This window comes from Streptomyces sp. NPDC051740 (assembly GCF_044453165.1).
Classification (GTDB): domain Bacteria; phylum Actinomycetota; class Actinomycetes; order Streptomycetales; family Streptomycetaceae; genus Streptomyces; species Streptomyces atrovirens.
Genome location: NZ_JBITCL010000007.1, coordinates 225796 through 279702 on the forward strand (window position 1 = coordinate 225796; position 53907 = coordinate 279702).

General features: G+C 71.6%; 57 protein-coding genes and 2 pseudogenes. 24 read left to right on the forward strand and 35 right to left on the reverse strand.

Features of this window, described 5'->3' with window-relative positions; all coding sequences use genetic code 11:
- Window positions 1–64 precede the first annotated feature (64 nt).
- The 4 genes from ACIA6T_RS14620 (at window position 65) to ACIA6T_RS14635 (ending at window position 3353) form a co-directional block, all read left to right on the forward strand.
- The gene (locus ACIA6T_RS14620; RefSeq protein WP_399446855.1) at window positions 65–1153 is read left to right on the forward strand and encodes an ABC transporter ATP-binding protein; all 1089 of its coding nucleotides are present in this window, start codon (window positions 65–67) and stop codon (window positions 1151–1153) included.
- 183 nt (window positions 1154–1336) lie between these two features.
- Complete coding sequence (locus ACIA6T_RS14625) at window positions 1337–1780, forward strand: hypothetical protein (protein ID WP_399446856.1); 444 nt, start codon at window positions 1337–1339, stop codon at window positions 1778–1780.
- A 330-nt stretch (window positions 1781–2110) separates the two neighbouring features.
- On the forward strand, window positions 2111–2842 hold the full coding sequence (locus tag ACIA6T_RS14630; RefSeq protein ID WP_399446857.1) for an NDP-sugar synthase: 732 nt from the start codon (window positions 2111–2113) through the stop codon (window positions 2840–2842).
- A 106-nt stretch (window positions 2843–2948) separates the two neighbouring features.
- The gene (locus ACIA6T_RS14635; protein ID WP_399446858.1) at window positions 2949–3353 is read left to right on the forward strand and encodes a VOC family protein; all 405 of its coding nucleotides are present in this window, start codon (window positions 2949–2951) and stop codon (window positions 3351–3353) included.
- 253 nt (window positions 3354–3606) lie between these two features.
- Here ACIA6T_RS14635 and ACIA6T_RS14640 read toward each other — a convergent pair whose 3' ends face one another.
- From ACIA6T_RS14640 to ACIA6T_RS14665, 6 genes are all read right to left on the reverse strand, one after another.
- Window positions 3607–5274, reverse strand: a complete 1668-nt coding sequence (locus ACIA6T_RS14640) for a DoxX family membrane protein (RefSeq protein ID WP_399446859.1) — start codon at window positions 5272–5274, stop codon at window positions 3607–3609.
- 219 nt (window positions 5275–5493) lie between these two features.
- Window positions 5494–6438 carry a 23S rRNA (guanosine(2251)-2'-O)-methyltransferase RlmB gene (rlmB, locus tag ACIA6T_RS14645; protein ID WP_399446860.1) on the reverse strand — a complete coding sequence of 315 codons (945 nt, stop codon included), beginning with the start codon at window positions 6436–6438 and terminating at the stop codon, window positions 5494–5496.
- Between the two features lie 157 nt (window positions 6439–6595).
- Window positions 6596–7996: a cysteine--tRNA ligase gene (gene cysS / locus ACIA6T_RS14650; RefSeq protein ID WP_399446861.1), complete on the reverse strand. Its 1401-nt coding sequence runs from the start codon at window positions 7994–7996 to the stop codon at window positions 6596–6598.
- A gap of 121 nt (window positions 7997–8117) precedes the next feature.
- The gene (gene ispF, locus ACIA6T_RS14655; protein WP_399446862.1) at window positions 8118–8615 is read right to left on the reverse strand and encodes a 2-C-methyl-D-erythritol 2,4-cyclodiphosphate synthase; all 498 of its coding nucleotides are present in this window, start codon (window positions 8613–8615) and stop codon (window positions 8118–8120) included.
- Window positions 8605–9381, reverse strand: a complete 777-nt coding sequence (gene ispD / locus ACIA6T_RS14660) for a 2-C-methyl-D-erythritol 4-phosphate cytidylyltransferase (RefSeq protein ID WP_399446863.1) — start codon at window positions 9379–9381, stop codon at window positions 8605–8607. Before ispD ends, ispF begins: the two co-directional genes overlap by 11 nt.
- A gap of 331 nt (window positions 9382–9712) precedes the next feature.
- Entirely contained in the window at window positions 9713–10195 is a 483-nt protein-coding gene (locus tag ACIA6T_RS14665) for a CarD family transcriptional regulator (RefSeq protein ID WP_003953493.1), read from the reverse strand.
- Between the two features lie 664 nt (window positions 10196–10859).
- Here ACIA6T_RS14665 and ACIA6T_RS14670 point away from each other — a divergent pair.
- Window positions 10860–11558 carry a DUF461 domain-containing protein gene (locus ACIA6T_RS14670; protein ID WP_399446864.1) on the forward strand — a complete coding sequence of 233 codons (699 nt, stop codon included), beginning with the start codon at window positions 10860–10862 and terminating at the stop codon, window positions 11556–11558.
- A 337-nt stretch (window positions 11559–11895) separates the two neighbouring features.
- Here ACIA6T_RS14670 and ACIA6T_RS14675 read toward each other — a convergent pair whose 3' ends face one another.
- Window positions 11896–12576, reverse strand: a complete 681-nt coding sequence (locus ACIA6T_RS14675) for a response regulator transcription factor (protein WP_030829297.1) — start codon at window positions 12574–12576, stop codon at window positions 11896–11898.
- Window positions 12573–13886 (reverse strand): sensor histidine kinase, encoded by a 1314-nt coding sequence (locus ACIA6T_RS14680; protein ID WP_399446866.1) that lies wholly within the window; start codon window positions 13884–13886, stop codon window positions 12573–12575. The genes ACIA6T_RS14675 and ACIA6T_RS14680 overlap by 4 nt, the downstream gene beginning before the upstream one ends.
- Before the next feature lie 202 nt (window positions 13887–14088).
- On the opposite strand from ACIA6T_RS14680, the gene phoU reads away from it, so the two are divergent.
- The 4 genes and pseudogenes from phoU to ACIA6T_RS14700 all read left to right on the forward strand — a co-directional run bounded on the left by phoU (window position 14089) and on the right by ACIA6T_RS14700 (window position 17523).
- Entirely contained in the window at window positions 14089–14778 is a 690-nt protein-coding gene (phoU, locus tag ACIA6T_RS14685; RefSeq protein ID WP_073934358.1) for a phosphate signaling complex protein PhoU, read from the forward strand.
- Between the two features lie 132 nt (window positions 14779–14910).
- On the forward strand, window positions 14911–15066 hold the full coding sequence (locus tag ACIA6T_RS14690; protein WP_167748580.1) for a hypothetical protein: 156 nt from the start codon (window positions 14911–14913) through the stop codon (window positions 15064–15066).
- A 210-nt stretch (window positions 15067–15276) separates the two neighbouring features.
- Window positions 15277–16383 (forward strand): annotated as a pseudogene (locus ACIA6T_RS14695) (RNA-guided endonuclease InsQ/TnpB family protein); the annotation flags it as partial.
- 378 nt (window positions 16384–16761) lie between these two features.
- Window positions 16762–17523, forward strand: coding sequence for a phosphoglyceromutase (locus ACIA6T_RS14700; protein ID WP_344559489.1), 762 nt, complete (start codon window positions 16762–16764; stop codon window positions 17521–17523).
- 71 nt (window positions 17524–17594) lie between these two features.
- Here the strand turns inward: ACIA6T_RS14700 and ACIA6T_RS14705 are convergent, their stop codons facing one another.
- The gene (locus ACIA6T_RS14705; protein WP_399446964.1) at window positions 17595–17915 is read right to left on the reverse strand and encodes an ATP-binding protein; all 321 of its coding nucleotides are present in this window, start codon (window positions 17913–17915) and stop codon (window positions 17595–17597) included.
- Window positions 17916–18274: 359 nt separating this feature from the next.
- Between ACIA6T_RS14705 and ACIA6T_RS14710 the strand changes: the two genes are divergently transcribed.
- A complete protein-coding gene (locus ACIA6T_RS14710; protein ID WP_399446867.1) occupies window positions 18275–19060 on the forward strand; it encodes a GntR family transcriptional regulator in 786 nt (261 codons plus the stop codon).
- Between the two features lie 172 nt (window positions 19061–19232).
- Here ACIA6T_RS14710 and ACIA6T_RS14715 read toward each other — a convergent pair whose 3' ends face one another.
- From ACIA6T_RS14715 to ACIA6T_RS14740, 6 genes are all read right to left on the reverse strand, one after another.
- Window positions 19233–20222, reverse strand: a complete 990-nt coding sequence (locus tag ACIA6T_RS14715; RefSeq protein WP_399446868.1) for a DUF6879 family protein — start codon at window positions 20220–20222, stop codon at window positions 19233–19235.
- A gap of 768 nt (window positions 20223–20990) precedes the next feature.
- Window positions 20991–21170, reverse strand: a complete 180-nt coding sequence (locus ACIA6T_RS14720) for a hypothetical protein (protein ID WP_399446869.1) — start codon at window positions 21168–21170, stop codon at window positions 20991–20993.
- A gap of 76 nt (window positions 21171–21246) precedes the next feature.
- Window positions 21247–21621 carry a molybdenum ABC transporter substrate-binding protein gene (locus tag ACIA6T_RS14725; RefSeq protein ID WP_399446870.1) on the reverse strand — a complete coding sequence of 125 codons (375 nt, stop codon included), beginning with the start codon at window positions 21619–21621 and terminating at the stop codon, window positions 21247–21249.
- A gap of 50 nt (window positions 21622–21671) precedes the next feature.
- A complete protein-coding gene (locus tag ACIA6T_RS14730) occupies window positions 21672–22433 on the reverse strand; it encodes an adenylate/guanylate cyclase (RefSeq protein WP_399446871.1) in 762 nt (253 codons plus the stop codon).
- 64 nt (window positions 22434–22497) lie between these two features.
- Window positions 22498–23022, reverse strand: coding sequence for a hypothetical protein (locus ACIA6T_RS14735; protein ID WP_399446872.1), 525 nt, complete (start codon window positions 23020–23022; stop codon window positions 22498–22500).
- Window positions 22983–23213 carry a hypothetical protein gene (locus ACIA6T_RS14740; RefSeq protein WP_399446873.1) on the reverse strand — a complete coding sequence of 77 codons (231 nt, stop codon included), beginning with the start codon at window positions 23211–23213 and terminating at the stop codon, window positions 22983–22985. Before ACIA6T_RS14740 ends, ACIA6T_RS14735 begins: the two co-directional genes overlap by 40 nt.
- Before the next feature lie 110 nt (window positions 23214–23323).
- On the opposite strand from ACIA6T_RS14740, the gene ACIA6T_RS14745 reads away from it, so the two are divergent.
- Window positions 23324–24049, forward strand: a complete 726-nt coding sequence (locus ACIA6T_RS14745) for a Crp/Fnr family transcriptional regulator (RefSeq protein ID WP_399446874.1) — start codon at window positions 23324–23326, stop codon at window positions 24047–24049.
- A gap of 627 nt (window positions 24050–24676) precedes the next feature.
- Here the strand turns inward: ACIA6T_RS14745 and ACIA6T_RS14750 are convergent.
- Window positions 24677–26020, reverse strand: coding sequence for an FG-GAP repeat protein (locus ACIA6T_RS14750; RefSeq protein ID WP_399446875.1), 1344 nt, complete (start codon window positions 26018–26020; stop codon window positions 24677–24679).
- 222 nt (window positions 26021–26242) lie between these two features.
- Between ACIA6T_RS14750 and ACIA6T_RS14755 the strand changes: the two genes are divergently transcribed.
- A complete protein-coding gene (locus ACIA6T_RS14755; RefSeq protein ID WP_399446876.1) occupies window positions 26243–26803 on the forward strand; it encodes a DinB family protein in 561 nt (186 codons plus the stop codon).
- A gap of 38 nt (window positions 26804–26841) precedes the next feature.
- Here ACIA6T_RS14755 and ACIA6T_RS14760 read toward each other — a convergent pair.
- Window positions 26842–26943 (reverse strand): annotated as a pseudogene (locus ACIA6T_RS14760) (DNA alkylation repair protein); the annotation flags it as partial.
- Window positions 26944–27131: 188 nt separating this feature from the next.
- On the opposite strand from ACIA6T_RS14760, the gene ACIA6T_RS14765 reads away from it, so the two are divergent.
- From ACIA6T_RS14765 to ACIA6T_RS14775, 3 genes are all read left to right on the forward strand, one after another.
- Window positions 27132–27587: a hypothetical protein gene (locus ACIA6T_RS14765; protein WP_399446877.1), complete on the forward strand. Its 456-nt coding sequence runs from the start codon at window positions 27132–27134 to the stop codon at window positions 27585–27587.
- Between the two features lie 176 nt (window positions 27588–27763).
- Window positions 27764–28741 (forward strand): alpha/beta fold hydrolase, encoded by a 978-nt coding sequence (locus ACIA6T_RS14770; protein ID WP_399446878.1) that lies wholly within the window; start codon window positions 27764–27766, stop codon window positions 28739–28741.
- A 99-nt stretch (window positions 28742–28840) separates the two neighbouring features.
- Window positions 28841–29086 (forward strand): hypothetical protein, encoded by a 246-nt coding sequence (locus ACIA6T_RS14775; protein WP_399446880.1) that lies wholly within the window; start codon window positions 28841–28843, stop codon window positions 29084–29086.
- Between the two features lie 5 nt (window positions 29087–29091).
- Here the strand turns inward: ACIA6T_RS14775 and ACIA6T_RS14780 are convergent, their stop codons facing one another.
- From ACIA6T_RS14780 to ACIA6T_RS14790, 3 genes are read right to left on the reverse strand one after another with little or no spacing between them, the layout of a single operon-like run.
- Window positions 29092–29904: a hypothetical protein gene (locus tag ACIA6T_RS14780; RefSeq protein WP_399446881.1), complete on the reverse strand. Its 813-nt coding sequence runs from the start codon at window positions 29902–29904 to the stop codon at window positions 29092–29094.
- A 51-nt stretch (window positions 29905–29955) separates the two neighbouring features.
- Complete coding sequence (locus ACIA6T_RS14785; RefSeq protein ID WP_399446882.1) at window positions 29956–30465, reverse strand: HAD domain-containing protein; 510 nt, start codon at window positions 30463–30465, stop codon at window positions 29956–29958.
- A 12-nt stretch (window positions 30466–30477) separates the two neighbouring features.
- Window positions 30478–30945 (reverse strand): DUF2000 family protein, encoded by a 468-nt coding sequence (locus ACIA6T_RS14790; protein ID WP_385050591.1) that lies wholly within the window; start codon window positions 30943–30945, stop codon window positions 30478–30480.
- Here ACIA6T_RS14790 and ACIA6T_RS14795 point away from each other — a divergent pair.
- Window positions 30944–31741: a helix-turn-helix domain-containing protein gene (locus ACIA6T_RS14795; protein ID WP_399446883.1), complete on the forward strand. Its 798-nt coding sequence runs from the start codon at window positions 30944–30946 to the stop codon at window positions 31739–31741. The genes ACIA6T_RS14790 and ACIA6T_RS14795 overlap by 2 nt on opposite strands.
- 24 nt (window positions 31742–31765) lie before the next feature.
- Here ACIA6T_RS14795 and ACIA6T_RS14800 read toward each other — a convergent pair whose 3' ends face one another.
- From ACIA6T_RS14800 to mshA, 3 genes are all read right to left on the reverse strand, one after another.
- Entirely contained in the window at window positions 31766–32572 is an 807-nt protein-coding gene (locus ACIA6T_RS14800; RefSeq protein WP_399446884.1) for a hypothetical protein, read from the reverse strand.
- A gap of 111 nt (window positions 32573–32683) precedes the next feature.
- On the reverse strand, window positions 32684–33190 hold the full coding sequence (locus ACIA6T_RS14805) for a YbjN domain-containing protein (protein WP_399446885.1): 507 nt from the start codon (window positions 33188–33190) through the stop codon (window positions 32684–32686).
- Window positions 33183–34520 (reverse strand): D-inositol-3-phosphate glycosyltransferase, encoded by a 1338-nt coding sequence (gene mshA, locus ACIA6T_RS14810; protein WP_399446886.1) that lies wholly within the window; start codon window positions 34518–34520, stop codon window positions 33183–33185. The genes ACIA6T_RS14805 and mshA overlap by 8 nt, the downstream gene beginning before the upstream one ends.
- A 206-nt stretch (window positions 34521–34726) precedes the next feature.
- Between mshA and ACIA6T_RS14815 the strand changes: the two genes are divergently transcribed.
- The 3 genes from ACIA6T_RS14815 to ACIA6T_RS14825 all read left to right on the forward strand — a co-directional run bounded on the left by ACIA6T_RS14815 (window position 34727) and on the right by ACIA6T_RS14825 (window position 38532).
- Window positions 34727–35545, forward strand: coding sequence for a class I SAM-dependent methyltransferase (locus ACIA6T_RS14815; protein ID WP_399446887.1), 819 nt, complete (start codon window positions 34727–34729; stop codon window positions 35543–35545).
- A gap of 188 nt (window positions 35546–35733) precedes the next feature.
- Window positions 35734–36828 carry an NlpC/P60 family protein gene (locus ACIA6T_RS14820; protein ID WP_399446888.1) on the forward strand — a complete coding sequence of 365 codons (1095 nt, stop codon included), beginning with the start codon at window positions 35734–35736 and terminating at the stop codon, window positions 36826–36828.
- A 336-nt stretch (window positions 36829–37164) separates the two neighbouring features.
- Complete coding sequence (locus ACIA6T_RS14825) at window positions 37165–38532, forward strand: PP2C family protein-serine/threonine phosphatase (RefSeq protein WP_399446889.1); 1368 nt, start codon at window positions 37165–37167, stop codon at window positions 38530–38532.
- Window positions 38533–38663: 131 nt separating this feature from the next.
- Here ACIA6T_RS14825 and ACIA6T_RS14830 read toward each other — a convergent pair whose 3' ends face one another.
- The 3 genes from ACIA6T_RS14830 to ACIA6T_RS14840 all read right to left on the reverse strand — a co-directional run bounded on the left by ACIA6T_RS14830 (window position 38664) and on the right by ACIA6T_RS14840 (window position 40285).
- Window positions 38664–38996: a DUF2516 family protein gene (locus ACIA6T_RS14830; RefSeq protein ID WP_399446965.1), complete on the reverse strand. Its 333-nt coding sequence runs from the start codon at window positions 38994–38996 to the stop codon at window positions 38664–38666.
- A gap of 128 nt (window positions 38997–39124) precedes the next feature.
- A complete protein-coding gene (locus tag ACIA6T_RS14835) occupies window positions 39125–39742 on the reverse strand; it encodes a hypothetical protein (protein ID WP_399446890.1) in 618 nt (205 codons plus the stop codon).
- Between the two features lie 78 nt (window positions 39743–39820).
- Window positions 39821–40285, reverse strand: a complete 465-nt coding sequence (locus ACIA6T_RS14840; RefSeq protein ID WP_399446891.1) for a helix-turn-helix domain-containing protein — start codon at window positions 40283–40285, stop codon at window positions 39821–39823.
- Window positions 40286–40406: 121 nt separating this feature from the next.
- On the opposite strand from ACIA6T_RS14840, the gene ACIA6T_RS14845 reads away from it, so the two are divergent.
- Together ACIA6T_RS14845 and ACIA6T_RS14850 are read left to right on the forward strand one after the other, a co-directional pair.
- The gene (locus tag ACIA6T_RS14845) at window positions 40407–40931 is read left to right on the forward strand and encodes an ATP-binding protein (RefSeq protein ID WP_399446892.1); all 525 of its coding nucleotides are present in this window, start codon (window positions 40407–40409) and stop codon (window positions 40929–40931) included.
- 583 nt (window positions 40932–41514) lie between these two features.
- Window positions 41515–42147, forward strand: coding sequence for a glyoxalase (locus ACIA6T_RS14850; protein WP_399446966.1), 633 nt, complete (start codon window positions 41515–41517; stop codon window positions 42145–42147).
- 226 nt (window positions 42148–42373) lie between these two features.
- On the opposite strand, the gene ACIA6T_RS14855 is transcribed toward ACIA6T_RS14850, so the two are convergent.
- Both ACIA6T_RS14855 and ACIA6T_RS14860 read right to left on the reverse strand, forming a co-directional pair.
- Entirely contained in the window at window positions 42374–43603 is a 1230-nt protein-coding gene (locus tag ACIA6T_RS14855) for an aminotransferase class V-fold PLP-dependent enzyme (protein ID WP_399446893.1), read from the reverse strand.
- A gap of 169 nt (window positions 43604–43772) precedes the next feature.
- Entirely contained in the window at window positions 43773–44117 is a 345-nt protein-coding gene (locus ACIA6T_RS14860) for a winged helix-turn-helix transcriptional regulator (RefSeq protein WP_399446894.1), read from the reverse strand.
- A 50-nt stretch (window positions 44118–44167) separates the two neighbouring features.
- On the opposite strand from ACIA6T_RS14860, the gene ACIA6T_RS14865 reads away from it, so the two are divergent.
- Window positions 44168–45055 (forward strand): NAD(P)-dependent oxidoreductase, encoded by an 888-nt coding sequence (locus ACIA6T_RS14865; RefSeq protein ID WP_399446895.1) that lies wholly within the window; start codon window positions 44168–44170, stop codon window positions 45053–45055.
- Window positions 45056–45062: 7 nt separating this feature from the next.
- Here ACIA6T_RS14865 and ACIA6T_RS14870 read toward each other — a convergent pair whose 3' ends face one another.
- From ACIA6T_RS14870 to ACIA6T_RS14890, 5 genes are all read right to left on the reverse strand, one after another.
- The gene (locus ACIA6T_RS14870; RefSeq protein ID WP_399446896.1) at window positions 45063–47090 is read right to left on the reverse strand and encodes a HelD family protein; all 2028 of its coding nucleotides are present in this window, start codon (window positions 47088–47090) and stop codon (window positions 45063–45065) included.
- 40 nt (window positions 47091–47130) lie between these two features.
- A complete protein-coding gene (locus ACIA6T_RS14875; protein WP_399446897.1) occupies window positions 47131–47757 on the reverse strand; it encodes a TetR family transcriptional regulator in 627 nt (208 codons plus the stop codon).
- Window positions 47758–47838: 81 nt separating this feature from the next.
- Entirely contained in the window at window positions 47839–48942 is a 1104-nt protein-coding gene (locus ACIA6T_RS14880; RefSeq protein WP_399446898.1) for a phosphotransferase, read from the reverse strand.
- A gap of 177 nt (window positions 48943–49119) precedes the next feature.
- On the reverse strand, window positions 49120–49881 hold the full coding sequence (locus ACIA6T_RS14885; RefSeq protein WP_399446899.1) for an HAD family hydrolase: 762 nt from the start codon (window positions 49879–49881) through the stop codon (window positions 49120–49122).
- On the reverse strand, window positions 49881–50762 hold the full coding sequence (locus ACIA6T_RS14890; protein ID WP_399446900.1) for a GntR family transcriptional regulator: 882 nt from the start codon (window positions 50760–50762) through the stop codon (window positions 49881–49883). Before ACIA6T_RS14890 ends, ACIA6T_RS14885 begins: the two co-directional genes overlap by 1 nt.
- A 160-nt stretch (window positions 50763–50922) precedes the next feature.
- Between ACIA6T_RS14890 and ACIA6T_RS14895 the strand changes: the two genes are divergently transcribed.
- On the forward strand, window positions 50923–51111 hold the full coding sequence (locus ACIA6T_RS14895; protein ID WP_399446901.1) for a hypothetical protein: 189 nt from the start codon (window positions 50923–50925) through the stop codon (window positions 51109–51111).
- A gap of 62 nt (window positions 51112–51173) precedes the next feature.
- Here the strand turns inward: ACIA6T_RS14895 and ACIA6T_RS14900 are convergent, their stop codons facing one another.
- The gene (locus ACIA6T_RS14900) at window positions 51174–52082 is read right to left on the reverse strand and encodes a FadR/GntR family transcriptional regulator (RefSeq protein ID WP_399446902.1); all 909 of its coding nucleotides are present in this window, start codon (window positions 52080–52082) and stop codon (window positions 51174–51176) included.
- Between the two features lie 180 nt (window positions 52083–52262).
- Between ACIA6T_RS14900 and ACIA6T_RS14905 the strand changes: the two genes are divergently transcribed.
- Window positions 52263–52448 carry a hypothetical protein gene (locus tag ACIA6T_RS14905; protein WP_030864209.1) on the forward strand — a complete coding sequence of 62 codons (186 nt, stop codon included), beginning with the start codon at window positions 52263–52265 and terminating at the stop codon, window positions 52446–52448.
- Between the two features lie 175 nt (window positions 52449–52623).
- Here ACIA6T_RS14905 and ACIA6T_RS14910 read toward each other — a convergent pair whose 3' ends face one another.
- Window positions 52624–53880, reverse strand: a complete 1257-nt coding sequence (locus tag ACIA6T_RS14910) for a GNAT family N-acetyltransferase (RefSeq protein WP_399446903.1) — start codon at window positions 53878–53880, stop codon at window positions 52624–52626.
- Window positions 53881–53907 lie beyond the last annotated feature (27 nt).

Consider the following 53907-nt stretch of genomic DNA (forward strand, 5'->3'; position numbering starts at 1 on the left):
GTGGCATCACCTTCCTACTCGGATCGTCCGGCACGTTCCTGCCGGTAGAAGGGGACCATTCACCATGGCCACTGTCACGTTCGACAAGGCGACCCGGATCTACCCCGGTTCCACCAAGCCCGCCGTCGACGCGCTGGAAATCGACATCGCGGACGGCGAGTTCCTCGTCCTGGTCGGCCCGTCCGGTTGCGGCAAGTCCACCTCGCTCCGCATGCTCGCGGGGCTCGAGGACGTCAACGGCGGCGCGATCCGCATCGGTGACCGCGACGTCACGCACCTGCCGCCGAAGGACCGGGACATCGCCATGGTGTTCCAGAACTACGCGCTCTACCCGCACATGACGGTCGCCGACAACATGGGCTTCGCGCTCAAGATCGCCGGTGTCAACAAGGCGGAGATCCGGCAGAAGGTCGAGGAGGCCGCGAAGATCCTCGACCTCACCGAGTACCTGGACCGCAAGCCGAAGGCGCTCTCCGGTGGTCAGCGCCAGCGTGTCGCGATGGGCCGCGCCATCGTGCGTGAGCCGCAGGTGTTCCTCATGGACGAGCCGCTGTCCAACCTGGACGCCAAGCTCCGTGTGTCCACCCGTACGCAGATCGCGTCGCTCCAGCGGCGCCTCGGCATCACCACCGTCTACGTCACCCACGACCAGGTCGAGGCCCTCACCATGGGCGACCGTGTCGCGGTCCTCAAGGACGGTCTGCTCCAGCAGGTCGACACCCCGCGCAACATGTACGACAAGCCCGCGAACCTGTTCGTCGCCGGCTTCATCGGCTCCCCGGCCATGAACCTGGTCGAGGTCCCGGTCACCGACGGCGGTGTGAAGTTCGGCAACTCGGTGGTGCCGGTGCAGCGTGACGCGCTCTCCGCGACCAGCGACAAGACCGTCACCGTGGGCGTCCGCCCCGAGCACTTCGACGTGGCCGGCGCCGACACCGACAAGGGTCTCGCGGTCACCGTCAACGTCGTCGAGGAGCTGGGCTCCGACGCGTTCGTGTACGGCACCGCGCAGGTCGACGGCGAGTCCAAGGACATCGTCGTCCGCGTCGGCGGCCGTGAGGTCCCGGAGAAGGGCAGCCAGCTGCACGTCGTGCCGCGCGCGGGCGAGACCCACGTGTTCTCGACGTCGACCGGTGCGCGTCTGTCCGACTGACGCCGTTTCGTGGAAGGGCCCCGCAGATCACTGCGGGGCCCTTCCATGTTGTCGACAAATACCCCGACATATCGGTCATTTCGACCCCGTACGTCAACACGCCGTCCGGGATCCCGGGTTCCTTGTCCCCCGTAACGGTGACGGAATGTTTTCTTGTCGCTACCGGGCGCTACCCTCACACGCGTGAAGCACTCCACTAACCGTCAGACGCGTCGCGGCCGGGGCCCCGCCCGCCGGATCGGCCGCTCCCTCGCCTTCGTCCTGCCCGTCGTCCTGGTGCTCTCCGGGACTTTCGCGGTCGCGCGGGTCAACTGGTCGGGGGCCTCCTCGAGCCCCGTGCTCACGGCCGCCTCCGGCGCGTCCTCCCGTGCCGACGCCCGGGCGCCGCAGCATGTGCTGCGGGACAGGCTGCTGGTCGAACTGCAGGAGGAGAACCCGGGCGTGGCGCTCACCCACCTCCAGCAGGCCGTGAACGACCGCCCGTCGCTGGCGAAGCACTGCGCGTCCATCGCCCGCGCCCTCGGCAAGGCGGCGGTCCGCGTCTACGGCCCCACCAAGGCCCAGTCCTACGCCCGCCCGGTCTGCGACACCTCCTTCGCCTCAGGAGTCACCACAGCCAACCGCTGACCACACCTGCCCCCGCTCCCACGGACAACCGCACGCCCCCGCTCCCGCGGACAACCGCCTGCCGCCGTCTCCGCGGGCAGCCGCCTGCCGCCGTCTCCGCGGGCAGCCGCCTGCCGCCGTCTCCGCGGGCAGTCGTGCCGCAGGGCGGCACGGGTGGGCGCGACGGCACCCCGCAAACGCCGGGCCGCGCAACCTCACCCCCGGCCCACGGCAACGCGGGGCACCCCGTAAAGCGCCGGGCCGCGCGGCCAACCCCCGGCCAACCCCCGGCCGGCACCAGCACAGGGCACCTGCAGAAGCACCGAACGCCGCGCCGCGTAAAGTGCGGGCATGACCGATCCGCGAGCCGTCGCCCGCCCCGTACAAGCCGTAGTCCTGGCCGGAGGCCAGGGATCCCGGCTTCGGCCGTACACCGACGACCGCCCCAAGCCGATGGTCGAGATCCCTGGCACGGGAACCCCGATCATCGGCCACCAGCTCTCCTGGCTCGCCGAGGAGGGCGTGACGGACGTGGTGGTCTCCTGCGGCCACCTCGCCGAGGTCCTGCAGAAGTGGCTGGACACCGCCGACCTGCCCCTCTCCGTCACCACCGTCGTCGAGACGGAACCCCTCGGCCGCGGCGGCGGCCTGAAGTACGCCGCCGCCCGCCTCCCGCACCCGGACCGGCCCTGGTACGCCACCAACGGCGACATCTGGACCCGTTTCTCGCTGCGCGACATGGCCGACTTCCACACCGAGCGGGACGCCGTCGCGACCCTCGCCCTGGCCCGCCCGCGCATCCCGTGGGGCGCGGTGCGCACGGACGGCTTCGGGCACATCACCGACTTCATCGAGGCCCCGCCGTCGACCTTCGAGATCAACGCGGGCGTGTACGTCTTCTCCCCCGAGTTCGCCGGTCTGCTCCCGGAGCGCGGCGACCACGAACGCACCACGTTCCCGCGCCTCGCGCGCGAACGCCGCCTGGCCGGTTTCCCCATCCCCCAGGGCTCCTACTGGCGGGCGATCGACACCGCGAAGGACCTGACGGAGGCGGCGAAGGAGCTCTCGGCGCAGGGCCGCTGAAATCCTTTCCCTTCCGCCCGTCACATCGTCCGGCCGCCGTCCGTCAGTGAGGTGACACGACGTGGCGACCCGCCGCGTCGGACGGGTGGCAGGAAGGGACCGCACGATGCTGACCAACGTCATGTACGTGACGATCAACGTGACCGACCAGGACCGGTCGCTGAGGTTCTACACGGACCGGCTCGGTTTTGAGAAGCGCGTGGACCATCCGGGCCCCGAGGGGCGCTTCCTCACGGTGGGTGTCCCGGGCAGTGCTCTGGAGTTCATCCTGTGGCCGCACGTGGCGGGCGCGGGGCAGCCGGCCGAGGGGGAGCCGGGCGGCAGGGCGCTCGCTTCGGTCTTCCTCAAGTCGGACGATCTGCGGAAGGACTTCACGGTGTGGCGCGACCGCGGTGTGACGTTCGACCAGTCCGAGCCGGAGGACTACCCGTTCGGGGTGCGCATCGAGGCCGTGGACCCGGACGGCAACCGGATCGCGCTGCGCCAGCGCGGCCGGGCGAGCGGGGCGTGACGGCCGTCCGTCCGTAGCCGCCGCTGCCACGGCAGTGGGGGGGGGGGGGGGGGGGGGGGGGGGGGGGGGGCCCGGGGGCGGGGGGGGGGGGGGGGCCCCCGGGGGGGGGGGGGGGGGGGGGGGGGGGGGGGTGGGGGGGGGCCCCCCCCGGGGTCGGGGGCCGGGGCTTCATCCCGGACCGTCTGGCGCCGCCGCGGCCGGGGGGGGGGGCCCCCCCGGGGGGCCGGCGGCCCCCCCCACTGCCGTATGCGAGCTATCCCAGGAGGCCGCCCACGAGTCCCGGCTTCCCGGAGGAGCCGCCGCTGCCCCCGCTCGGCGCTCCGCTGCCGCCGGAGGCGCCGGCGCCGCCCGAGGTGGGGCCGGAACTGGTGCTCGGTGCCTGGTCGGCCGGGGAGGACTGCCGGGGCGGTACCTGGCCGGCGCTGCCCTGGGTCTGGCTGGGCGCGCCGGTGGCCGCGTCTGCGCCCTGGGACGCGCCGGGGGTGGTGGCGCCTGCGGACGGGCTCGCCGTGTCCGAAGTGGCGTCCCGGGTGGGCGAGGTGGAGGCGGACGGGGTCCGCTTCTCCTTCTGGCGTTCGCCGGAATCTCCCGGCAGCGGGGAGCCGGGGAGCTCGTTGCGCGGGGCCTCGCCGGGCCCGGGGACGACCACCCGGTCGGCGTCCCGCACGGCACCGCCGAGCAGTGAGCCGACGAGCATGCTGAACCCGCAGACCACGAAGGCGACCAGGGCGCCCCGGCGCAGCACGTACCGGCGCAGGTCCCAGATGTCGGTGCGGGGGCCGAGCCGGCGCCAGGCCCGGCTCGCGAGGCGGCCGTCGACGGAGTAGACGGGGGCGCCCGCGATGATCAGTGGTGACCAGGCGGCGAGGTAGATGATGTCGGGTGTCTCGTAGGCGGGGACGCTCTTCCAGCTGACGGTGACCAGCAGTGCCGCCGAGAGCGTCGCCCCGACGACGGCGGCCAGGCGCTGCCAGCAGCCGAGGGCGGTCAGGACGCCGACGACGATCTGGGCGAAGGCGATGGCGAGGCCGGAGCCGATGGGGTGCTCCAGGGCGAACTGGCGCAGCGGCTCGGCGACTTCCCAGGGGTGCAGGGTGTGCAGCCACTTGACCATGGAGCCGCGCTTGCCGCCCTCGAAGTAGAGGGGGTCGCACAGCTTACTCATCCCGGCGTAGACGGAGATGCCGCCGAGGAAGACGCGCAGCGGGAGCAGGACGACGCCGAGGTTCATCCGGCGGCCGGGGTAGTAGGCGTGCCGGGCCGGGTCGTCGCCGTGCCGTCTGGCGCGGCGGCCGGTGTCCTCGGGTCCGTCGTCGTACGCGGGTCCGTCGTAGGCGGGTTCGTCGTAGGCGGGTTCGTCGTAGGCGGGTTCGTCGTAGGCGGGTTCGTCGTAGGCGCTGCCGACCGTGCGCATCGGGGGCAGCAGGGGCCCGTCGGCCGGGCTGCGCTGGGCGCCGACGAACGGGGTTTCGAGGGTCTGGGTGACCGGGTCGTCGGCGTGGTCGTACCCGGTGCCGGTGCGCGGGATGACCCGGGTGGCGCCGGAGTCGGTGAGCGGCTCGTCGGCGTGGCGGACGCCTCCGTGCCGTACGGCCTGGAGCAGTCGGTGGGCGCCGGTGTCGTCGGGGGCGGACCGGCCGCTCCAGACGACGGGCCGGCGGCGGGTGGCCTGGCCGGGCGTGCCCACGGTGGTGACGACGGGGATGCGGGCGGTGTCCTCGGCGGCGCTCACGTGCCGTGCGATCCGCGGCGATGGGGCGCGCCGCGCCGAGACGCCCAGCTGCACGCGGAAGCTGGCGTGATTGACGATGACCTGCGCCGGATCGCTCGGCACCTTCACCATGCTCAGCGCGGGAGCGTCGTCGAGTCCCGACGAGCGGTCCCCCGTGGGTGTGCGGGGTGTTCTCGTGTCCACACTCATCTAACCGAGTGACATGGCGTTAGGACACTGCCTTGACCCGCCGGAAGTGTCCGGACCGCGTCAAGCCTGCCCGGACCCCCCGGAATACCCCGTATGGGCGACCCAACCGAACACCCGTCCAGCCACACCGGCGGCACCCCCGTCTGCCGCACTCGCACGCTGGACGGCTTCGCACGGGCGCGCCGGCCTCCGACCGGCGGCCTCCACCGGCCCCCGGAATCAGCCCCGCCGACGCGCCGCCTCGTACAGCACGATGCCCGCCGCCACACCGGCGTTGAGCGACTCCGCGCCGCCCGGCATCGGGATCCGTACCCGGAAGTCGCAGGTCTCGCCGACCAGGCGGGAGAGGCCCTTGCCCTCGCTGCCGACGACGATGACGACCGGTCCGTCCAGTGCCTCCAGGTCGCCGAGCTCGGCCTCGCCGTCGGCGGCCAGGCCGACGACCGCGATCCCGGCCTTCTTGTACGCCTCCAGCGCGCGCGTCAGGTTGGTGGCGCGGGCGACGGGCGTACGGGCGGCCGTACCGGCGGACGTCTTCCAGGCGCCGGCGGTCATCCCGGCGGCGCGCCGCTCGGGCACGACGACGCCGTGGCCGCCGAACGCGGAGACGGAGCGGACGACCGCGCCGAGGTTGCGCGGGTCGGTGACCCCGTCGAGGGCGACGATCAGCGGGTCCTGTCCCTCGTCGTGGGCGCCGGCGACGAGGTCCTCGGGGTGCGCGTACTCGTACGGCGGGACCTGGAGCACCAGACCCTGGTGGTTCAGGCCGTTGGTCATGCGGTCGAGTTCGGGGCGGGGGGCCTCCATGAGGTTGATCCCGCCGCGCTCGGCCGCGAGCTGGAGCGCCTCGCGCACCCGCTCGTCGTTGTCGATGAACTGCTGGACGTACAGCGTGGACGCGGGCACGCCCCCGCGCAGCGCCTCGACGACCGGGTTGCGGCCGACGACGAGTTCGGAGGCCGAGCGGCCCCCGCCGCGCCGCTGCTGCGGGCGGGCGCCCTGGGCGCGGCGGACCTTCGCCTGGGCGGCGCGCTGCTTGGCGTGCCCCTTGCGCATCTCGGCGGGCGGCGTGGGCCCCTTGCCTTCCAGGCCCCGGCGCCGCTGGCCGCCACTGCCGACCTGCGCGCCCTTCTTGCCGGACATGCGGCGGTTGTTCGCGGCCATGAGGTATCCGTCTCCGTGTGGTCGTGGGTGGTGCTGCTTTTGTGCGTACTGCGTGCGTACGTCTGTGACGTGTGCCTATGAAGTGTGCCGCCCGGAGGCCCGGACGGCACAGTCGATCTTCGGATGCCGAGGTCGGAGCCGGTCGGGGCCTGGCTCCTCAGCGCGGGCCGAGGCTCCAGCGCGGCCCCTGCGGGCTGTCCTCGATGACCAGGCCGGACTGGTTGAGCTGGTCGCGGATGGCGTCCGCGGTGGGCCAGTCCTTGCGGGCGCGGGCGGCCTCGCGCTGGTCGAGGACCATGCGGACGAGGGTGTCGACCGCGCCGTGCAGGTCTTCGCCGCGGTCGCTCTCGCCGGCCCAGTGCGGGTTCAGCGGGTCGAGGCCGAGCACGCCGAGCATGGCGCGGACCTCGGCGAGGCGGGCGACGGCCTCCTCCTTGTCGTCGGCGGCCAGTGCGCTGTTGCCCTGCCGGACGGTGGTGTGCACGACGGCGAGCGCCTGCGGGACGCCCAGGTCGTCGTCCATCGCCTCGGCGAACGCGGGCGGCACCTCGGCGGCGGGCTCGACGACGCCCCCGGCCTTCTCCACCACGCGCTGCACGAAGCCCTCGATCCGCGCGAACGCGGACTCCGCCTCGCGCAGGGCCTCCTCGCTGTACTCGATCATCGACCGGTAGTGCGGGGTGCCGAGGTAGTAGCGCAGCACGATGGGCCGCCAGCGCTTGACCATCTCGGAGACCAGGACGCTGTTGCCGAGCGACTTCGACATCTTCTCGCCGCTCATGGTGACCCAGGCGTTGTGCACCCAGTACCGGGCGAACTCGTCGCCGTAGGCCTTGGCCTGGGCGATCTCGTTCTCGTGGTGCGGGAAGATCAGGTCGAGGCCGCCGCCGTGGATGTCGAAGGCGCTGCCGAGGTACTTGTGCGCCATCGCCGAGCACTCCAGGTGCCAGCCGGGGCGTCCGCGGCCCCACGGCGTCTCCCAGCTCGGCTCGCCGGGCCTGGCCGCCTTCCACATCGCGAAGTCGCGCGGGTCCCGCTTGCCGGTCTCGCCCTCGGCGGACGGCTGGAGCAGGTTGTCCAGCTCCTGGTTGGACAGCCTCAGGTACTCGGGGAACGAGGTGACCGCGAAGTACACGTTGCCGTCGGCCTCGTAGGCGTGCCCGCGCTCGATGAGGCCGCGCATCATCTCGACCATCTCGGTGATGTGGCCGGTGGCGCGCGGCTCGTAGGTCGGGGGCAGGCAGCCGAGGGCGCGGTAGCCGTCGGTGAAGGCGCGCTCGTTGTCGTAGCCGATGGACCACCAGGGGCGGCCCTGTTCGGCGGACTTGGCGATGATCTTGTCGTCGATGTCGGTGACGTTGCGGATGAACGTCACCGCCAGGCCGCGGTACTCGAACCAGCGGCGCATGATGTCGAAGTTCAGGCCCGAGCGGATGTGCCCGATGTGGGGTGCCGCCTGCACGGTGGCACCACACAGGTAGATCGAGACGCAACCCGGCTGGAGCGGGGTGAAGTCACGGATCTGCCGGGCGCTGGTGTCGTACAGGCGAATAGTCACGACACCAGGGTAGTAGGCGCGGGCGTGTGCGGTGCGCCTCTGGCGGTTTCGACGACGTATGTCACGTGCGGGCCCGATGGGGGTTGATCGCGCAGTTCCCCGCGCCCCCTGGTCGGGACACTCACCCTTCTTGTACGACCAAGGCTGTTGCCACTGCCATCAGGCCTTCCTCTCTCCCCGGGAACCCCAGACCGTCCGTCGTGGCGCCGGAGACCGAGACCGGGGCGCCCGCTGCCTCCGAGAGGAGTTCCTGGGCTTCCTGTCTGCGTTTGCCGATCTTCGGGCGGGGGCCGATCACCTGTACGGCGATGTTGCCGATGCGGAAGCCGGACTCGCGGACGATGCGGGCGGCCTCCGTCAGCAGGGTGGTGCCGGACGCGCCGGACCATTCGGGGCGGCCGGTGCCGAAGTGCTGCCCCAGGTCGCCGAGGCCGGCGGCGGAGAAGAGGGCGTTGCAGGCGGCGTGGGCGACGACGTCCGCGTCGGAGTGGCCGGCGAGGCCGGGGCCCTCGCCCTCCCACTTCAGGCCGGCGCACCACAGTTCGCGGCCGTCCTCGAAGGCGTGGATGTCGGTGCCGATGCCGACCTGCGGCAGGGGGTACGGCTGTTCAGAAGCCATCGTTGAGCCTCCTGCGGGCCAGGACCGCCTCGGCGAGGACCAGGTCGAGGGGGCGGGTGACCTTGAAGGCCTCCTCGTGCCCGGGGACGGTGACGACGGTGAGGCCGAGCTGTTCGACCATGCTCGCGTCGTCGGTGACGTCGTCCTTCACCGTCTCGTGGGCGCGTACGAGGGTGGCCCGGTCGAAGCCCTGCGGGGTCTGCACGGCCCGCAGCAGCGACCGGTCCGGGGTGGCGACCACGGGTTCCGGCTCGCCCGGGACGTCGGCGGGCCGGACCTGCTTGACGGTGTCGGCGAGCGGCAGCGCGGGCACGACGGCGGGCGCTCCGTCGCGTACGGCCTCGATGACGGCGTCGACGGTGTCGACGGGGACGAGCGGGCGGGCCGCGTCGTGCACCAGGACGATGTCGTAGCCGGGCGGCAGCGCGTCCAGGCCGAGCTTCACGGACTCCTGGCGGCTCCCGCCGCCGGGGACCACGAGGAAGTCGGTGCGGTCGGGCAGGGCGTGCGCGTCGAGCAGTGACTTGACCTCGGGGGCGCCGTCGGGCGGGGCCACGACGACCACCAGGGAGACGGCGCGGGAGGCGGCCATCGCGCGGACGGCGTGGATGAGCATGGGCGTGCCGCCCAGCGCGCGGAGCGCCTTGGGGGCGCCCGGTCCGAGGCGTACACCACGGCCGGCGGCGGGGATCACGGCCGCCGTACGGGCGGCCGTACGGCCGGATGCGGGGTTCGGTGACGGCGGGGGGAGCGGATCGTCAGACATCGGTTCCTGTCAGGTTTGTGTGCTCGGCCCGGGTGGGTATGGCCTGGGCGTACCCCCTGCTCCCGGAGCGGGGGAGTGCCGGGCGTTCCGCCTTGACCAGCCCCTTCCGTGATTCTGGTCGAGTCGACCGCCCCGGCCCGGCACGCCAGGGGTGGGGACGTGAGTCATGACACATTCCCCGGCGCGGCGCAAGTGCAGCGTACGTGCGGTGTCCGGGTACGAACATGCCGCAGCGCCCGGCGACGTCCATGACGTCAGCGGGCACCGCGGCATTTCAAGTGCTGAGTGCTGAGATGAGAGTGGGCCGCGGGCCGCGACCGACTCGGAAATCTCAGGAGGCGAGGACCTCGTCGAGCAGGGCCTCGGCCTTGTCCTCGTTGGTGTTCTCCGCGAGGGCGAGCTCGCTGACCAGGATCTGACGCGCCTTGGCGAGCATGCGCTTCTCACCGGCGGAGAGTCCGCGCTCGCGCTCACGACGCCACAGGTCACGCACGACTTCCGCGACCTTGATGACATCGCCCGAGGCGAGCTTCTCGAGATTTGCCTTGTAACGACGGGACCAGTTCGTGGGCTCCTCCGCATACGGTGCGCGCAGCACCTCGAAGACCCGGTCCAGCCCGTCCTGACCGACCACATCACGTACGCCGACGAACTCCGCATTGTCCGCTGGCACACGTACCGTCAGGTCACCCTGGGCGACCTTCAGCACCAAGTAGGTCTTGTCCACGCCTTTGATCTGGCGAGTTTCGATAGCCTCGATCAGCGCGGCCCCGTGATGGGGATAGACCACGGTGTCGCCAACCTTGAACGTCATGTGACAGGTACCCCTTCCGTGGCTATCCAGGGTAACACGGATACGGCGTCTTCTGAATGGCGTTTTCGCAGGTCAGGGCCATTCTCGGGGCTTGACAACAGCAACAGGAACGTGCTGCGGACGCCTAGCGGAAGCAGGTATTCGCAGGTCGGAGCGGCTCTCCGGCGCAAGCGAAACGCGCACGTCACACACATCCGGAGCCCCGCACGAGCGGTCGAACATCCCCATATGTCCGGTTCCAAGTGCTCGAGTTCCGCTACTCCGTTCGGTGCGCGGAGCCGGGTTCCGGTCGAATCCGGAATTGATCACACGGCACGAGGATGAGCGGCCGGTGATCAATTCCGGAGCCCTCCGCTCATTCCTTCACGGGAAATGCGCGATCACTATGGGAATGGCGTGGGAGTACGGCGCGAAAGCGGCCCAAGTGACTGGTGAGTCACTTGTGACTCAAGAGGCGGAGCGCGCCCGCTCTCGACCGTCGACGAGGTGGCGCCGGGGGCGGTGGCGGGGGTTCCGGGCATGCCTTACCGGGCCGACACGGGACGTCTCGGGAGGGTCGGGTGCGGCCTCGCGGGGACGGCTCGGTAACCTGAGGCCGCTGACAGACACTTAGGGCGGCTTCACCCGGTCGCCGAACGACTCGAGTCAAGGAGTTGCCGCCGCCGTGAGCAGCAGCCTTCGACGCGGCGCTCTCGCCGCCGCCGCCATCGCGTTCTCGATCGCCTCGCTCTCCGCGTGCGCGGCCGGCCACAACGCCCAGAGCCTGGAGATCAAGCCGGACAACGCGGCGACGACCGTCGGCGACATCAAGGTCCAGAACGCCACGGTCATCACCCAGCCCGACCTGGAGTCGACGGGCCCGGCGGTCGTCTCCGCCACCCTGTTCAACGAGGGCCGCACCGACCAGACGCTGGAGTCGGTCACCATCCCCGGCACCGGCAAGACCGCCGAGCTGACCCCCGCCGAGGGCGGCAGCCTCACCGTCCCGGCCGGCGGCTCGCTGATCCTCGGCGGCGAGGGCAACGCGTCCGCCGTTCTGCCCAGCAGCCGTGAGGCCGTCCAGGACGGCAACGCCCAGAAGGTCACCTTCACCTTCAGCAAGACCGGCGACGTGAGCCTGCGCGCGATCGTCTTCCCGGCCGAGCACTTCTTCGAGAGCTGGGGTCCGAGCCAGGAGGCCGCCGCGCCGGGCGCCTCGGCGGAGCCGTCGACGGAGCCGTCCGCGGAGTCCTCCGACGAGCCGGCCGCCGGCACCACGGACGAGGCCACCGGCGCCCCGGAGAGCACGGAGAACACCGAGACCGACGAGTCCTCGGTCACCCCGACCGACGCAGCCTCGGCAAGCGCCCAGACCGGCCACTGAGCACACGCACAACACAGAAGGGCGGGACCCCCGAGGGGCCCCGCCCTTCACGTAACCGCACGTAACTGCGGGCAGTCGCGCCGCTGGGACGGCGCCCACCCCGCCGCATCACTGCGGGCAGTCGCGCCGCTGGGACGGCGCCCACCCCGCATCACTGCGGGCAGTCGCGCCGCTGGGACGGCGCCCACCCCGCATCACTGCGGGCAGTCGTGCCGCTGGGGCGGCACGGGTGGGCGCGGCGGCACCCCGCAAACGCCGGGCCGCGCAACACCCCCCGCCCAGCCACAGCACCGGCACCGGCACCGGCACCGGCACCGGACAACGCCGCGCCGCAGGCCTACGGCTCGAACTTGTACCCCAGCCCCCGAACCGTCACCAGATACCGCGGCGCCCCCGGATCCGGCTCGATCTTCGCCCGCAGCCGCTTCACATGAACATCGAGGGTCTTGGTGTCACCGACGTAGTCGGCCCCCCACACCCGGTCGATCAGCTGCATCCGCGTCAGCACCCGCCCCGCGTTCCGCAGCAGCATCTCCAGCAGATCGAACTCCTTCAGCGGCAGATCGACCTTCGTACCGCCCACCGTCACCACATGCCGGTCGACGTCCATCCGCACCGGCCCGGCCTCCAGCGCCGCCGGAGCGACCTCCTCCGGCTCCCCGCGCCGCCGCAGCACCGCGCGGATACGGGCCACCAGCTCCCGCGAGGAGAACGGCTTGGTGACGTAGTCGTCGGCCCCTATCTCCAGCCCGACAACCTTGTCGATCTCGCTGTCCTTGGCGGTCACCATGATGACGGGGACGTTGGAACGGCCGCGCAGCTGGCGGCACACCTCGGTGCCCGGCAGCCCGGGCAGCATCAGGTCGAGCAGAACGAGGTCGGCGCCGTTGCGCTCGAACTCGTCGAGTCCGTCGGGCCCGGTGGTCGCGACGGCGACCTCGAAGCCCTCCTTGCGGAGCATGTACGACAGGGCGTCGGAGAAGGACTCCTCGTCCTCGACGACGAGCACACGGGTCACGGAAGGACCTCCGGGGAGGGAAGCGTTTCGTACGCGGATGAATCGGAAGAGTGGGGGGATGAGTGGGACGCCCGCCGAGCCTCACCGTCGAGGCCGTGGGTGTCGCCGTCCTGGTGGGACATGTCGTCCCGGTGGGACATCTGGTGGGCGCGGTCGCGGGCCGCACGGGCCTCCGGCAACCGCAGGGTGAAGGTGGAACCCTGGCCCTCGGCGCTCCACACCGTGACCTCCCCGCCGTGCGAGGCGGCCACGTGTTTCACGATCGCGAGGCCGAGCCCCGTACCGCCGGTGGCACGGGAGCGGGCCGGGTCGACCCGGTAGAAGCGCTCGAAGACGCGCTCCTTGTCCTTCTCCGAGATGCCGATGCCCTGGTCGGTCACCGCTATCTCGATCAGGTCCCCGCCGGGCTGCGCGACCGTACGGGCCGCGATGCCCACGCGGGTGCGGGCGGGTGAGTAGTTGACCGCGTTCTCGACGAGGTTGCCGAGCGCGGCGGCGAGCTGACCGCGGTTGCCCCACACGTGCAGGTCGGCGGTGCCTCCCGCGGCCATGGTGATCTCCTTCGTCCCCGCCGCGTGCCGGCAGCGGTCGATGGCCTCGGCGACCAGTTCGTCGACGCGGATGGGTTCGGCGTCCTCCAACGGGTCGTCGTTCTGCACCCGGGAGAGGTCGATGAGCTCCTGCACCAGGTTCGTCAGCCGGGTCGCCTCGATCTGCATCCGTCCGGCGAACCGTTCCACCGCCTCGGGGTCGTCGGAGGCGTCCATCACGGCCTCCGAGAGCAGCGAGAGCGCCCCGACGGGCGTCTTCAGCTCGTGGCTGACGTTGGCGACGAAGTCACGTCGTACCGCCTCGATGCGGCGGGCCTCGGTGAGGTCCTCGACGAGCAGCAGAACGAGCCGGGAGCCGAGCGGCGCCACCCGCGCGGACACCGCGAGGGCCTCGCCGCGTCCGGTCCCCCGGCGGGGCAGGTCCAGCTCGACCTGGCGTATCTCGCCGTCGCGCCGGGTGTCGCGGGCCATCTGCAGCATGGGCTCCACGGCGAGCTTGCCGCCGCGGACCAGCCCGAGGGCGTACGCGGCGGAGCTGGCCTTGACCACTCCGTCGGCCTCGTCGAGGACGACGGCGGACGAGCGCAGCACGGACAGCACGGTGTCCACACCCGGCGGAAGCACCGGGTCCGTGTGCAGGGAGGTGCGCGTGGGGCGCCTCTGTTCGCGCTCGCTGAAGCGGAACGCCAGCACGGCGATGACGCCGGTGAGTACCCCGGCGATCGCTGCCACTGCGGCAACCGCCGCGTTCACGTCCATGCGTCCAGGTTAGGCATGGCGCGGGTGGTGCCCACAGCCGTCGGAGTGCGAGCTCGAACACTCGTCGCCCAGAGTTCACCTTGGAGCCAGGGACGGTTCACGTGAGGTGGCGGAACCGGACGCGTAGGGGACACAACGTGGGAGCGTGGGGAGGAGAGCAGGCCCCTGAAGCCCGGACGAAGAAGCACGAGAGGAACCCCTGATGCGGGACGCGTACCACGAGGAACTGGATTCGATCGGTGACGGTCTGGTGGAGATGGCCCGGCTGGTCGGGTCGGCGATCGGACGCGCCACGACGGCCATCCTCGACGCCGATCTGAAGCTGGCGGAGAGCGTGATCGAGGCCGACCAGAAGGTCGACGAGCTCCAGCACGACCTGGAGGCGCGGGCCATCGCCCTGCTGGCCCGTCAGCAGCCGGTGGCGACCGACCTGCGCATAGTCGTCACCTCGCTGCGGATGTCGGCCGACCTGGAGCGCTCGGGCGACCTGGCCCAGCACGTGGCCAAGCTGGCCCGGCTGCGCTACCCGGAGCGGGGGGTCCCGCGCGATCTGCACGCCACGATCCTGGAGATGGGCCAGCTCGCGCAGCGCCTGATGGCGAAGGCGGCCGAGGTGATCATCACCAAGGACGTCGACCTGGCGCTCCAGCTGGAGCAGGACGACGACGCGATGGACCTCCTGCACCGCACGCTCTTCCAGCACCTGATGGACGACCGCTGGAAGCACGGCATCGAGACGGCCGTCGACGTCACGCTGCTGGGCCGGTACTACGAGCGCTTCGCCGACCACGCGGTCTCGGTCGCCAAGCGGGTGGTGTACCTGGTCACCGGCGAACACGCGGACGAGATCCAGTCGGACCTGCAGCCGGTGCCGGGGGTCGAGGGGGCCTGACGGCCGGCGTGACCCCGCGCGAAGGGGCTTGGCCGGAGTGCATACGAGCCTCAATGCGCCGTTGATGCGCCCGGCGGGGCGGGCGTCCAATGGGGCCAGGTGTGCACAGGCGCCAGCCCCGAGGAGGGACCCATGGCCGAATCCCCCAGCACGACGCCCGACCCCGCGCGGGAGCGTGAGACCGAGCAGCCCGCCGAGATCAGGAACCTCACCCTGATCGCCGCCTGCGGCTGCGGCTCGGGCTGCGGCTGCGGCTGCCAGTCGGGCAACCCCTGTCAGTGCGGCTGACGCCGTACGCGCCCGGCCCGTCGTCGACCGAGGACCCCGGCGCCCGTCATGGGCGCCGGGGTCCTCGGCGTGCCGGTGGGTGCGGCGGCGAGGGCCGGTCGCTCGTTCGGGTGAGCGTGATCGGATGCAAAGAGAAGGGCGAGTATCGGAGCTACGTTGGGCGGCATGTCACGTTTCCGGATGTACCCGACGAGCGAGCAGGCGGAGCGGATGCTGCTGCACTGCGCGCACGCCCGGTATGTCTGGAATCTGGCGGTCGAGCAGCACGTGTGCTGGCGGCCGGGCCGCAGGTCCGCTCCCGGGTTCGCGGAGCAGTGCCGTCAGCTCACCGAGGCACGGCGGAGCAGCGACTGGCTGGCCGCGGGAAACGCGGATGTTCAGCAGCAGGCGTTGCAGGACTTCGCCAGGGCCAGGAACGCCCGGTTCACCTCCGGGTTCGGTGCGCCGACCTGGCGCCGGAAGCATGCGCACGAGGGCTTCCGGGTGATCGGCACCGACCGGGTCCCGGAGTTCGAGGCGGACGGTTCGCCGAAGCTGAATGCCCGGGGCAGGCAGGTGATGGGCCGCTCAGTGGTAGTGCAGAGGCTGAACCGGCGGTGGGCGCGGGTGAAGGTACCCGGCTGCGGCTGGGTGCGTTTCCGCCTCACCCGCGCCGAACTGCCGCAGGCGAAGACGTTCCGGGTCACCTTCCGCGACCAGCAGTGGCACATCGCCTTCGCAACCACCCCCGACTCCATCCCCGCGCCCGGCACGGGTGAGATCATCGGTATCGACCGGGGCGTGAAGATCACCGCAGCCCTCTCCGACGGCCGGAAACTGAACTGCCCCCAGCTCACCACCCGCGAACGCGCGCAGATCCGCAAACACCAGCGGCGGGCCGCCCGCACACCCAAGGGCAGCGACCGCAAGCAGGGCGAGTACGCGAAGGTGGCCAGGCTCAAGGCGCGGGAGGCGAACCGGCGCAAGGACTGGTGCGAGAAGACCAGCACCATGCTCGCCCGCACCTATCGCCTGATCCGGTTCGAGAAGCTCAACATCAGGAATATGACCGCCTCGGCGAAGGGAACAATCGAACAGCCGGGCAGGAACGTCCGGCAGAAGGCCGGGCTGAACCGGGCGGTCCTGGCCCGGGGCTGGGGCCTACTACGCCGCCGAACGCAGGAGAAGGCCCCCGGGCGGGTGGAGGACGTCCCCGCCCCGTACACGTCGTTGCGGTGCAGTGCCTGCGGCTGGATCGAGAAGGACTCGCGCAAGAGCCAAGCCGAGTTCGTCTGCGTGTCCTGCGGGTTCACCTGCAACGCCGACGAGAACGCGGCAGTCAACGTCGCGGCAGGACAGGGCGGGATCCCCCGCCCCCGGCGCACGGCCGGTGCCGGAGGGGTGACAGCGGCCACCAGCCGCTCGAGCACCCGTGAACCCCAACCCGTCCGGGTTGGAATCCCCCTTTATCAAGAGGGGGAGGATGTCAAAGCCACCAGAACTCGCGGGGGAGCCCGAAGACGGACTCGCGCACGGCACGTCTCAGTCCGGCGACTGACATGGGACCCTCGTAGAACAGATGTAAGTGTCTAATGCGGCAGGCATAACTTACGGGAGGCCGGTTCCCGGGGACCACTCAATTAACAGATCCCGTCAGCCGTCCGCCAAGCGGGCAGGGCGCGCGGCCCCCGCGGGGTGTCGATTACGCTCGGACACATGGCCGACGCACCGTACAAGCTGATCCTCCTCCGCCACGGCGAGAGCGAGTGGAACGAGAAGAACCTGTTCACCGGCTGGGTGGACGTCAACCTCACCCCGAAGGGCGAGAAGGAGGCGACGCGCGGCGGCGAGCTGCTCAAGGACGCCGGCCTGCTGCCCGACGTGCTCCACACCTCCCTCCAGAAGCGCGCGATCCGCACCGCGCAGCTCGCCCTGGAGGCCGCCGACCGCCTGTGGATCCCGGTGAACCGCAGCTGGCGCCTGAACGAGCGTCACTACGGCGCCCTGCAGGGCAAGGACAAGGCGCAGACCCTCGCGGAGTTCGGCGAGGAGCAGTTCATGCTGTGGCGCCGCTCCTACGACACCCCGCCGCCGGCGCTCTCCAACGACGCCGAGTACTCCCAGTTCTCCGACCCGCGCTACGCGACCCTCCCGCCGGAGCTGCGCCCGCAGACGGAGTGCCTGAAGGACGTCGTCGTCCGGATGCTCCCGTACTGGTTCGACGCGATCGTCCCCGACCTCCTGGCCAATCGCACGGTCCTGGTCGCCGCCCACGGCAACAGCCTGCGCGCCCTGGTCAAGCACCTCGACGGCATCTCGGACGCCGACATCGCGGGCCTGAACATCCCGACGGGCATCCCGCTGTACTACGAGCTCGACTCGGACTTCAAGCCGGTCACCCCCGGCGGCAAGTACCTCGACCCGGAGGCGGCCGCCGCCGCCATCGAGGCGGTCAAGAACCAGGGCAAGAAGAAGTAGGCGCCCGTCAATAAGCCCCCTGCCTGCGGTTTCTACGCCGGTAGGGGGCTTACTTGTGGGGCTGGGCCGTCTCACCCAAGCCAGGTGTCAGCCAGCTCGAAGGAGACGACCGTCCCTCCGAAACGGCTCGGCCCGGAGTGCCAGGAAGCGGCGATGGCGTCGACCAGGAGCAGCCCGCGTCCGTGAGCGTCGGCGTCCGGCCGGCGGAGGCGCACATTCGCGGGGAACCCCGGATTGCGCACCTCCACGCGCAGCGATGTTCCGTCTCGGAACCACTCGACCCGTACGACCCACTCGTCATCGGACCGCCCGTGGAGGACCGCGTTGGTCACCAGCTCCGAGATCATCAGCACGCAGTCGTCGACCGAACAGAGCGGACGGTACGGGGCGATGAACTTCCGGAACCAGCGTCACGCTCGGGGGACGGACTCCGGAACCGGCTGCGAGGTCATCGACCCGAGTCGCGGTGATCCCTCACAGGGGTGCCGGTCGATCACAAAGGCCGTCCGCACTCACTCCTCACCGTTGCCGCCGCGCCGGCGGCAGCACTGATCCCGGACGTCGAACCGTCTTGGTCGACGCCCACGGAAGCGGAACTTCTCTAGACATCAAGAACCCTCCTGGCAGCTCTCTAGAGATGCCAGGCAAGACGGTCGGAGTCCGCCGGAAAGAGGGCGCGTGCGGCTACACGCAGCGAGCGAACGCCCGACCTGTGGCCCAAGGTGTCTAGAGAAGCGAGGAGGGTTCCGGAATGGCGACTACCGACGACGACCGTCGGCCCAAGTACCAGCGGATCGCGGACTCCCTGCGCGAGGCGATCCAGTCGGGCGAGTACGGTCCCGGTGATCGGCTTCCGGGAGAGAACGACCTCATGACCACGCACGGCGTGGCCCGCATGACGGCCCGACAGGCCCTCGGTGTCCTACGGGACGAAGGCATCGCCGAAGCCCGCAAGGGCGCAGGCGTGTTCGTCCGGGCCTTCCGCCCGATCCGGCGCCACGGCATCCAGCGCCTGACCCGCGACCAATGGGGCAACGGCCGTTCCATCTGGTCGGCGGACAGCGAGAACCGGGTACTTGAGGTCGACCGGGTCCCTGTGTCCGAGGAGACGGCACCCGACCGCGTCAGCACGGTCCTGAACCTGGCCGACGGAGAGGTGACGTGCGTGCGGCGCCGGCGCTTCGTCCTGGACGGCAAGCCGGTCCTGCTCGCGACCAGCTACCTCCCCATGCCCCTGGTCGCCGGCTCCGCCATCACCCAGGAGGACACCGGACCGGGCGGAACATACGCCAGACTCGCCGAACTCGGCCATGAGCCGGTGCACTTCCGCGAGGAGATCCGCTCCCACATGCCGTCGAAGGACGAGGCGACACAGTTGAGCATGGCTACGGGCACGCCGGTCATCCTCGCTTCCCGCACCGCGTTCACGGACCGGGGCCGCCCCGTCGAGGTCAACGAGATGACACTGGACGCCGCCTCGTACGTCCTGGAGTACGACTTCGACGCGAGCCCGGCCATCACCCCGGCCAACGACTGAGTCCCAACCTTCTTCACGGGCTCAACGCCCGTGCACGGCGCGGATATGCAGCGACAACGGACACCTCAATAACCACACAGGCCCGTGGAACAACCCCGAGCCCGCCCCTTGATCATGCTGCCGCACCGGGAAGCTCCAAGATCCCCGACAGAGTCGAGCCCAGGCAGCCACATCACGCGCCAACCGTCCCTGGCTCACCTGTCGGGGTTGCGATCGTCTGCGTCGGCACGCCCACATCCCATAGCTCGGCGAACCGCTGGCTCCTCAGTCTGACGTAGTCCTCATGCGCCCTCACGCGCGTCGAGGTGTTGACATGAAGTTGGTCCTGCTCGATCTCGTAGCAAGTCGCCTTGTCGAAAACAATGAATTCGTCCACCAAGCCCCGCCTGACGTTCTGGGGCAGCTGCGTCCGGACAAGCACCCGCGTCTCTATGCCCAGTTCCCTTTGTTCTTCGCCGAGTTGACGCAGGTCGTCGTTGAGGTCCGCCGAGTCGTCCACCAGAAACAGCCGTCGCACCGTCACTCCCCTCGCTATCGCATCGCGTTGCGCCTGCAGATAGAGGTCGGCAGGCCCGCTGTTCCAGAAGTCCCGGTCCACCAGGGAGAGCGTGCTCGTGGTGTCGATGGAGTTCGTGGCGCAGTTGGTAAGGGTCAGCAACCAGTCGTGGTTCTCGCCGGCGCAATCGACACTTCCGCTTTTGAGCGCCTCCATGTCGACGGCGAGGCGCCGCATCAGCTCCTCGGCGAAGCGCCTCATGATGTCGGGCCCCCTGGAGGTGACCTCCACCGCACTGGTGGCCAACGCGGCCACTCCGTCGGAAGGCAGCCTCTCCATCTCGCTGTAGAACTTGGTTGCCTCGCTGATCCGGGCGAAGCTCCTCACGACCGTTTCCTGTGTCTGCGCGTTGTGCCGAGGCAACGCGGCCTTGAGATCCCTCACCTGATTGATCAGGTCACCCAGGAGCTGAAGGACCAGGATGCAGCCACCGACAAAAATGCCGACACCGATCTGCCACTTGGCCTCCGAGTTCGCAACCTTGGTGATGACGGAGGTCAGACCGCCGGCCGCAAGGGAGACGAGTACTTTCAACCACATCCGCCACGCGCCGGACCCTCCCCGCCGCGGTGCGCCGTTCGGTTCCGGACTCGGCCCCATCGCCATCGTGTGTCTCCCCACCAGTAACCGTGTCGGTTTCATCCTCAAGGCGTTGCGAAGTCCTACCCACAACAACTGGTCCGCATGAAGGGAAAGTTGCTCGCGGATGCGCTGCACCGGAATCTGTCACTGCCGGGTGAAGCCCTGCGTCTCCTCAGTGTGCCCCACAGAAGGCGAGTTCCCGGATCACTTGGGCACGCGGCATCCGCGGGTGCGGCAAGTGGTCGACGGCGGTCCGTGGCATCGGGATCGTGGTGGCACTCCCCGCCCTGCCCGGACGGATACCGCCGAGCATGGTGAGCAGTCGGTCGTGAAGAGCAAGGTCCTCGCGGAGTCCGGCAATGCGGTCCGAGGAGTCGCCCGTCGGAGAAGGGGTACATCGAGGTGGCCGGCCGTCAGCCAGGCGCGGTCAAGCCGGGTCGTTCCTGGGCCGTCCGAGGTTGCTCACCAGTGGCCGAGGACGACCGACGACGACCACCAGGCGCATGGTTTCACCGCTTCTGACCAGCGAAGACACAGCCCCCAAGACCCCCGGCAAGAAGAAGTGACACAACCTGAAAAAGCCCTTTCCCCGCGGTGTCGTCCCAGGGAAAGGGCTCTTTCAGGTGGGAGCCCCCGGCTGGTGGCCCGGGGCTGGTTCTCGGGGTCAGCGGGATTCCGCCCGAGGAACGTCCGTGTCGCAGGCTTCGGCCGAATGCGGCCCTGGGTTTCCCCCCTCAGCGTTTCCCCCTCAGCGCTTCGGGGATCGCCACGAAGTGCCGGGCGATGGCCCGTTCACTGGCTGCGGCTCTGGTCCCGCAGCTTCTTGCCGGCGAGGGCGCCGCCGGCACCCACCAGGGCGAGTACCCCGTAGGTGATGAAGAGGCCCAGGCTCGTCGTGCCGATTTTCAGCAGTACGGCCATGAGCACGAAGAGAGCGGTGCCCGCTCCCATCAGTACCTTGTAGAAGGTCAACTGACTGCCTTTCTTCTCCGGTCCTGTGGTCGGATCCTGCGGGGAGCGGGGCGGTCACCCGCTCCTGTGTCGGGCCTCACTCGTAGGGGAGGAGCGGGCCGGTGGTCAGTGGGTGGCCGCAGAGCGCGGCTATGTTCTGTGTGGCCTCGTTCAGTTCCAGGACGGAGGTCGAGTCGGAGTCCGAGATGGTGTCCAGTCGTTCCGCGTCAGTGGAGAGGTCCTCCGGTCCCTCGTAGCGGTCGGCCGAATCCGCGAGCCGGTCCGCCGCCCAGAACACGGGGTCGCCGAACACCTCGCCGATCCCGAGCCGACCGTCCAGCGACTCGTACCGCTCGCAGACCTCCTTCTTGGACGCGGGCCCCGTGGCGCACGCGGTGGTGGTCACCGTGAGCAGGCCCGCGGCCGCCACGGCCACAGCGACGCGCCGTACGACCATGAGGTGGTGCGTCATCCGCTTCTCCTTGCTTTGCCGCTGTCGGTCTCCCGCCGTGTGCGCGGCCGTCACCGGGTGCCGCGCCACCAGCGGGAACGTGGGGCGGGCAGCGTGCCCAGGTGGGCATCGCCGCCGGTCACTACCGCGCCGTCCATGTGCACGCTGTGGCCCGCCGTGACGGACACTCCGCCACGCCTGTTCCCGTCCGGTTCGTCTTCCGTCCCGGGTGCCGACTCGCGGGCGATGCGCAGGGCACAGGCGTGGTCCCCGACCACGTGCAGCCAGGCTTTGGCCCGGGTCTCCTTGACCTGGAGCGTGACGGCATGGAACGTCGTGGGTTCCACTCCCGGGAGGCCCGCGCGGACCACCGTGTCGTGGACCGCCTCGGACACCAGGAGCGCGGTGTCGCTCGTGGCCTCGTCGAGCGCCTGCCGCAGTGGTTCCCCGTCGCAGAGCCGGAAGACGTGGTTGACGGCGTTCCCGGCGAGGCCGTGGCGGTCGCGGTGCACGGCACCGGTGTGAACGGCGATCCTCAGCCGGAGCAGCGGGGCGCTGCGCCGCCTCCTGCCCAGCCCGTCCTCCAGCCGGGGGAGCACGTCGGTGAACAGGGCCCCCACCGGCAGGGCCGGCGGTATGACGACCAGCACGCCGTCCCCCCGGTCCTCGTGAGGGCACAACTGCCACAGTTCGTCGGTGAACGCCGAACGCAGCTCGGTGTAGAGGTCCTCCCGGCTGCGCAGCTGGTCACGGTCGCTGCGCGAGCTGAACCCCTTGATGTCGGCGAACACCAGAGATGCCTGCTGGGCATGGCTGATCACGATGGATGTCACTTTCTGTAGGTGCGTGTGTCGTCCTGCGGCGGCGGCAGGGGTGCCGGTGCCGTACCGGCGGGAGTCACGTCGTCGGAATCGAGAACATGCCGCACTTCAGTTCCTGGCTTCTCGCGTCGACCAGCGAGAGGAAGATCCCGACGTGGCAGAGCTTCAGCAGTCCGTAGTCGGAGGAGTCGACCTGCCAGCGCCCGCCGGACCGGACGAGGCGCACGGTGCCCTGGTTCCGGCCCTTCCACCTGAGCATCACCTGGGCGCCCTTGTCGGTCTCCTCGGGCTTGCCCAGCTCGACCTCGTCGACCCGGTCGCGGTACGCCGGTGACTTCTCGGCGAACGCGGACGTCATGGTGGTCTCGCAGGTCCCGTCGCCGGGCTGCACCAGGTGGCACCAGGACGCGGCGTCCCCGATCCGCTCCGCGGTGCGGGTCTGTTCGACGGTGTGGAGGGCTCCGGTGAGCCCCTGCTCGTTCACGACGGACCGGTCGACCCCGGGCCCGTCCCCGGACCCCAGCGAGACCCCGGCCCAGACCGAGGGCAGGACGACGGCGATCACCAGGCCGCCGGCCAGCAGGGGGTTGGCGAGGGCCATCGGTGGGCCCTCTTGATGATGGTGACCTTGTTCCCGTGGACGTTGTCGCCGACATGGACGTCACGGCCGGCCACGGGCGCGCGGACGTTGATGTCGCGTCCCGACTGGAAGTTCAGCTGGTTCCGTCCGTCGCGTGCGCGCTGTTCCTGGCGCGGGCTTCGGCCCTGCGAGGGCTCCTGCTCTTCGAGCATCTGTCATACCTGTCTACTCATGTGCCTACAAGGCACACGAGAGCAGCACCGGACCGATCAAAAAGATGCAAGTGCCTCATTGGGACAGGTGACTTCGAGACACTCCCGAGGTGAGGCACAAGACGTTCTGGGACACCCTCGACGACGGTGAGCGCAAGGCCATGGAGCGGGTCGGGCGGGTCCCGCGGCAGCCGTTCGAACCCGGTGACACGATTTTCCGGCAGAGCGACAACGCCGACCGGGCCGCCCTGATCATCAGTGGGAAGTGCCGTGTGCTCTGGCACGGCGCGCACGACCGCACGACCTATCTGGCCACTCGCCGGGGCGGAGAACTCATCGGCGAGATGGGCCTCCTGGACGGCGGCCCCCGGAACGCGACCGTCATGGCGCTCACGCAGACGTACGTCCGCTGGTACGGGCTCAAGGTGTTCGAGGAGGTGTTGGCGGAGCACCCGGAGATTCTGCGGAAGGTGCTCCTGAGCGTGTGCACGCGGTTGAAGGAGTCGGATCACCATCGGATCGTCATCGCGAGCGCTCCCGCCCGGCTCAGGCTCAGCCGGCTGCTGCTGCAGCTGGCGGAGGTGGAAGGCGTGACCACCGCCCTGGGAATCGAGATCAGGCAGGTGACGCAGGAGGACCTGGGCGACTGGCTGGGAGTGGGCCGGGAGGCAGCCGGGAGGCAGGTCAGGGAGTTGCAGAGACTGGGGTTCCTCGGCGGCTCATCGGCGAGGTCCCGGATCGTCGTCACCGATGTCCACGGGCTGCGCCGGCACGCGTTCGGCACGGAAGCCGCGGACGGCGCACCCGGGAGCACCGGGAGCCGACTCTCGGAATGACCGGGTTCCGCGGCAGCTCCGCGGCCGTGTCCGCCAAGCGCCGTGAAGTCGTCGGCGGACCGCACGGTCCACGCTCCCGCACGGGCTCCTGGCTGCCCTCGGATCTCGGCGGGTCGTACGTGCCGTCGTGGAAGTGGAAGGGATTCACCTCTGTGTCGTACACGTGGCGGATGCCGTCGTGCGGGAAGCAGGAGAAGACGACCTCTCACCGTGTGACGACGCCGGCGAACAGCGGCGGACGAGCGCGAGCGTCTGCGGACCACCGACGCAGGTGAGGGACACACCGGTCCAAGGCAGAGTCCCCACCCGAGTTGCCTCGGGACGAAAGGGCCGCTCGGTTGGGGTGCGCCGCATGACCGAAGCCCCGGCTCGTCCCGAGTGCAGCCAGTCCATGAGGTCCGCCGGCTTCATCCTCTCTCGGCGGGAGGACGACGGCCGACGGGCCTGCCGGACGCCATGGAGGTGTACCCGTCGGCATGTCTGGTGGGGCTGGGCCGACCGGCCGGACGAGCCTTTGTGGGCGCACCCCGGCCGTGCGCACCGACAAGGCGGCTCACCTGGACGGTCGGGGTCCGCCGGCCCGGGAGGAGGCGTCCCCCCGAGCCGCGGCCCCACCAGGCCCGAGGGCTACTCCACGAAGTCGGACCAGACCGCCTGCTGGATGCCGGATCCCGTGATGCCTCCGGAGGAACCGCGCAGGCGGAGGTAGTCGGTGAAGAGGTCTGCGTAGCCGTCGCGGTCGGAGTCGCGCAGGCGCAGGCCCTCGCCGAAGGACTCGCCGGCTTCCAGGCCGCCCGGCACACCCGAGGTGTTGCGGTCGATGAACTGCGACTTGGAGCCGGTGAGCCCGGAGGCGCTGCCGCGGAGGATGTGGACGGCGCCGGCGTCGGCGTGTTCGCCGATGTCCTCTCCGGGGACGGCGACGGCGAGGTCCGGATAGCCGTCGCGGTCGACGTCGCCGACGGAGATCCGGGCGCCGAAGCGGTCGCCCCTCTCCATGCCGCCGGAGACGCCCGCGGTGTTCTGGTTGACGCGGGTGACGCTGCCGGGGCCGCTGGAACCACCGCGCCAGACGAGGACGCCGCCCGCGCCGTTGGCGTTGGGGTGGCCGAGGGCGATGTCCCCGTAGCCGTCCTTGTCGAAGTCGGCGATCCGGGCGTCGACCTCCCAGCTGGTGTCCTCACCGGTGCCCATCCTGTAGGTCTTGCCCCGGGTGAGCGTGCTTCCGCCGCGGATGAACCAGGCGCCGGTGACGGTGTGCTCGTCTCCGTCCACCGCGCCGACGACCACGAGGTCGGAGGCCTTGTCCTTGGTGACCCGTCCGGCGGTCAGGTGCTCGGCGAACACCCTGTCGTTGCTGAGCTTGGTGACCTTGCCGCTGAAGCCGGACTTGGCGAACGAGCCGGTGTACACGTGCGCGGTGCGGTCGTTGATCAGGGCCAGGTCGGGCTTGCCGTCGCCGTTGAAGTCACCGGCGACGAGGTCGAGACCCATCTGGCCGTACTTCCCGGGTGCCTTGTTCGGGACGGTGGTGCCTCCGGACAGGCCCTTCGCGGACCCCCAGAGGATCGTGGTCGCACCCTGCTCCTCGTTCGCGCCGATGTCCTCGCCGTAGACGCCGACGGCCAGGTCGCCGTATCCGTCGCGGTTGAAGTCGGCGGCCGCCAGCTCGTTGCCGAAGCTGTCGTCCCACTCGTTGGCGCCGGGGACGCCCGCGCTGTTCTGTGTGATGTTCTGCTTGTGCCCGTTCGGTCCGGTGGCCGTGCCGTAGATGACGCCGACGGTTCCGGAGCCGTCGTTGCCCGCGTCGGTGACGCTCTGTCCGTAGGCGTAGTCGCGGTAACCGTCACCGTTGAAGTCGTCGGCGTACTTGGCGGGGGCCGCGGACGCGGTGGGGGCGGCGAGGAGCGGCGTGCAGAGCGCCGCCACGAGTGCGGAAGCGGCTGCGAGGGCGGTACGCGAGGAGGGCATGATTCTCCGAGGTCCGAGAAGCGTCCTGTGGACGGACACTTGAACTGCGATCTTGGACGCGTACGGACCGTCAACGGTTGTACGCCGACCACGACCGCTTTCCCCGGCTCCGGACGAGGCGGTGCGGCTCAAGACCTCCGTGGAAGTCGGGGACCGCCCTGACATCACCGCCGCCGCGATATTCGCTTGCGGCCCGGGGCGCCGCTCAGCATCGTGAGCCCGGTGAGCGATGCGCCGGAGCGGTGGAGCCAGGCCAGTGTCCACCCCGACATGTGGGCGGACCCCGACGACGATCCCCGGGAGAGTGACGGGGCCGGGCCGGAGGGTGAGTTGGCGACGCTGCGGGACTACCTGCGGAGTTACCGGCTGACCCTGGAGATGAAGTGCGAGGGGTTGAGCCCGGAGCAGTTGGCGTGCCGGTCGGTGCCGCCGTCGACCATGTCCCTGCTGGGGCTGGTCCGGCATCTCGCGGAGGTGGAGCGGGACTGGCGGGGCTGGCTCCGGCCCGGCGGACCGGAACCGAAGCTGTACGGGGCGCGTGACGCCGACTTCGACGGTGCCGTCGCCGATCAGGCGCTGGTCGACGGCGCCTTCGCCGACCTCGCCCGCGAACAGGCGGCCACCGACGCGGCGTTGGCCGAGTACCCGGACCTGGGCGCGCGGGTCGTCCAGGACGGCAGCTCCGTACGCGAACTGTGGGTCCACCGGATCGAGGAGTACGCCCGCCACTGCGGCCACGCCGACCTGCTGCGCGAGTGCGTCGACGGGCGGGTGGGGCAGTAGCCCGTGCGAGCGGTGCCCCGCCGATCCCCTCCCCCTGTCTACTCGCCCTGCTGTCGCCGCACCGTTCCGGCGATCCGGACCGGTGCGTACGGGGACGTGCAGCCCGGTGAGGTCGGGTAGTCCTTGAGCACCTCCAGTCGGGCCTCCTGTTCGTTCGGTACGGGAGCGGAGCACCATACTCCCGGCCGGGTGGCGCACGGGGAAGGCGAGGCGAGCCCCCGCGTCAGTCCCCTGAGTGGTTTAGCCGTCGCCCTCGGGAATCGAGGCCCGACCCCCCCTAATCTCCCTTTTTGTAGTCGTGTGACTACTTTCGGTGAAAGGTGGAGGGATGCGTCTCACATTCATGGGCCGGCTGGCGGCAACCGGTTCGGCAGTGCTGCTGCTGCTCGGGGGAGCGGCCGCCTCCGCACAGGCGGCGGCGCCCGGGCCCGTCCTGTACTCGATCGAGTTCTCCAACCCCCAGGAGCGCGACGACAACGACCTGCCCGAGCCCTACGGGAGGGTCTGGCTGCAGGCACCGTGGGGCCAGGAGACCGCCCTGTGGGAGCACCCGGACGTCGGCGTCTACACCCCCACCCTTCCGCGCTACCCGGACTCGGGCCCCTACGAGGTGAGGTACGCCGACCACCCCGTCACCGAGCTGTGCGCCTTCGTGGACGAGGACGACACGGGCATCAACGACGACGACGTCCTCGCCGCCGGCTGTGTGCCGGTCACGGGCCCCGGCCAGTACACCGTCACCGGCGAGGACGGGTCGGTCACCGTCACCCTGTACGACGTCTGACGCCTCCGCCCGACTCATCGCCCCCGCCCTCGCCATGGCCTCACAGGTTCCGGTGAGGGCGGGACGGACCGGGTCGCGGTCGGCGGGTTTGCCGGATCGGCAAACCCGCTCGGGCCTTCGGGGCGGTCTTCCGCATGATCGAGGCACGGAAGACCAGCGGGCCCGGAGGAGGGCGCATGCATCAGGAAGCCACGGAGATCACGCACCGGCTGATTCCCTCGCCGGCCGGGCGGATCCATCTCGCGGAGCAGGGAAGCGGGCCGCTGGTGCTGCTCGTACACGGGTTTCCGGAGTCCTGGTACTCCTGGCGCCACCAGCTGCCGGCCCTCGCCGCGGCGGGGTACCGCGCGGTCGCCGTCGATGTGCGTGGCTACGGGCGCTCCTCCAGGCCGGCCGCGACGGAGGCGTACCGGACGCGTGCCCTGGTGGAGGACAACGTCGCCGTGGTGCGCGCCCTGGGCGAGGAGTCGGCGGTGGTCGTCGGACACGACTGGGGCTCGGTCATCGCCGCGAACTCCGCGCTGCTCGCGCCGGACGTGTTCCGCGCGGTGGGGCTGCTGAGCGTCCCCTACACCCCCCGCGGCGGGCCCCGCCCCCGTGACGTCTTCGCCGGGATGGGCGGCGACGAGGAGTTCTACGTCTCGTACTTCCAGGAACCGGGCCGCGCCGAGGCGGAGATCGAGCCCGACGTACGGGGCTGGCTCGCGGGCCTCTACGCGGCGTTGTCCGCCGACACCATGCCCGCACCCGGCGCTCCCGACCCGCACTTCGTCGGCAGGGGCGGGACCATGCGCGACCGGTTCCCCGCGGGCCGGCTGCCCGGCTGGCTGAGCGAGCGGGACCTCGACGTCTACGCCGGGGAGTTCGAGCGGACGGGGATGACCGGCGCGCTCAACCGCTACCGGAACATGGACCGCGACTGGGAGGACCTCGCCGCCTTCGACGGCGCCCCGATCCCTCAGCCGTCGCTGTTCGTCGGTGGCCGCCAGGACGCCTCCATGACCTGGCTGGCCGACGCGATCGAGGCGTACCCGGTGACGCTGCCGGGCCTGGTCTCCTCGCACCTGCTCGACGGCTGCGGCCACTGGATCCAGCAGGAACGCCCCGACGAGGTCAACCGGCTCCTGACCGAGTGGCTGGCCGCCCTGTCGTGACGGCTTCGTGTCCCGTGGTCGGCGGACGGTTCACCTCCGCCGGGTATCCACCTGACCGGACGCACTCGCGTCGCAGGCCGGTCGTCACGGGGGGATGTCATGAGAGGACCGCGCGGGACCGTACTCACGGCGTCGGCGCTGCTGTGCGCGCTGCTGCTCGCGGGCTGCGCCGAGCCCGACCGGACGGAGATCGTCACGTGGACCGACGAACACGGCCGGGCCTGTACGGGCGTGGCGGTGGTCGACTCCGAGGACGGTGACCGCGAGGTGACCGCCATCGACTGCGACTACCCGCCGGAGGGCAGGCGGCCGGGCCGCGAGACCTCCGCCCCGCTGCCCGGCTGAGGAGCTCACGGCGTGACGGCGGTCAGGCGCATGCACGGGTCCGTTCCGTACGGGTACCACCACGGACTGTGGTCACCGGCGGCCAGGCGGTCGATCGCGACCAGGGCGTCCGACGCCGTCTTGCAGCGGGGATGGCGGGTGGCGAAGGCGGCGACGCGGGGGCGCTGGGTGGGGAGCCAGGCGGTGATGAGTCCGGGGTCGCCGTCGTACCACCACGTGAAGTCGAAGTCCTCCCAGAGCAGGTCGGTCGCCCAGTCGAGGGTGAGCCGGACCAGGCCGGCGTCCGCCGCCGGGCCGGGGAGGGCGGCGAGGTGGTCCAGCCAGGGCCGCAGGTCGCCCGTCGCATGGGCGATGCCTTCGACCAGGTCCGTGACGCTTCCCGGGGGTCGGCCGTCGGTCAGGGCGATGGCGAGCAGCGCGTGGAACGCCTGCTCGACGGCGGCGCGTTCGGGCGCGGGCCAGTCGGTCAGTCCGGCACCGTAACCGGCCAGGTGACCGATCTCCAGGTCCGGGTCGGTGCTCTCGCCGCCCGGGCCCCAGTGGCGCAGGGCGCGTGGCATGAGGCGGCGCCACAGGATGGGGTACTGCTCCTCGTCCCAGTGGCTGACGGTCTCGCGCAGGAAGTGGCCGAGGACGTCGTCCGGTACGGCGTCGGGGTCGCCGCCGAGCGTGCGGAGCTCCGACTCCGGGGTGCAGTACGTGCAGCCGAACACCGGACGGTCGAGTCCGGGGGGTGACGCGAAGACCCGGTCGGCCTCGGCGAGCGCGTGGCGCCACATCGCGTACGGATCGACGGCGACGGCGCGGGGGTCGGACATGTCGGCCTGCCACGGGGACTCCGCACAGGGGGCCTGGCGAAGAGCGCGACGTTACCAGCCGGGAGGGAGGGTGCGCAGCCACTCCCGTACCGCCGTGAAGTCCGCCTCCGTCAGGCCCTTCGCCGGGTCCACCCGGTGGAGCAGTGCCGGGGCCGGGTGGGCCGCTTCGGTCCACGCGCGGTCCGTCTCGCCGATCTCGTCGTCCAGCCAGACGAAGGGGCGCCGCCCGGCCCACTCCACGAGGGGGCGGGTCTTCCAGTGGAGGCCGCGTGGTGCGGGAGTGTCGTCGTCCTCCGGCCAGGAGACCGTCGGCAGTCGCGGCAGGCCGAGGCGTGGGGCGATCGTGTCGTTCGCCTCGTACTGCCAGGTCGTCGCCCACACCAGCTCGCAGGGGAGGGTGAGCAGGCGTGCGCCCACCGTGGGGTCGAGGCGGGTCAGCAGGGGGTTCCCGGAGTCCGTGAACGGTCCCCGCGCGGGTGCGCCGGAACCGGAGCCGGAGCCGAAGGGGATCAGAGGGCCGTCCACGTCCAGGAAGAGAACCGGGCGGGGCTCACTGCTCATGCGGTCAGCGTCTCACGGGTGCATCCTGGCCCCCTTCAGGACCTTGTCCACCGCGTTCCTCGGGCCGTGGAGCGACAGGCCCACCAGGTCCAGGTCCGCCGTGCCCACGGCGCGGACCGCCGCGCGGTTGGCCTCGTCGTGGCCCGTGGCGAACAGGTCGGAGGTGAAGACCGCGCGGGGCAGGGCGCGGGAGAGGGCGCGCGTGTGGGCCGCCTTCAGCACCTCCTTCGTGCCCTGGAAGACCAGGACCGGCTGGCGGAACATCGGCAGGTACGGCACGTCGTCCGCGTCCTCGTAGGGTGCGCCGATCAGCTCGGGGAGCCGGGTGCCCAGGCCGCTGACCAGGAACGCGGTGACGTTGAGGCGCTGCCAGGGTTCCAGGTCCTCGCGCAGCAGTACGGCGATCTTCGTGTCGAAGCGAGTGCTCATGCCCTGAGACTGCCGATCGGGGCCGGCCCGCGTCTTGTACGTTGTTTGCATGTCCTCCCGGGCGAGCGTGTCCGCCTGGCGGCCCCGTGTCCCGGGCGTCGTCGAGGTGTTCCACGCCCGCTTCACCGAGTACGCCTACCCGATGCACGTCCACGACGCCTGGACGCTGCTCATCGTGGACGACGGCGCCGTACGGTACGACCTCGACCGGCACGAGCACGGCACCCCGCACGACACCGTGTCCCTGCTGCCGCCGCACGTTCCCCACAACGGGGCCCCCGCCACCCCAGACGGCTTCCGGAAACGGGTGCTCTACCTCGACACCGGCCATCTCCCCGACGGTCTCATCGGGGCCGCCGTCGACCGGCCCGATCTGCGCGATCCCCTGCTGCGGCGGCGTGTCGGGCAGGTGCACTCCGCGCTCGTGCGGCCCGGGGACGAGCTGGAGGCCGAGAGCAGGCTGACGCTGGTCGGGGAGCGGTTGCGGGAGCATCTGCGGTCCCGGGAGGTCCTCGGCGCGCCCCGGCGGGACCCCGTGCTCGCGCGGCGGCTGCGGGAGCTGCTCGACGAGCGGGTCGTGGACGGGGTGAGCCTGGCGGAGGCCGGCGGGACGCTGTCCGCCCACCCCGCGCACCTCGTACGGGCGTTCAGCGGGGCCTACGGCATCGCGCCGCACCAGTACCTGATGTCGCGCCGGGTCGGCCGCGCCCGGCGGCTGCTCCTGGAGGGACGGTCACCGAGCGAGGTCGCCGTCGCGACCGGCTTCTACGATCAGGCGCATCTCACGCGCCACTTCCGCAAGTTGGTCGGGGTCACGCCGGGGCGTTACCGCGCGGTGGGCCGGTAGCCGCCGCCACCGGCCCCGCGCGGGTCACTTCACGTCGACGTAGTCGCCCGCCGCCGTCGCCCCGCCCGTCGTGGACGTCTCGCCGAAGGTCCAGCGCCAGTAGCCGTCGGTGGTGGCCTTCACGGTGGTCTTCAGGGAGCCCGTGGAGTTCGCCCGTACGGTCTTGACCGTCGTGTAGGTGCTGGTGCCCGCCTTGCGGAACTGGAGCTTGGCCAGCTTGCTCCCGTAGCCGACGTACGCCTCCTTGCCCCAGTCGGCGCGGGTCAGCCTGCCCGTCACGGTGAGCGTCTTGTTCCTGGCGACCGGTTCCGGCGAGGCGTTGACCGTGGCCCGCGCGGCACGCTTGACCTGGACCGTGCCGAGGCCGGTCAGGTTCTCCTCGGCCTTGAGCCTGGTCTCGCTCCCGGGGGCCCAGAGGCGGATGTTGGCCGCGATCTTCCAGGTGGTGGCGTCCTTGGTGGAGTCCAGGGTCCAGCGGGGGTCGATGTAGAGATCGCCCTCGACGTCCGCCGAGCCGGGGGTGTCGTCGTAGTAGATGACGTGGCCCGTGCGGATGCCGCTCTCCGCGCCCTTGGCGGCCGTGGTGTCGTGGTACAGGAACGGGAACGCGGTGACGTCCTGGGACGAGTAGCCCGCGGGCCAGGTCATGCGGAAGCTGAGGCTGGGGTACTTCTCCTCGGAGATGCCCACGACGATGGGCTTGCCCTTGTTGACGACCATGTTCGTCACCGTGACGCCGGTGTCGGCCGCCTGTGCGGGCGTCGCGGTGAGCACCCCGAGGGCGAGCGCTCCGGTGAGCGCGGCCGTCAGGGTGGATCTGCCTGTGCGCATGCACGTCTCTCTTCATGCATGGGACCCCTGAGACCGGGGCCCGGATCGCGGCAGACTAACAGCCCGCGGCCGTACGCACGTTCGGTGCCCGTGCCGTGACCTGCGCGGTCGTCACTCGCCCGAGGGGCGCCGCAGCAGGTGTGCGAACGCGTCCAGGTTGCGGGTGGACTCGCCGCGCGACACCCGCCAGTCGTACTCCTTGCGGATCGCCGAGGCGAAACCGAGCTCCAGGAGGGTGTTGAAGCTGCCGTCGGCGGCCTCCAGGACCTGGCCGAGGAGGCGGTCGAGTTCCTCCGCGGTGACGGCGGCCAGGGGCAGGCGGCCGGTGACGTAGATGTCGCCGAGCGGGTCGACGGCGTAACTCACGCCGAAGAGCTTGAGGTTGCGCTCCAGGAGCCAGCGGTGGACGCCGCTCTCGTTCTCGTCGGGGTGGCGGATGACGAAGGCGTTCAGGGAGAGCGTGTGCCGGCCGGCGATCAGGGACACGGTGGTGGAGAGCTTGCGGGTGCCGGGGAGTTTCACCACGTAGCTGCCGGGCGCGGGACTCTCCCACTCCAGCTCGGCGTCCTTCAGGACGTCCTCGATGACCCGCGTTGCCTCCGTCGCCTTGTCAGCCATGGTGGGAGCGTACGTGACGGCGGTGGGACTGGGTCGCGGCCGTGTAGACGTCGGCGGTGGCCGCGGCGGAGGTGTCCCAGCCGAAGGACCGGGCGTGCCGGGCGGCGGCCTCGCCCATGCGGTCGGCGAGGTGCGGGTGGTCGGCGAAGTCGCGCAGCACGCGCGCGTAGGCGTCGGGGTCGTGGCCCTGGACGAGGAAGCCGGTGTGCCCGTCCCGTACGGCCACCGGGAGGCCGCCGACCGCTGCCGCGAGCACCGGGGTGCCGGCGGCCTGCGCCTCTATGGCGACCAGTCCGAAGGACTCGCTGTAGGACGGCATGACGAGCACGGACGCCGCGCGGAACCAGTCCGCGAGCTGCTCCTGCCCGACGGGCGGGCAGAACCGTACGACGTCGGCGATGCCGAGCCGCGCGGCGAGCTTCTGCAGCCCCTCCGGCTTGGCGAGGCCGCTGCCGCTGGGGCCGCCGACGACGGGGACGCAGATGCGTGAGCGCAGCTCGGGGCGTTCGCCGAGCAGGGCGGCCACCGCGCGGAGGAGCACGTCGGGGGCCTTGAGGGGCTGGATGCGGCCCGCGAAGAGCGGGATCAGGGCGTCCTCGGGGAGGCCGAGGCGGGCCCGCGCGGCGGCGCGGCCGTCGGCCGGGCGGAAGCGGGAGAGGTTCACGCCGGGGTGGACGACGGCGACCTTGCCGGGGTCGGCCGCGTAGTGCCGTACGAGTTCGTCGGCCTCCTCGGCGGTGTTGGCGATCAGCCGGTCGGCGGCGGCGACGATCTGGGTCTCGCCGATGACGCGCGCGGCGGGCTCGGGCGTGTCGCCGACGGCCAGGCTGGCGTTCTTGACCTTGGCCATGGTGTGCATGGCGTGCACCAGGGGCACGCCCCAGCGCTGGGCGGCGAGCCAGCCGACGTGGCCGGAGAGCCAGTAGTGGGAGTGGACCAGGTCGTAGTGGCCGGGGCGGTGGTGGGCCCAGGCCTGCATCACTCCGTGGGTGAAGGCGCAGAGCTGGGCCGGGAGCTCCTCCTTGGCGAGGCCCTCGTAGGGGCCCGCGTCGACGTGCCGGACGAGGACGCCGGGGGCGAGTTCGACGGTGGGCGGGAGGGCGGCGGTGGTCGCGCGGGTGAAGATCTCGACCTCGATGTTGATCGCGGCGAGGCGCTGCGCGAGCTCCACGATGTAGACGTTCATGCCGCCCGCGTCGCCGGTGCCCGGCTGGTGGAGCGGGGAGGTGTGCACGGAGAGCATCGCCACGCGACGGGGCCTGCGGTGCAGCCGCAGCCGTGGGGACACGGCGGGGGAGCGCCGTCCGAGCCTCGCGATGTACTGGCTCACGTGGCGTTCCTCCTCGCTGCGGGCGTGGCTGGCGGAGGGCGTGCGGCCCTCGGCGAGGTCAACGTCCGAAAACCGCTTCCTCATTTCCGGACGACGTCTCCGGTTCGGTTTTTTGCCGAACCATTACCGAATGTCGCTCAACCGTTCGAGAGTGGGCCGCGTCACCCCCATCGGTGCCGTTCCCGGGTACCCGCATACTCGTCCGTATGACAGCCCGCGCCACTCCCCGCCCCGTAGGCACGGTGACGCGCGGGACGACCAACCCCAACCGCCTGCGCCGCATGGACCGCTGGATCGCGGCCACGCACGGCGCGGAACTGCGCCGCGCGGCCGATCCCGTCGCCGTCGACCTCGGCTACGGCGCGGCCCCCTGGACGGCGGTCGAACTGCTGCACCGGCTGCGCACCTCGGCACCCCGCGCGCGGGTGACGGGCGTCGAGATCGAACCGGCCCGGGTCGCGGCGGCCCGGCCCTACGAGCGCGAGGGGCTGGCCTTCCTCCGCGGCGGCTTCGAGGTCCCGGTTCCCGGACGGCCGGTGCTGGTCCGCGCGGCGAACGTGCTGCGCCAGTACGACGAGGCCGAGGTCGCCGCCGTGTGGCGGCGGCTGTGCGCGCGGCTCGCCCCCGCCGACCCGGCGACCGGCTCGCGCGGCGGACTGCTGGTCGAGGGGACCTGTGACGAGATCGGGCGCCGGCACGTATGGGTCGCCCTCGGCCCCGAAGGGCCGCGCACGGTCACCTTCGCGACCCGCCTCGGCTCCCTGGAGCACCCCTCCGAGCTGGCGGAACGCCTGCCGAAGGCGCTCATCCACCGCAACGTGCCGGGCGAACCGGTGCACGCCTTCCTGCGCGACTTCGACCGCGCCTGGGCCGCCGCCGCGCCCTATGCCTCGTACGGCGCGCGGCAGCGCTGGATCCGGGCGGTGCGGGACCTCACGGCCGACTGGCCGGTGTCGGACGGGCCGGGGCGGTGGCGGCAGGGGGAAGTGACGGTGCGGTGGGAGGCGCTGGCGCCGCGGGGGTGACTCCGGGGCGGCACGGAGCGGGAACGATCCGCGTGAGTCGTTCGTCACACGGGCGGGATGATCACTGCGCCGGAGATGCCGGGGCGCGGGACACAGGGTGTACTCCCTCTGTCGTTTCGCGCGTCGGCATGACAGCATCCACCGGGCGACCACAAGTTACCGACGGTTAATCAACGGGGGTGCGAGTCATGGAGACGGCCAAGCGCGGGTTGCTCACGGCGGCTGTGACCGTGGTCTGCGCGGTCACCGTACTGGCCCTGCCCGGTACGGCGTTCGCGGCCCCCGCTCCCCCGCCGTCCCCGGGCACGACCGCGAGCGTCACCGTGGTCCCCGACCAGGACAAGGAACTCGAGGCCGTACGCGAGAAGCTCGACAAGCTCTATCGCGCGGCGGCCGTCGCCACCGAGGAGTACAACGCCGCCGAGGAGAAGGCACGGCAGCAGTCCGCCCAGATCGTCCGGCTGGCGAAGAAGATCGTCGAGGGCCGGGAGAGACTGGACGAGCTGAAGGCCCGCGCGGGTGCCGCGGCCGCCGCCCAGTACCGCGGCGGCGGACTTCCGCCCGAGGCCCACCTGATGCTGAGCGACGACCCGCAGGATTTCCTCGACGGCGCGGGCCGGGTGCGCCAGGGCGAGCACGCGACCAGGGGCCTGCTCGGGGAAATGACCCGCACCCAGCAGGACCTGGAGCAGTACGCGCAGGACGCCGAAGCGCAGATGACGAAGCTGGAGGCGGGCCGCAAGACCAAGGCCGAGGCGCAGAAGAAGATCGAGGAGCGGATCGAGGCGGCCGAGAAGGTCGAGTCCGAGCTGGAGCAGGTGGAGAAGGAGCGCCTGGCCCTGCTGGAGAAGCGGGCCGCCGCCGAGGCGCAGGCCTCGTGGCTGGGCTCCGGCATCCTCGACGAGATCAGGGGCAAGGCGACGGAGCAGGGCGCGAAGGCCGTCGCGTACGCCACCGCGCAGATCGGGAAGCCGTACCAGTGGGGCGCCGAGGGGCCGAACACGTACGACTGCTCCGGACTGACCTCCCAGGCCTGGATCTCGGCCGGGCGGAGCATGCCGCGCACCTCGCAGGCGCAGTGGAAGCAGCTCGAGCGCGTCGACATCAAGGACATGCTCCCCGGTGACCTCGTCATCTACTTCGACGACGCCAGCCACGTGGGGATGTACGTCGGGGACGGCATGATCGTGCACGCCCCGCGCCCGGGACGGACGGTGACGCTCGCGGGGGCCGGAACGATGCCGATCCTCGGGGTGGTACGTCCGGACGCGGACGCGAACTGAGCGGTTCGCACCCTCCTGGCCGGCCGCTCAACACCCCGGTGACATGCGCCATGTGACCCAGTACACGTCGATCTTTCCGCCAAACCCCCTGCGGACGTGACGTTCGTCATCCCCGTGGTGCCTTCAGGCTGTCCAACTGCGGTAGCAAACGCGGCATATGACGGGGGTCGATGGCGGAGCGGCGTGGTTCACACCATTCCGCTGCGGCGCCGTCAGCCGCTATGGTCCCCGTTCGAAGGGGGCATCCCCTGCTCGCACCCGGAGGTGGGAGCAGGACACAGGCCTGTGGCCGAAGCCCCCACCGTGCCCTCGGGGGGAGGGAAGGAACCCGCAACAATGCCCGCACCCGTACCGCGGCAGAGAGCGATCCCGGCCGCGGAAGGTGGTCAGGCGCCGACCGCCGCACCGAACGGCGGCTCCGCCCAGGACTCCTCGGAGACCAGGGTGACGGCCCCGCGCGCGGCGGACCCGTCCGAGCACACCGCGGACCGGGCCGGCACCGCGCCGGACCGGGCCGAGACGGCCGCCCACACCAACCTCACACTGCTGCTGATCGAGGACGACCCCGGCGGGTCGCCGATCGTGCCGGAGCTGCTCGACCAGTCCGGCAAGCCGATCCGCGTCCGCACCGCCCGCAACCTCACCGAGGCCGAGCGGCTGCTGACCGACGACGTCCACTGCATCCTGCTGGACCTCGCGCTGCCCGCGCCCGGCCGGGCGGGCGACGCCGACGACGAGCTCGCCGTGCTCAAGCACGTCCTGGAGCTCGCGCCCCGGCACGCCGTCCTCGCGCTCACCGGCGCCGACGACACCGAGCGCGGCGCCGAGGCCGTACGGGTGGGCGCCCAGGACTACCTCGTCCGCGACGAACTGGACGGCCGGCTGCTGAGCCGGGCGATCCGGTACGCGGTGGAGCGCAAGCGGTCCGACTCCGCCGAGCGGCGGCTCGCCGAGGGCCGTGTGCGCGCCCAGGAGAACCGCCGGCTGGAACGCGGCCTGCTGCCCACCCCGCTGCTGGACGGCTCCCCGCTGCGGTTCGCCGCCCGCTACCGCCCCGGCCGCTCCCGCGCGCTGCTCGGCGGGGACTTCTACGACGTCGTCCGCACCCCGGACGGCACCGTGCACGCCATGATCGGCGACGTCTGCGGGCACGGCCCGGACGAGGCCGCGCTCGGTGTGGAGCTGCGCATCGCCTGGCGCGCGCTGACCCTGGCGGGACTCTGCGGCGACCAGCTCCTCGGCACGCTGCAGCAGGTGCTGGAGCACGAACGGTCGGACGACGAGATCTTCGCGACCCTGTGCACGGTGGACATCGCGCCGGACGGCCGTCGGGCGGGCCTGTGCCTGGCCGGCCACCCGTCACCGCTGCTCGCCCGCCCCGGGCACCCCGCGCGGCTGCTGCCGTACGACAACAACGGCCCGGCGCTCGGCCTGCTGCCGGGCGCCCGCTGGCCCCGGATGCAGGTGGAGCTGGGCGCCGAGTGGAGCCTGATGCTCTACACCGACGGCCTGATCGAGGGCAGGGTCGGCGACACCGGGGAGCGGCTCGGCCAGGACGGCATGGTGGAGATGATCCGCCGCCAGCTCTCCGAGGGGCTGCGCGGGGAGGAGCTGCTGCGGACCGCCGTCAACGAGGTCCGGGACCTCAACGGGGGCGAGCTGACGGACGACGTGGCGGTGCTGCTGCTGGACCGGGCGGTGTGAGCGGGAGCCGTCCGTCCGGGGTGTGCCGTATGCCGGGTGCCGGTCCGTCGGGGCCGGCGGCGCCCACGCGGCGGTAGCCGCGCGTCGCCACGGTCCCGCGCCCCTTTCAAGGGGGCGGGACCGCCTTCGGGTCAGCGACCGCCGTTGTACGGCCCGTAGGGACCGTCGCTGCTGGAGCCCCTGCGGGGGCGTCCGCCGCCGGACAGGCCGCGGAGGGCGGGGCGGACGTCGACCATGTACACGATGGTCGCGATCAGCCCGATGATCGGCAGGAACGACAGGATGTTGAAGATCAGGTTCACCACGAAGGCGAGGGCGAGGATGATCAGCCAGAACGGCTTGGTCTTCTTGTCGGCCGCGCGGTAGGCGTCCTCACGGCGCGTGGCGGCGTCGATCAGCGCGAAGCCGCTGAACACGATCAGGGCCATGCTCAGCAGCCACATGAACCCCGCGAAGCCCTGCATCAGCACAACGTCCACCACCAGACTCGGCTCGTCCTCTACGCCGTCACCGTACCCGCAACCACCGGCCGGCTACCCGGACAACGGGCCGGGCACCGCGAGAGTGCCCGGCCCGTCCGGTTCCGTCCCGCCTACTTCGCGGGCGGAGTCGTCTTCTTCGCCGTGGTCTTGCGGACCGGGGCCTTCTTGGCGGCGGCGGGCTTCTTCACCGTGACGGACTCGGCGGCGGGCCTGTCGTCCTTGACCTCGACCGGCTCGACCGGCTCCGGCCGGGGCGCGGGCTTCGGCTCGGCCGCCGACGGCTCGACGGCGACGGCGATGTCCTCGATGCCCTCGGCGGCGTCGCCGCGCCAGGTCCTCACGGCCTGCTCGCCGTGCTCGGCGACCTTCTCGTAGGCCTCCCGGGCCTTGACGGCGTACTCGGCGGCGATGCCGACCCCGCGCAGCGCGAGGTCCTGGGCGTTCTCACCGAGCTTCTTCAGGTCGGTGTCGAGCGAGCCGAAGAGCTCGCCGACCTTGGTCTGGAGGTTCTCCTGCGTCTCCCGGACCCGGACGGTCGCCCGCTCCTGGACGGCCTTGGGGTCGGTGTTGCGCACGGCCTCGATACGGGCCGGGGCCTCGGTGCGCAGCTGCTCCACCAGGGCCGGCACCTTCTTGGCCTGCTGCAACGCGAGGTCGGCGGTGCCGGCGGCGAAGTAGAGCGGGGTCGGGTCGCTGAAGGTCTTGCGCAGGTCGTCGGTGATGGCCATGGTGATGGTCCTCCCGGATTCGTTTTCGGCTGAGGGTTCTGTGTGGTCCGCGGCGGGCGGCCGGTGCCCTGGTCCGGCTCAGCCGGCCGTCCGCCGCGGACCGCTGTCACTGTCGCTGTCGTCGGCCGTGCCGTCCGCCGGGGCGTCGACGGCCTCGGGATCCCCGGGCGTCGCCTCACCGTCCTCGGCGCTCCCAAACCCGTTCTCCTTGCGGAACGACTCGTAGATCTGGAGCAGCACCTGCTTCTGACGCCCGGTCAGCGTGGGATCGGCGAGGACGGCGGCCCGCGTCTCGACCTCGGACCGGTCCCGCTCGGCGTCGAGGATGCCGGCCCGGACGTACAGCGTCTCGGCGGAGATCCGCAGCGCCTTGGCGACCTGCTGCAGCACCTCCGCGCTCGGCTTGCGCAGTCCGCGCTCGATCTGGCTGAGATACGGATTGGACACCCCGGCGGCGTCGGCGAGCTGCCGCAGCGACAACTGCGCACTGCGCCGCTGCTCGCGCAGGTACTCACCGAGATTGCCGACGTTGAGCGATGCCATACCCCCACCGTGCCCCACCTCGCTAACTATTGCAAGCACCTGCTTGCAATAGTGCGCCACGGCACAGACGGATCCCGGAGAACACCGAAGCCGTACCGGACGGGGCACTGGCGTGGGGCCCATGATCGTGTGGATCGACGGCACCCACGGCGCGGGCAAGACGACGACCGGCGCGCTCGTGCGGCGGCTGCTCCCGGACTCACGGGTGTTCGACGCCGAGAAGGTCGGCGAGACGCTCATGGACATCACGCCGGGGCTGCCCTGGACGGGCAACTTCCAGCACTGGCCGCCGTGGCGGCCGCTCGTGGTCGAGACCGCCCGCCACGTACTCGACTACACCGGCGGCACCCTGGTGATGCCCATGACGGTCCTGGTCGAGGAGTACTGGCGCGAGATCAGCACGGGCCTCGCGCGCCATGCCATCCCGGTACGCCACTTCGTCCTCCACGCCGACCAGGACACCCTCCGCGGGCGCATCGCGGGGGACACGGTCCTCGGCCCGGACTCCCCGTTCCGTCTCGGCCACCTGGAGCCCTACGCCGAGGCGGCCCGCACCTGGCTGCACGACGAGGCCGAGGTCGTCGACACCACCCACCTCACACCCGCCGAGGCGGCCCTGCGGATCGCGGAGGCCGTCAAGGGCTGAGCCGCCCGTTGTCAGTGGCATCGGCGAGGATCCGGACATGACTGCGACCGCCGCCGACACACGGGACCTCCTGGACGACGTACACACCGGCGCCGCCTGGATCGCCCGCGCGCTCGACAGCGCCGGGTACCGGGCGGACTTCACGCCCACGAGCCTGCGGGACGTCGAGCGCTTCATGGCCGAGCACAGCGACCACGGGATCGCGGTGGCCGACGGCCTCCTCGCGACGGACCTGGGGCCACGCCTGTTCGCCCTCGGCGCCTACCTCGGGGAGACGGTCCGGCGCAGCGCCGGCGGGGCCTGGGAGGCCGACGACGAGGACCCGCACAGCGAGGTGGACCTCAGGCTCCGCCTCCCCGACGGCTCCGTCATCTGGCCCGTCCAGCGCGTGGTCAAACGCTTCCGGCACGGCCACGAGGACAGCATCGTCGGCTACGCGATGGGCCTGGACCTGCAACTGTCCGCACCGGCGCGGCGGCGTCATGGCCACGGCACCGCCGGCCGGACGGCCACGCCGGGGCCGGAGGAGACCGGTCAGGAATCGAGAAGCCCCAAGAGGCGGAGGGCTCCTAGCGTGGAGGGCATGACATTCATCGACAGTGTGACGCTCGACGTGGCCGACACCGAGGCCGCACGCCGGTTCCAGTCCGCGGCCTTCGGGCTGGACTCGCAGATAGGGCTGCGCGCCTCGGAGGAGGCCACGAGCGGGTTCCGCGGGTTCACCCTGGGGCTCACGGTGTCCCAGCCGGGTGACGTCGACAGCCTCATCGGTACCGCCGTGGAGGCCGGTGCCGTACCGCTGAAGCCGGCCGCGAAGTCGCTCTGGGGGTACGGGGGCGTCGTACAGGCCCCGGACGGGACGATCTGGAAGGTCGCGACCACGGCGAAGAAGGACCGCGGCCCCGTCACCCGGCGGATCGACGAGATCGTGCTGCTGCTCGGCGTCGCGGACGTGGCCGCGAGCAAGCGGTTCTACGTCGGGCGGGGCCTCGCCGTGGCGAAGAGCTTCGGCGGTACGTACGTCGAGTTCGCCGGCGGGGAGTCGAGTCCCCTCAAGCTGGCGCTGTACCGGCGCCGTGCCCTCGCCAAGGACCTCGGCGTCTCCGCGGAGGGGAGCGGATCGCACCGGCTGGTGATCGGTGGTGGTGCGGATGCCTTCACGGACCCGGACGGGTTCGCCTGGCAGGCCGCGTCGCCGGCCGCCATGACACCGTGACGGAGGCTCCGCCGCGCGGGACCCGAGAACGACACCGGCCTCTGGGCGGCACCCTCGGGCACCGCGTACGGCGTCCGTCCGATCCCGCTCCCGTTCCTCCGGGACGGGACAGCGTGCCCCGGTCACCGGCTGCGGCCTGCCGGCGGACGACCCGGCCTGGTGGAAGGCCTACCGGGACCGTCTGGAGCGTGTGGCGCGGGAGGCCTGACCAGTCGGCCCCGACGCCTCACCGCACCGCGCGGGCCCACGCGCCGAGCACGGGGACGCACCGCTCGGCGAAGTACTCGTAGTCCTCGGCGGTGTTGTAGACGTGCGCGGACAGCCGCAGATAGCCGGCTCCGCCGAAGCTGGTGAACGCCGCCTCGACACCCAGCTCGGCGGGGGCCCGGTCGCGCAGCGCGTCGGCCGCGAGGCGGCTGTCGGCGAGCCCGTCGGGCAGCCGCACCAGCCGCATGCCGGGCACGGGCATGCCGACGTCGACGGAGGCGTCCGCGCCGGTCAGCTCGGCGAGCGCGGCACCCACGACCCGCGCGCCGTAACCGGCCAGCTCGTCCATGTACCGGCGGGCGGCGGGCCAGCCCCAGGTACGGTCGACGAAGTCGAGGGCCGTCGCCGCGGCCAGGTGGTTGGTCGCGTCGACCGTGCCCTGCTGGTCGAAGCGGTCGGGGTACGGATCGGCGGCGCCCCACGAGTCGATCAGCGGGTACAGCCCGTCCCGCAGCGGACCGCGCGCCACCAGGGCCGCGGTGCCGCGCGGGGCGCACCCCCACTTGTGCAGATTGCCCGTCCAGAAGTCGCAGGTCAGCCCTTCGAGCGGCGCGTCGATCAGGCCGGGCGCGTGCGCGCCGTCCACGAGCAGCGGGACACCGCGCCGCCGCGCCTCGGCGCCGATCCGCTCCACCGGCAGCCGGCGGGCGGTCGCCGAGGTGACCTGGTCGACGACGACGAGCCCGGTGTCCTCGCCCATCTCGGCCATGACCGCCTCGTACGCCTGCTCCTCACCGGCGTCCAGCGGCACCCCGGCCGTACGCACCCGGCCGCCCCAGCGACGGGCCAGCCGCTCGGCACCCATCGTCACGGCGCCGTAGCCGTGGTCGGTGACGACGATCTCCCCGCCGCCCCGGCGCTCCAGGTTCGCGTACACGACACTCGCGCCGGCGCTCGCGTTCGGCACCAGGGCGAGGTCGCCGGGGTCCGCGCCGAGGAAGGCCGCGAGTTCGACCCGGGCCGCCGCGAGCCGCCGCGGCAGCTCGGGGAACCACACCACCGGCGCGCTCTCCATCCGCGCACGCAGCTCCTGCTGCCGCTCCTGCGCGGCCAGCGGTACGGCACCGAAGGAACCGTGGTTGAGATGGCGCAGGCCGGGATCCAGCGACCAGGCCCGTGCCGCCGGCCGGCCGTCGTCCAGCAGCAGGGGCCGGGGCGCGGTACCGACCCCGGTCTCGGTCTCGCTCACATGACTCCCCTCCGCGAAGAACATCGGATCCTAACTCGACCGCACGATCGCCACGGGGCCTCTTGAGGGGAGGCATACGCACTTTTTTGTACGTACTTGGCAACGTGACGGCGTGCGGCGAACCTGGATGCGGGGCGCCGGACAGGAAGGGAGCGGGAACGGCCGGCGGTCAGGAGGCCGGGGCCTCGGTCAGCCTCTCCAGGCGGCGGTGGCCCCAGTCGGACAGCGGCGCCAGCGCCTCGGCGAACTCGCGGCCGAACGCGGTCAGGGAGTAGACCGTCTTCGGCGGCAGCACGTCGTGCACCTCCCGGTGCACCAGTCCGTCCGTCTCCATCTCACGCAGCGCCTGGGTCAGCACCTTCTCGGTGAGGCCGGGCACCCGTCGGCGCAGTTCGGCCGGCCGGTGCGGGCCGGACTCCAGCAGCCACAGCAGCGTGGTCTTCCACTTGCCCTCGATCACGGCGATCGCGGCGGTCACCCCGCAGACGTCCGGATCGTGGCGCCGATGCACCATGCCGTGCCCCTTTCTTCAGTAATCGCGATAGACCTTAAGGGAGTTCATACATGTCTGAGCACATCGGCCGGCCCTCCGTCACCGTCCTCGGGCTCGGCCCGATGGGCCGCGCGCTGGCCGGCGCCTTCCTGGAGGCGGGTGTGCGCACCACCGTCTGGAACCGCACGCCCGGCCGGGACGCCGAGTTGACCGCCCGGGGCGCGGTCACGGCACCGTCGCCCGAGGAGGCGGTCGCCGCCGCCCCGCTCACCGTCGTCTGCGTGGTGAACTACGACGCCTCGGACGCCGTACTGCGCCAGGACGCCGTCACCGCCGCGCTCAAGGGCCGTACGGTGGTGAATCTGAGCGCCGACACCCCCGGCCGCGCCCGGGACACGGCCGAGTGGGCCGGCCGGCACGGCATCCGCTACCTGGACGGCGCGATCATGACCCCGACGCCGACCATCGGCACGGACGACGCGGTCTTCCTGCACAGCGGCCCCGAGGAGCTGTACCGGGAGCACCGGCCCGTCCTGGCGGCGCTCGGCGGCAGCCACACCCACCTCGGGGAGGAGATCGGCCGCGCGGCGGCGTACGACGTCGCGCTGCTCGACGTCTTCTGGACGGCGATGGCCGGCTACACGCACGCCCTCGCCGTGGCCCGCGCGGAGGGCGTCACCGCGACGGAACTCGCTCCCTTCGCCCACGGGATCGCCGCGATCCTGCCCCCGCTGTTCACCGAGTTCGCGGCCGACACCGACGCCGGCACGTACTCGGGCGAGCTGAACCCGATCACCTCGGCCGCGTCGACCATGGCCCACATCGTGCACGCCTCCGAGGCGCACGGCATCGACGCGAGCGTGATGCGGGTGATCGAGGGCCAGGCCCGCCGGGTCATCGCGCGGGGGCACGGCGGGGACGGCTTCAGCCGGGTCGCCGAGGTGCTCGCCCGTCGCTGACGGGACCCTAGAAGGGCAACTCCCGTGCCCGTACCACCTCCAGCCGGGACACCGCCCGCGTCAGCACCACGTACAGCCGGTGCAGCCCCCGCTCCTCGGCCTCCGCGATCGCCGCGGGTTCGACGGCCACCACATGGTCGTACTCCAGGCCCTTGACGACGCTCGCCGGCACCACGGCCACGCGTGCGCCCAGCACCTCCGGACCCGACGCCTCCACCCCCGCCCCGGCCAGCGCCCGCCGCAGCCGGGGCACGTCCGCGTCCGCCGCCACGACGCCGACGGACCCGTCCCGCTCCAGCGCGTCCCGTACGGCGGCCACGACCGCGTCCGGCACCGCACCCGGCGTGGCGACCCGCCGGGTGCGCAACTCGCCGTCGCCGCGCAGGGAGCGGGCCGCCGGGACGTCGACGTCGAGGCGTTCCAGGAGCCGGTTGGCGAGCGTGACCACCGCCCGCGGCACCCGGAAGCCGGTGGTCAGCGGGATCACGGCCGCGTCCGGCTTCCCCAGGTGCCGCAGCACCGCCGGCCACGAGCGGGCCGCCCAGGGGGTCGTCCCCTGGGCGAGGTCGCCCAGCACGGTGAGCGAGCCGAAGGCGGCCCGGCGGGCGATGGCCCGGCACTCCATCGGGGAGAGGTCCTGGGCCTCGTCGACCACGACGTGCCCGTACCCCTCGGGGTGCTCGACCAGCCCGGCGGCCTCGTCGAGCAGCACCAGGTCCGCGGCCGACCAGCGCGCCGACCTCCACGACCGCGGCGGCCCCGCCCACAGCACCGCCTTCTGCTCCCCGGCGTCCAGCACCCCCTCGGCGGCGACGGCCAGCGCCTCGGGATCGCCCAGCAGTCCGGCCACCACCTCCTCCGCCCGCGCACGCGGCCATACGGTGTCGACGTACGCCGACACCGGCCGCGCCCGCTCGATCCGGCGCACCCAGGCGGTGCCGCGCGGGCCGCCGCGCCGCTCGGCCCGCTCCCGCACGGCCCGCACGATCCGGGCCCGTACCCGCTCCCGCCCGACGCCGTACGGCGGTTCCCCGGCCCGTACGTCCGTCACGATCCGCGTCAGCTCGTCCGGCTCGACCCGCCAGCGGTATGAACCGTCGGGCACGGCGAGGGAGCCGGCCGGGCCGGTGCGCACCCGCGCGTACAGGGCCCGGTGCAGCACCTCGGCCATCCGGGCGTCGTGCTTGACGGCGGCGGCGCGCTCGTCGTCGGTGCCGGTGACCGGGTGCCGGGCGATCTCCTCGGCGAGGGTCGACTGCCGTACGCCGGTCTCGCCGAGGGCGGGCAGGACCTCGGAGATGTAGGAGAGGAAGGTGCGGTTGGGGCCGAGGACGAGCAGTCCGCCGCGCCGGATGCGCTGCGGGTGGGTGTAGAGCAGGTACGCCGCCCGGTGCAGGCCGACGGCGGTCTTGCCGGTGCCGGGGGCGCCCTGCACGCACACGGAGAGGCCCAGGTCCCCGCGGACGAGGTCGTCCTGCTCGGGCTGGATGGTGGCCGCGATGTCCCGCATGGGGCCGACGCGGGGCCGCTCGATCTCCCGGGCGACGATGCCGCCGGCCCGTTCCTCCCCCCGCTCCAGGTGTTCGTCCTCCAGGCCGGTCAGGTCGGCGGAGTCGCCCCGGCTGCCGGGCGCCCAGCCGAACCGCCGGCGTACGGCGACGCCCTGCGGGTCGCGGGCGGTGGCCTGGTAGAAGGCGCGGGAGACGGGTGCCCGCCAGTCGACGACGAGGGGCGGCGCGGCGGGGTGCTCGGTGATCCGCAGCCGTCCGACGTGGTAGCTCTGCCCCGCGTGGCCGGTGTCACCCCGCGCGAAGTCCAGCCGCCCGAAGAACAGCGGACCCGGGGGCAGTTCCCGCAGCTCCTTGGCGTGGCTGCGCAGCCGGTGTCCGAGGACCTCGGCGTCGGCTCCGGAGGCGGAGACGTCCTCGCCGGTGGTGACCCGCTCGTCGGCGCCGTCGGCCATGGCGGCGAGGGCTGTGCGGCAGCGGTCGTGGTGCGTGCGTTCCCGGTCGAGGGCGGGCTCGGGTGGTGTCATTCCACCGAGCGTACTAAATAAAGCAACCGAGTCACATTTTTTACTCGGTACCCTTCACTCGGTCCTGCAATCGCGGCAGCGTCTCCGCCAGCACCCCGAACGCCCGCCCGGCCGCCGCCACCGCGTCACCCCGTACGTCGTCGATCCGCTCCCCCGCCGCGATCCGCCGCCAGTTCTCCTGCGCGAGGATCCGCCGTACGGCGATGATCTGCCCCGCCGCCAGCCGCGCGTCGAGCCCGCCCCCGAGCGCCCCGGCCAGCGCCTCCTCGGCCCGCTCCAGATACCCGTACAGCCGCGCGACCAGCGCCGGTGTGCCGTACAGCAGCGTGTGGAAGGCCAGTACCTCGGGATCGTCGTTGAGCCCGGTGACCGGATCGCACCGCCGGAGCCCGTCCAGGAAGTGCCGCCGCAGCGCCTCGACCGGCGTCGGCCCCTCCGCGGCCACCCGGGCGGCCTCGCCCTCGTGATCGGCGATCCGGTACAGGACGAGGTCCTCCTTCACCGGGAAGTACCGGAAGAGCGTCGGCTTGGAGATCTCGGCCGCGGCCGCCACCTCGGCGACGGACACGGCGTCGAAGCCGCGCTCCAGGAAGAGCCGGACGGCGGTGTCCGACACGGTCCGGTACATCCGCCGCTTCTTGCGCTCCCGCAGGCCGATCTCACTCATGCGGCGAGCCTACGCACACGTCCACCAGGACGGCGGCGGGCCGCTCGGCCGCGCCGGCCCGCATGACGACGCGTGCCCGGGTCAGCCCGGGAAGACGTCCCCGGCCTTCCCGTGCTCCCCGCGCCAGCGCACGAGGGCGTCCGCGATACGGTCCGGGGCCGGCACGGAGGCGAGGCCCAGCGGGACGGCGGCCTCGGTCAGGACGCGGCGCAGCTTCCTTCCCGTGCCTTCCGGCCGACGCCGGCCGGTGCCCTGTCCGGGGTCCGGTGCCAGGGCCGCGCGGATGACGTCGGTGAACACGGACTGGGCCTTCTTGAAGTCCGTCAGCAGCCCCAGATCGCGCTGCCAGCCCTCCGAACCACCCGGGCGGACGTCTTCGACGGTGCTCACCCAGTGCCGGGTGAGCCTGCGGGCCTGCCACTCCGGATACCGCATGAGATACAGGTGGGTGGCCAGGTCGTAGAGCGGGTCGCCGACCATCGCGAGCTCCCAGTCGATGGTCCAGAGCCGTTGCCCGGAGTCGACGATGAAGTTCTCGCGGTGGAGATCGGCGTGGAGGAGGCAGAAAGGCCGCTCCGCCAGGCCCGACACGTGCTCCCTGAGGTTCTCGAACGCGTCCGCCCTCACGCCGAGTTCGTCGAAGAGCCCCGCGAACTCGTCGAGGTTCGACAGGTAGACGCTTTCCTCCGCGAAGGAGACGAGCCGATCGAGGAACCCGTTGGTGTCACCGTCCCGGGGGCGGTCCCTGGCTTCACAGCGCCGCTTGACGACGAGCGTCTCCGGCCTCACTCCGGCCAGCTCGCGGAAGAGACCGACGACCTGTCGGAGCAGCGGGCCGGGAACCGGAAGGCCGGACCTCCTCAGCGCGCCCAGCGTCCGGCCCTCGATGAACCGCTGCAGGCGCAAGCCGCCGAATTCCGTGATTCCCGGAATGCTGCTGATCCGACCGCTCAGCGCGGTCAGGAGCTGCTCCTCCGAGTCGAAACACCGCCGGTCGAACCAGAGCAGACCGGCGCGCGGCTCCCGGCACTTCCATCGTGTCGTCGCGGGCGCCCCCGCCTCGTCACCCAGGGGGAACACATAGGTCTCGTGGTGATAGCCCTGGAGCGGTCCCTCGACCGCACCCGGATTCCCGCAGGCCTCGATCGCGTGCTGCCGGGCAAGGGAAGGTGTTTCGGGTGACATGGGCCCGTTTCTCGCGTGCTGGACCCTTCCGCGGGTTACAGAAGTGGCAGTACGTTACCCCCGCCACCGCCGTACTTCCCGCCGGACCCGTCCGTCCACCGCACGCGTTCCCCCCGAAGGCGCCCTGGTTCACGGACGCACGACGCCACGGTCCGGAACGCGCCCCCGGGCAGGCCCTCATCGGCGGAGCAACCGGAGAACCGGCTCCAGTGAGTCCACGACCGCCGTGGCGCCCGCTTCGCGCAGGAGTTTGCCCTTGTGTCCGTTGCGTGCGTAGCCGAGGAAGGGGACGCCGGCCGCCCGTGCGGCGAGGAGGTCCGTCGGGGCGTCGCCGATCATCAGGGCGGTCGCGGGAGCGGCGCCCATGGCGTTCAGGGCCCGGTTGACGCAGTGCGGGTCGGGTTTGAGGCGGCCCAGTTCCTGGGTGCGGCCGTATATGTGCGGGGCGAAGCAGGCACCGAGGCCGCGGGAGGCGAGGTACTCGCGGACCACGCGCGGGGAGTTGTTGGTGGTGACGGCCAGCCGGGAGCCCACCGCGGTCCAGGTGCGGATCAGTGGATCGGCGTACGGGGTGGGCATCGCCGAGGCGGTGGCGCGCAGCTCCTCCTGGGTGAGCCGCTCCTCCAGTTCCGCGACCAGGTCGCTGCCGGGGTGCCGGCGGTCGACGGCGCGCAGGACGAAGTGCGGGTCCAGGGAGTCGCGTTCGGCGTCCGTGAGCAGGCCGTGCAGGCCTCGGCCCTCCAGCCAGGACGCCAGGTCGTTCGCCACCCGTTCCGCCGAGTGGCCCGCGAACAGGCGGCAGACGGGACCGTCGAAGTCCCACAGCACCACCCGGGCGTCTTCGATCAGCTGCCGCAGTGCGTTCGGTTCGTCGTCGGTCCCGGTCCCGTTCCGCTTCTCGGCCGTCACCGCATCGGTCCGCTTCGTCTCAGAGGTCACTAGGAGAGTGTCAGGTCCGTCGTGATGGTTTCCCAGAGGGCGTCGAACCACTTCTGGGATTCCTCCACGAACGCCCGCTCCCGCTGCCCGTCCCGCTTGACGAAGGGGAAGAGGAGGGACTGGGAGCCCAGGGCGTCGTACATCTCCAGGGTGTGGCTCTCCCACTCCTCCTCGCGCCGGGTCAGCATGTAGTAGCCGATCAGCGCCTCCTCCCCGTTGAGCAGGTACAGCTTCACCGGCGGGGTGAAGGGCAGCGCGCGGAAGGAGACCCGCACGTCGGCGCCGTGGGTGGCGCGCAGCGCGAGGAGGTTGTGCTGGAGCACGCGGGCCTGGGCGTTGCGCTGGACCAGCCACCGCTCGTGGACCGGGTCGTCGTCGCCGTCCCGGCCCTCGACCGGGACGGGGAAGGCCAGGTTGATCCGCCGGGAGGGCAGCAGGATGCGGACGTCGACCGACTCGGGGCGGATGCGGCCCTCGTGGATGTGCCGGACCGGTTCGCTCAGCGCCAGCATCAGGCTCTCGGCGGTCAGGCACACCGCGTCGATCCGTACGTGGGCCGTCGAGAACGCGTCCGTCAGGCGCGGTGCCAGTCCCACCATCGTCGGCTGGGGTTCCTCCAGGGCGGGGGCCGGTTCGGCGATCCGCGGCGGGCTGCCCTTGCCGAGGTTGCTGAGCAGGCCGTCCTCCCGGAGCGCGTGCAGGGCCTGACGGACGGCGCCGCGCTCCACGCCGAACTCCTCGGCCAGTTCCGCCTGGGTGGGCAGGCGGTCGCCCGCCTTGAGCTCACCGGACCGGATGCGTTCCCGCAGGATGTCGGCGATCTCCTGCGGCGAGACTCTGCTGCTGCCGTTCACTGACACGTTCTCCTGGGTCACGACCAAACGCTACAACTTTGATCCATCTGAAGGGAGTTGTTTGAAAGTTGTTTGTAAGTAGGGGCCAAGTGGGGACAACCTCTATAGAGTTGGTTGCCAACTTCTCCAAGTTGGCAGTTCTCTGGTTCCGCAGCCCCGATCCGCGCACCCGAAGGAGGAACACGCCATGCCCGTCCTCGCCCTCGTCTCCGCCGTCCTGGTCGTCACCGTCGAACAGCTCGTCCAGTGGAAGTACGGCGCGGCCGGCATCCTCGGCCTGCTGCTGCTCACCATAGGCATCAGGGCCAACAGGCCGGGGGTCAGCTCCGCCGGAGCGGTCCTGCTCGCGCTGCTGGTGGCGAGGCCGGCCCTGTGAGGAGCCGCTGTGAGGAGCCGCTGTGAGGAGCCACCACCGCACCCGGGGACCCGTGGGAGACGTCAGTCCGTGAGCACCAGCTCCGAACTGATCGTCTCCCACAGCGCGTTGAACCACAGGTGCGACTGCTCCACGAACGTGGTGTCCCTCGGGCCGGGCCCCCGCTCGAAGCCGAACAGCAGGGACCGGATGCCCTGCGCGTCGTACGTCTCCAGGTACTCCTGGTCGATCTGCGCCTTGCTGCGCGTCAGCGTGTAGTAGGCGAACAGCGCCTCCTCCCGGTTGAGCAGGTACAGCTTCACCGGCGGGGTGAACGGCAGCGCGCGGAAGGAGACCCGCACGTCGACGCCGTGGGTGGCACGCAGCGCGAGCAGATTGTGCCGCAGCACCTGCCCTTGGGCGTTGCGCTGCGCCAGCCACCGCTCGTGCACCGGGTCCTCGTCGCCGTCGCGCCCCTCGACCGGCACCGGGAAGGCGAGGTCGATGTCCCGGCTGGGCAGCAGCACCCGCAGGTCGACCTTGGCCGGTTTCAGCCGTCCGGAGTGGATCCGGCGCAGCGGCTCCCCGAGCGCCAGGGTGAGGGAGATCGAGGTCAGGCAGACGGCGTCGATCTCGACGTGCTCGGCCTCGAAGGCGGCGGCGATCCTGGGCGCGAGGCCCACGGTGGTGGGCAGCGGGGGCGCCGAGGGGCCGGTCGGCGCCCTGCCGGGGTCGGCGGCGACGGTCGCCGGGGCGCCCTTGGAGACGTTGGTGAGCAGTCGCTCGGACCGCAGGATGCGCAGTGCCTGGCGCACCGCGGGGCGCTCCACGCCGAACTCGGCGGCGAGCCGGGCCTGGGTGGGCATGCGCTGACCCGGCTGCAGCACCCCGGACCTGATCCGTGCGCGCAGTTCGTCGGCCACCTCGCGGTGTGTCCTCCGTGGCCGCTGCGGCTTCTTCCGTCCATTGACGGAGGCGTGTTCCGGGTCCACGGCAGAACACTACAACTTCCCGCCATCTTCGGGCAGTTCAGCGAAGGGTGGTTATAAGACTCTTCCAAGTGGCTATAACTGAGAGCAAGTTGGTAACCAACTCCTACAACCTGGTTGGCAGACCCAAGGGTTGGCCGACAGGGGAGGGACCGGGAGCCACGGACAACAAGGGGGACCGCCATGCCGCTCATCGCCATCGCCCTCGCGGCCCTGGCCATCGGGTTCGAGCAACTCGTCCAGTGGAAGTACGGGCCGATGGGAATCATCGCCTTCGTCGCCCTCACCGTGGGCATCAAGGCACGCAACACCACGATCAGCGGCATCGGCGCGGTCATCCTCGTGATGCTGCTCGCCCAGTCCGGCTGACAGCACACCGCACGGACCGCCGGCCGGGCTCCCTTCCGGAGGGGAGCCGGGAGTCCCGCCGACGGGCACCACCCGCACAACAACCACAACCACAACCGAACAGCTCGCTACGGATGAGAACCCACCCGCCGTCGGCGGAAGGAGGCAGGCAGCAGGAGCGCGGGAGCGACAGCGCTCAGAACACGTCCGGGCACCACGGTCGCCTGGAAGTACGCAGCAGGGCGTCGGCCTGACGGGCGGCGCCCGCTCGTTCTTCCCGGACCCGGCCCAGCGCGGCCAGTCGCACCGCGGACTCGTCCCCCAGCCACAGCACGGACAGCTCGGCGACGTCCAGCGTCAGATCGGCGCTCTCACCGGTCGGCACACAGACCCCGGTCCCGTCCGCGGACGCCTCCAGCCGGTAGCGCCCCCCGGCCAGTCCGGCCCCGTCGGCCACCTCCAGCACCAGCGACCCCGCGGCCCCGTACGTCCGCGCCTGGAGGGCCCGTACGACGTCCAGCATCCGCACCCACATCCAGTCCGCCTGCGTGGTGACGGCGGCGGCGCGCGGGTCCGGCAGGAAGTGCGGGAGCAGATCGTCGGGCGCCCGCCAGCCGCTCTTCACCCCGACCACCCAGTCGATGGAACACAGGTAGAGCCACAGCGCGCGCTCGGCCGCCGGGGTCACCCCGGTCAGCCACTTCACCCGCACCGTGTTCAGCGGCTGCTTGGCGTCACCCCAGTTGTCGTCCGCCGTGTAGGCGACCATGCCCTCGACCTCGCCGCCGGCCGAGCGGTACACCGCGTAGTACGGCTCGTGGAAGGTCGGGTGGAAGCGCACGGCGCCGGTGGTCGTCCGCCACCACAGCTCGTCCCGGCTGACGGCACCCGGCTGGATGCGGCGCAGCCGCTCGTGCAGCTCGGGGCCGAACTTGCGGACGTCCTCCGCGTCCACCAGGTCGACCCGGCCGCCGTCCTGAGGGCCCGCCCGGCGCGGGTCGAGACCGGCGCGCGGCACGTCGATCGTCCACTCGGTCGCCGTGGTGGCCGGGCCGAAGCCGTACCGCCCGTAGATCGGGTACTCGGCCGCGATCAGCGTGGCGACGACGTCCCCGCGCTCCTTCGCGGCGGCGAGGTCCCGCTCCATCATCCGGGTCAGCAAACCGCGACGGCGGTGGGTGGCGGTGACGGTGACGTTGGTGACGGCGTCGGCGGGCACGGTCGCCCCGCCGACCACCGTCAGCTCCTGCGCGAAGGACCGGAACGTCGCGACGCACCGCCCGCCGTCGAAGGCCCCCACCGACCGGCCGGGCGTGAACTGCGCCCGGCGCGCGTCGACGATCTCCTCGGACAGGGTGGGCTCCCGCAGGAACCCGACGTTCATGGCCCGTTGCCAGTCGGCGAACTCGGACTCGGTGATCGGACGTACGTCGACGTCGGCGCGGGAGGTCATGGGCTCACGGTAGGTCGGCCGCGCGCC

Coding starts and splice junctions, on each gene's coding strand:
- ACIA6T_RS14735 (WP_399446872.1), bottom strand. CDS start 23,022: ATGGCCCTCGCCAACCCCCTGCTGGCCGGCGGCCTGGTGATCGCCGTC.
- ispD (WP_399446863.1), bottom strand. CDS start 9,381: ATGTCTGACGATCCGCTCCCCCCGCCGTCACCGAACCCCGCATCCGGC.
- phoU (WP_073934358.1), top strand. CDS start 14,089: ATGCGGGACGCGTACCACGAGGAACTGGATTCGATCGGTGACGGTCTG.
- ACIA6T_RS14785 (WP_399446882.1), bottom strand. CDS start 30,465: ATGAGCAGTGAGCCCCGCCCGGTTCTCTTCCTGGACGTGGACGGCCCT.
- ACIA6T_RS14665 (WP_003953493.1), bottom strand. CDS start 10,195: ATGACGTTCAAGGTTGGCGACACCGTGGTCTATCCCCATCACGGGGCC.
- ACIA6T_RS14895 (WP_399446901.1), top strand. CDS start 50,923: ATGCCCGTCCTCGCCCTCGTCTCCGCCGTCCTGGTCGTCACCGTCGAA.
- ACIA6T_RS14630 (WP_399446857.1), top strand. CDS start 2,111: ATGACCGATCCGCGAGCCGTCGCCCGCCCCGTACAAGCCGTAGTCCTG.
- ACIA6T_RS14725 (WP_399446870.1), bottom strand. CDS start 21,621: ATGACGCACCACCTCATGGTCGTACGGCGCGTCGCTGTGGCCGTGGCG.
- ACIA6T_RS14795 (WP_399446883.1), top strand. CDS start 30,944: ATGTCCTCCCGGGCGAGCGTGTCCGCCTGGCGGCCCCGTGTCCCGGGC.
- ACIA6T_RS14905 (WP_030864209.1), top strand. CDS start 52,263: ATGCCGCTCATCGCCATCGCCCTCGCGGCCCTGGCCATCGGGTTCGAG.
- ACIA6T_RS14750 (WP_399446875.1), bottom strand. CDS start 26,020: ATGCCCTCCTCGCGTACCGCCCTCGCAGCCGCTTCCGCACTCGTGGCG.
- ACIA6T_RS14880 (WP_399446898.1), bottom strand. CDS start 48,942: ATGTCACCCGAAACACCTTCCCTTGCCCGGCAGCACGCGATCGAGGCC.
- ACIA6T_RS14765 (WP_399446877.1), top strand. CDS start 27,132: ATGCGTCTCACATTCATGGGCCGGCTGGCGGCAACCGGTTCGGCAGTG.
- ACIA6T_RS14805 (WP_399446885.1), bottom strand. CDS start 33,190: ATGGCTGACAAGGCGACGGAGGCAACGCGGGTCATCGAGGACGTCCTG.
- ispF (WP_399446862.1), bottom strand. CDS start 8,615: ATGGCTTCTGAACAGCCGTACCCCCTGCCGCAGGTCGGCATCGGCACC.
- ACIA6T_RS14770 (WP_399446878.1), top strand. CDS start 27,764: ATGCATCAGGAAGCCACGGAGATCACGCACCGGCTGATTCCCTCGCCG.
- ACIA6T_RS14620 (WP_399446855.1), top strand. CDS start 65: ATGGCCACTGTCACGTTCGACAAGGCGACCCGGATCTACCCCGGTTCC.
- ACIA6T_RS14845 (WP_399446892.1), top strand. CDS start 40,407: ATGATCGTGTGGATCGACGGCACCCACGGCGCGGGCAAGACGACGACC.
- ACIA6T_RS14700 (WP_344559489.1), top strand. CDS start 16,762: ATGGCCGACGCACCGTACAAGCTGATCCTCCTCCGCCACGGCGAGAGC.
- ACIA6T_RS14830 (WP_399446965.1), bottom strand. CDS start 38,996: ATGCAGGGCTTCGCGGGGTTCATGTGGCTGCTGAGCATGGCCCTGATC.
- ACIA6T_RS14690 (WP_167748580.1), top strand. CDS start 14,911: ATGGCCGAATCCCCCAGCACGACGCCCGACCCCGCGCGGGAGCGTGAG.
- ACIA6T_RS14820 (WP_399446888.1), top strand. CDS start 35,734: ATGGAGACGGCCAAGCGCGGGTTGCTCACGGCGGCTGTGACCGTGGTC.
- ACIA6T_RS14815 (WP_399446887.1), top strand. CDS start 34,727: ATGACAGCCCGCGCCACTCCCCGCCCCGTAGGCACGGTGACGCGCGGG.
- ACIA6T_RS14775 (WP_399446880.1), top strand. CDS start 28,841: ATGAGAGGACCGCGCGGGACCGTACTCACGGCGTCGGCGCTGCTGTGC.
- ACIA6T_RS14870 (WP_399446896.1), bottom strand. CDS start 47,090: ATGACACCACCCGAGCCCGCCCTCGACCGGGAACGCACGCACCACGAC.
- ACIA6T_RS14835 (WP_399446890.1), bottom strand. CDS start 39,742: ATGGCCATCACCGACGACCTGCGCAAGACCTTCAGCGACCCGACCCCG.
- ACIA6T_RS14860 (WP_399446894.1), bottom strand. CDS start 44,117: ATGGTGCATCGGCGCCACGATCCGGACGTCTGCGGGGTGACCGCCGCG.
- ACIA6T_RS14780 (WP_399446881.1), bottom strand. CDS start 29,904: ATGTCCGACCCCCGCGCCGTCGCCGTCGATCCGTACGCGATGTGGCGC.
- ACIA6T_RS14790 (WP_385050591.1), bottom strand. CDS start 30,945: ATGCAAACAACGTACAAGACGCGGGCCGGCCCCGATCGGCAGTCTCAG.
- ACIA6T_RS14640 (WP_399446859.1), bottom strand. CDS start 5,274: ATGAGTGTGGACACGAGAACACCCCGCACACCCACGGGGGACCGCTCG.
- ACIA6T_RS14865 (WP_399446895.1), top strand. CDS start 44,168: ATGTCTGAGCACATCGGCCGGCCCTCCGTCACCGTCCTCGGGCTCGGC.
- ACIA6T_RS14635 (WP_399446858.1), top strand. CDS start 2,949: ATGCTGACCAACGTCATGTACGTGACGATCAACGTGACCGACCAGGAC.
- ACIA6T_RS14825 (WP_399446889.1), top strand. CDS start 37,165: ATGCCCGCACCCGTACCGCGGCAGAGAGCGATCCCGGCCGCGGAAGGT.
- ACIA6T_RS14740 (WP_399446873.1), bottom strand. CDS start 23,213: ATGCTCGAAGAGCAGGAGCCCTCGCAGGGCCGAAGCCCGCGCCAGGAA.
- ACIA6T_RS14850 (WP_399446966.1), top strand. CDS start 41,515: ATGACATTCATCGACAGTGTGACGCTCGACGTGGCCGACACCGAGGCC.
- ACIA6T_RS14680 (WP_399446866.1), bottom strand. CDS start 13,886: ATGGACGTGAACGCGGCGGTTGCCGCAGTGGCAGCGATCGCCGGGGTA.
- ACIA6T_RS14875 (WP_399446897.1), bottom strand. CDS start 47,757: ATGAGTGAGATCGGCCTGCGGGAGCGCAAGAAGCGGCGGATGTACCGG.
- ACIA6T_RS14710 (WP_399446867.1), top strand. CDS start 18,275: ATGGCGACTACCGACGACGACCGTCGGCCCAAGTACCAGCGGATCGCG.
- ACIA6T_RS14840 (WP_399446891.1), bottom strand. CDS start 40,285: ATGGCATCGCTCAACGTCGGCAATCTCGGTGAGTACCTGCGCGAGCAG.
- rlmB (WP_399446860.1), bottom strand. CDS start 6,438: ATGGCCGCGAACAACCGCCGCATGTCCGGCAAGAAGGGCGCGCAGGTC.
- ACIA6T_RS14800 (WP_399446884.1), bottom strand. CDS start 32,572: ATGCGCACAGGCAGATCCACCCTGACGGCCGCGCTCACCGGAGCGCTC.
- ACIA6T_RS14910 (WP_399446903.1), bottom strand. CDS start 53,880: ATGACCTCCCGCGCCGACGTCGACGTACGTCCGATCACCGAGTCCGAG.
- ACIA6T_RS14715 (WP_399446868.1), bottom strand. CDS start 20,222: ATGGCGATGGGGCCGAGTCCGGAACCGAACGGCGCACCGCGGCGGGGA.